This is a genomic window from Bacillus sp. BB081 (genome assembly GCF_008368895.1).
Taxonomy (GTDB): domain Bacteria; phylum Bacillota; class Bacilli; order Bacillales; family Bacillaceae_G; genus Bacillus_A; species Bacillus_A wiedmannii.
Genome location: NZ_QOZX01000050.1, coordinates 1 through 56,643 on the forward strand (window position 1 = coordinate 1; position 56,643 = coordinate 56,643).

72 protein-coding genes and 2 other annotated features (1 of these 74 only partly in view) are annotated in these 56,643 nt (G+C 39.0%); of the genes, 2 read left to right on the plus strand and 70 right to left on the minus strand.

All coding sequences use genetic code 11. The features are described from left to right. Positions 1–169: 169 nt before the first annotated feature. Entirely contained in the window at positions 170–388 is a 219-nt protein-coding gene (locus DN394_RS20355) for a hypothetical protein (RefSeq protein WP_000900297.1), read from the minus strand. A gap of 170 nt (positions 389–558) precedes the next feature. Here DN394_RS20355 and pdaB point away from each other — a divergent pair, with 170 nt between their 5' ends. Beyond that, the gene (gene pdaB / locus DN394_RS20360) at positions 559–1,323 is read left to right on the plus strand and encodes a polysaccharide deacetylase family sporulation protein PdaB (RefSeq protein ID WP_000464699.1); all 765 of its coding nucleotides are present in this window, start codon (positions 559–561) and stop codon (positions 1,321–1,323) included. A 128-nt stretch (positions 1,324–1,451) separates the two neighbouring features. Here pdaB and kbaA read toward each other — a convergent pair whose 3' ends face one another. Continuing rightward, positions 1,452–2,063: a KinB signaling pathway activation protein KbaA gene (gene kbaA, locus DN394_RS20365; RefSeq protein ID WP_097994419.1), complete on the minus strand. Its 612-nt coding sequence runs from the start codon at positions 2,061–2,063 to the stop codon at positions 1,452–1,454. 139 nt (positions 2,064–2,202) lie between these two features. Here kbaA and gerD point away from each other — a divergent pair, with 139 nt between their 5' ends. Further along, on the plus strand, positions 2,203–2,820 hold the full coding sequence (gene gerD / locus DN394_RS20370) for a spore germination protein GerD (RefSeq protein ID WP_000827523.1): 618 nt from the start codon (positions 2,203–2,205) through the stop codon (positions 2,818–2,820). Positions 2,821–2,876: 56 nt separating this feature from the next. On the opposite strand, the gene DN394_RS20375 is transcribed toward gerD, so the two are convergent. From DN394_RS20375 to DN394_RS20710, 68 genes are all read right to left on the minus strand, one after another. Continuing rightward, a complete protein-coding gene (locus DN394_RS20375; protein ID WP_000256609.1) occupies positions 2,877–3,944 on the minus strand; it encodes an Mrp/NBP35 family ATP-binding protein in 1,068 nt (355 codons plus the stop codon). Positions 3,945–4,087: 143 nt separating this feature from the next. Then, the gene (gene cwlD, locus DN394_RS20380) at positions 4,088–4,801 is read right to left on the minus strand and encodes an N-acetylmuramoyl-L-alanine amidase CwlD (protein WP_000822446.1); all 714 of its coding nucleotides are present in this window, start codon (positions 4,799–4,801) and stop codon (positions 4,088–4,090) included. A 66-nt stretch (positions 4,802–4,867) separates the two neighbouring features. Beyond that, positions 4,868–5,296 carry a YbaK family protein gene (locus DN394_RS20385; protein WP_001101006.1) on the minus strand — a complete coding sequence of 143 codons (429 nt, stop codon included), beginning with the start codon at positions 5,294–5,296 and terminating at the stop codon, positions 4,868–4,870. Between the two features lie 161 nt (positions 5,297–5,457). Continuing rightward, a complete protein-coding gene (rpsI, locus tag DN394_RS20390) occupies positions 5,458–5,850 on the minus strand; it encodes a 30S ribosomal protein S9 (RefSeq protein ID WP_000079986.1) in 393 nt (130 codons plus the stop codon). A gap of 21 nt (positions 5,851–5,871) precedes the next feature. Next, positions 5,872–6,309 carry a 50S ribosomal protein L13 gene (gene rplM, locus DN394_RS20395; RefSeq protein ID WP_001260795.1) on the minus strand — a complete coding sequence of 146 codons (438 nt, stop codon included), beginning with the start codon at positions 6,307–6,309 and terminating at the stop codon, positions 5,872–5,874. 152 nt (positions 6,310–6,461) lie between these two features. Beyond that, complete coding sequence (gene truA, locus DN394_RS20400; protein ID WP_097918323.1) at positions 6,462–7,205, minus strand: tRNA pseudouridine(38-40) synthase TruA; 744 nt, start codon at positions 7,203–7,205, stop codon at positions 6,462–6,464. Positions 7,206–7,219: 14 nt separating this feature from the next. Next, a complete protein-coding gene (locus DN394_RS20405; protein WP_001186519.1) occupies positions 7,220–8,014 on the minus strand; it encodes an energy-coupling factor transporter transmembrane component T family protein in 795 nt (264 codons plus the stop codon). Then, complete coding sequence (locus tag DN394_RS20410) at positions 8,002–8,883, minus strand: energy-coupling factor ABC transporter ATP-binding protein (RefSeq protein ID WP_097918318.1); 882 nt, start codon at positions 8,881–8,883, stop codon at positions 8,002–8,004. Before DN394_RS20410 ends, DN394_RS20405 begins: the two co-directional genes overlap by 13 nt. Further along, a complete protein-coding gene (locus tag DN394_RS20415) occupies positions 8,859–9,701 on the minus strand; it encodes an energy-coupling factor ABC transporter ATP-binding protein (RefSeq protein ID WP_046958114.1) in 843 nt (280 codons plus the stop codon). The genes DN394_RS20410 and DN394_RS20415 overlap by 25 nt, the downstream gene beginning before the upstream one ends. Positions 9,702–9,804: 103 nt before the next feature. Then, entirely contained in the window at positions 9,805–10,167 is a 363-nt protein-coding gene (gene rplQ / locus DN394_RS20420) for a 50S ribosomal protein L17 (protein WP_000331490.1), read from the minus strand. A 35-nt stretch (positions 10,168–10,202) separates the two neighbouring features. After that, the gene (locus tag DN394_RS20425; protein ID WP_000569644.1) at positions 10,203–11,147 is read right to left on the minus strand and encodes a DNA-directed RNA polymerase subunit alpha; all 945 of its coding nucleotides are present in this window, start codon (positions 11,145–11,147) and stop codon (positions 10,203–10,205) included. A gap of 180 nt (positions 11,148–11,327) precedes the next feature. Next, positions 11,328–11,717, minus strand: a complete 390-nt coding sequence (rpsK, locus tag DN394_RS20430) for a 30S ribosomal protein S11 (RefSeq protein WP_000101797.1) — start codon at positions 11,715–11,717, stop codon at positions 11,328–11,330. A gap of 24 nt (positions 11,718–11,741) precedes the next feature. Next, the gene (gene rpsM, locus DN394_RS20435; RefSeq protein WP_000090790.1) at positions 11,742–12,107 is read right to left on the minus strand and encodes a 30S ribosomal protein S13; all 366 of its coding nucleotides are present in this window, start codon (positions 12,105–12,107) and stop codon (positions 11,742–11,744) included. Positions 12,108–12,128: 21 nt separating this feature from the next. Beyond that, positions 12,129–12,242: a 50S ribosomal protein L36 gene (gene rpmJ, locus DN394_RS20440; protein WP_000868344.1), complete on the minus strand. Its 114-nt coding sequence runs from the start codon at positions 12,240–12,242 to the stop codon at positions 12,129–12,131. Positions 12,243–12,277: 35 nt separating this feature from the next. After that, positions 12,278–12,496 (minus strand): translation initiation factor IF-1, encoded by a 219-nt coding sequence (gene infA / locus DN394_RS20445; RefSeq protein WP_001029884.1) that lies wholly within the window; start codon positions 12,494–12,496, stop codon positions 12,278–12,280. 68 nt (positions 12,497–12,564) lie between these two features. Continuing rightward, entirely contained in the window at positions 12,565–13,311 is a 747-nt protein-coding gene (gene map, locus DN394_RS20450) for a type I methionyl aminopeptidase (protein WP_000582534.1), read from the minus strand. Continuing rightward, entirely contained in the window at positions 13,311–13,961 is a 651-nt protein-coding gene (locus DN394_RS20455) for an adenylate kinase (RefSeq protein WP_001048998.1), read from the minus strand. The genes map and DN394_RS20455 overlap by 1 nt, the downstream gene beginning before the upstream one ends. Before the next feature lie 56 nt (positions 13,962–14,017). Beyond that, positions 14,018–15,319, minus strand: coding sequence for a preprotein translocase subunit SecY (gene secY, locus DN394_RS20460; RefSeq protein ID WP_000490119.1), 1,302 nt, complete (start codon positions 15,317–15,319; stop codon positions 14,018–14,020). Continuing rightward, positions 15,319–15,759, minus strand: a complete 441-nt coding sequence (gene rplO / locus DN394_RS20465) for a 50S ribosomal protein L15 (RefSeq protein WP_000766083.1) — start codon at positions 15,757–15,759, stop codon at positions 15,319–15,321. The genes secY and rplO overlap by 1 nt, the downstream gene beginning before the upstream one ends. Before the next feature lie 33 nt (positions 15,760–15,792). Further along, complete coding sequence (rpmD, locus tag DN394_RS20470) at positions 15,793–15,975, minus strand: 50S ribosomal protein L30 (protein WP_001085232.1); 183 nt, start codon at positions 15,973–15,975, stop codon at positions 15,793–15,795. Positions 15,976–15,988: 13 nt separating this feature from the next. Next, the gene (rpsE, locus tag DN394_RS20475; protein ID WP_000554646.1) at positions 15,989–16,489 is read right to left on the minus strand and encodes a 30S ribosomal protein S5; all 501 of its coding nucleotides are present in this window, start codon (positions 16,487–16,489) and stop codon (positions 15,989–15,991) included. A gap of 21 nt (positions 16,490–16,510) precedes the next feature. Continuing rightward, entirely contained in the window at positions 16,511–16,873 is a 363-nt protein-coding gene (gene rplR, locus DN394_RS20480; protein ID WP_000628818.1) for a 50S ribosomal protein L18, read from the minus strand. A 31-nt stretch (positions 16,874–16,904) separates the two neighbouring features. After that, complete coding sequence (rplF, locus tag DN394_RS20485) at positions 16,905–17,444, minus strand: 50S ribosomal protein L6 (RefSeq protein ID WP_000086550.1); 540 nt, start codon at positions 17,442–17,444, stop codon at positions 16,905–16,907. Between the two features lie 32 nt (positions 17,445–17,476). Then, complete coding sequence (gene rpsH, locus DN394_RS20490; RefSeq protein ID WP_000245511.1) at positions 17,477–17,875, minus strand: 30S ribosomal protein S8; 399 nt, start codon at positions 17,873–17,875, stop codon at positions 17,477–17,479. Positions 17,876–17,904: 29 nt separating this feature from the next. Continuing rightward, entirely contained in the window at positions 17,905–18,090 is a 186-nt protein-coding gene (rpsN, locus tag DN394_RS20495; protein ID WP_001085700.1) for a 30S ribosomal protein S14, read from the minus strand. A 33-nt stretch (positions 18,091–18,123) separates the two neighbouring features. Beyond that, positions 18,124–18,663 (minus strand): 50S ribosomal protein L5, encoded by a 540-nt coding sequence (gene rplE, locus DN394_RS20500; RefSeq protein ID WP_001080829.1) that lies wholly within the window; start codon positions 18,661–18,663, stop codon positions 18,124–18,126. Between the two features lie 26 nt (positions 18,664–18,689). Further along, the gene (gene rplX / locus DN394_RS20505; protein ID WP_000558201.1) at positions 18,690–19,001 is read right to left on the minus strand and encodes a 50S ribosomal protein L24; all 312 of its coding nucleotides are present in this window, start codon (positions 18,999–19,001) and stop codon (positions 18,690–18,692) included. A 38-nt stretch (positions 19,002–19,039) separates the two neighbouring features. After that, positions 19,040–19,408 carry a 50S ribosomal protein L14 gene (gene rplN, locus DN394_RS20510; RefSeq protein ID WP_000615912.1) on the minus strand — a complete coding sequence of 123 codons (369 nt, stop codon included), beginning with the start codon at positions 19,406–19,408 and terminating at the stop codon, positions 19,040–19,042. A 43-nt stretch (positions 19,409–19,451) separates the two neighbouring features. Then, positions 19,452–19,715 (minus strand): 30S ribosomal protein S17, encoded by a 264-nt coding sequence (rpsQ, locus tag DN394_RS20515; protein WP_000004106.1) that lies wholly within the window; start codon positions 19,713–19,715, stop codon positions 19,452–19,454. A gap of 20 nt (positions 19,716–19,735) precedes the next feature. Next, positions 19,736–19,936, minus strand: a complete 201-nt coding sequence (rpmC, locus tag DN394_RS20520) for a 50S ribosomal protein L29 (protein ID WP_000855718.1) — start codon at positions 19,934–19,936, stop codon at positions 19,736–19,738. After that, positions 19,926–20,360: a 50S ribosomal protein L16 gene (gene rplP / locus DN394_RS20525; protein ID WP_000928969.1), complete on the minus strand. Its 435-nt coding sequence runs from the start codon at positions 20,358–20,360 to the stop codon at positions 19,926–19,928. Before rplP ends, rpmC begins: the two co-directional genes overlap by 11 nt. A gap of 1 nt (position 20,361) precedes the next feature. After that, positions 20,362–21,021 carry a 30S ribosomal protein S3 gene (rpsC, locus tag DN394_RS20530; protein ID WP_000529958.1) on the minus strand — a complete coding sequence of 220 codons (660 nt, stop codon included), beginning with the start codon at positions 21,019–21,021 and terminating at the stop codon, positions 20,362–20,364. A 3-nt stretch (positions 21,022–21,024) separates the two neighbouring features. Next, a complete protein-coding gene (gene rplV / locus DN394_RS20535; protein WP_001148024.1) occupies positions 21,025–21,366 on the minus strand; it encodes a 50S ribosomal protein L22 in 342 nt (113 codons plus the stop codon). A 17-nt stretch (positions 21,367–21,383) separates the two neighbouring features. After that, positions 21,384–21,662 (minus strand): 30S ribosomal protein S19, encoded by a 279-nt coding sequence (rpsS, locus tag DN394_RS20540; protein WP_000124454.1) that lies wholly within the window; start codon positions 21,660–21,662, stop codon positions 21,384–21,386. A gap of 60 nt (positions 21,663–21,722) precedes the next feature. Beyond that, the gene (gene rplB / locus DN394_RS20545; protein WP_000511583.1) at positions 21,723–22,553 is read right to left on the minus strand and encodes a 50S ribosomal protein L2; all 831 of its coding nucleotides are present in this window, start codon (positions 22,551–22,553) and stop codon (positions 21,723–21,725) included. Positions 22,554–22,581: 28 nt separating this feature from the next. Further along, a complete protein-coding gene (rplW, locus tag DN394_RS20550; RefSeq protein WP_001205558.1) occupies positions 22,582–22,872 on the minus strand; it encodes a 50S ribosomal protein L23 in 291 nt (96 codons plus the stop codon). Beyond that, positions 22,872–23,495, minus strand: coding sequence for a 50S ribosomal protein L4 (gene rplD / locus DN394_RS20555; RefSeq protein WP_001127258.1), 624 nt, complete (start codon positions 23,493–23,495; stop codon positions 22,872–22,874). The genes rplW and rplD overlap by 1 nt, the downstream gene beginning before the upstream one ends. Positions 23,496–23,520: 25 nt before the next feature. After that, entirely contained in the window at positions 23,521–24,153 is a 633-nt protein-coding gene (rplC, locus tag DN394_RS20560; RefSeq protein WP_000160209.1) for a 50S ribosomal protein L3, read from the minus strand. Positions 24,154–24,187: 34 nt separating this feature from the next. Then, positions 24,188–24,496 carry a 30S ribosomal protein S10 gene (rpsJ, locus tag DN394_RS20565; protein WP_001040595.1) on the minus strand — a complete coding sequence of 103 codons (309 nt, stop codon included), beginning with the start codon at positions 24,494–24,496 and terminating at the stop codon, positions 24,188–24,190. A 400-nt stretch (positions 24,497–24,896) separates the two neighbouring features. Further along, positions 24,897–26,084, minus strand: coding sequence for an elongation factor Tu (gene tuf / locus DN394_RS20570; protein WP_001029617.1), 1,188 nt, complete (start codon positions 26,082–26,084; stop codon positions 24,897–24,899). A 117-nt stretch (positions 26,085–26,201) separates the two neighbouring features. Continuing rightward, positions 26,202–28,280, minus strand: coding sequence for an elongation factor G (fusA, locus tag DN394_RS20575; RefSeq protein WP_000196382.1), 2,079 nt, complete (start codon positions 28,278–28,280; stop codon positions 26,202–26,204). Between the two features lie 208 nt (positions 28,281–28,488). After that, complete coding sequence (gene rpsG, locus DN394_RS20580; RefSeq protein WP_001137489.1) at positions 28,489–28,959, minus strand: 30S ribosomal protein S7; 471 nt, start codon at positions 28,957–28,959, stop codon at positions 28,489–28,491. Between the two features lie 29 nt (positions 28,960–28,988). Continuing rightward, entirely contained in the window at positions 28,989–29,411 is a 423-nt protein-coding gene (gene rpsL / locus DN394_RS20585) for a 30S ribosomal protein S12 (protein ID WP_001142341.1), read from the minus strand. 114 nt (positions 29,412–29,525) lie between these two features. Continuing rightward, positions 29,526–29,774, minus strand: a complete 249-nt coding sequence (locus tag DN394_RS20590; protein WP_046958116.1) for a ribosomal L7Ae/L30e/S12e/Gadd45 family protein — start codon at positions 29,772–29,774, stop codon at positions 29,526–29,528. Positions 29,775–29,887: 113 nt separating this feature from the next. Further along, positions 29,888–33,499 (minus strand): DNA-directed RNA polymerase subunit beta', encoded by a 3,612-nt coding sequence (rpoC, locus tag DN394_RS20595; RefSeq protein ID WP_000567950.1) that lies wholly within the window; start codon positions 33,497–33,499, stop codon positions 29,888–29,890. Between the two features lie 37 nt (positions 33,500–33,536). Next, positions 33,537–37,070: a DNA-directed RNA polymerase subunit beta gene (gene rpoB / locus DN394_RS20600; RefSeq protein WP_000147550.1), complete on the minus strand. Its 3,534-nt coding sequence runs from the start codon at positions 37,068–37,070 to the stop codon at positions 33,537–33,539. A gap of 291 nt (positions 37,071–37,361) precedes the next feature. Further along, positions 37,362–37,961, minus strand: coding sequence for a class I SAM-dependent methyltransferase (locus DN394_RS20605; RefSeq protein ID WP_000763283.1), 600 nt, complete (start codon positions 37,959–37,961; stop codon positions 37,362–37,364). Positions 37,962–38,037: 76 nt separating this feature from the next. Continuing rightward, positions 38,038–38,397 carry a 50S ribosomal protein L7/L12 gene (rplL, locus tag DN394_RS20610; RefSeq protein WP_000159737.1) on the minus strand — a complete coding sequence of 120 codons (360 nt, stop codon included), beginning with the start codon at positions 38,395–38,397 and terminating at the stop codon, positions 38,038–38,040. 67 nt (positions 38,398–38,464) lie between these two features. Next, positions 38,465–38,965 (minus strand): 50S ribosomal protein L10, encoded by a 501-nt coding sequence (gene rplJ, locus DN394_RS20615; protein WP_000048722.1) that lies wholly within the window; start codon positions 38,963–38,965, stop codon positions 38,465–38,467. A gap of 39 nt (positions 38,966–39,004) precedes the next feature. Beyond that, positions 39,005–39,148: a sequence feature (ribosomal protein L10 leader region), on the minus strand. A gap of 49 nt (positions 39,149–39,197) precedes the next feature. Continuing rightward, positions 39,198–39,890: a 50S ribosomal protein L1 gene (gene rplA, locus DN394_RS20620; RefSeq protein WP_002096939.1), complete on the minus strand. Its 693-nt coding sequence runs from the start codon at positions 39,888–39,890 to the stop codon at positions 39,198–39,200. 176 nt (positions 39,891–40,066) lie between these two features. Beyond that, positions 40,067–40,492, minus strand: a complete 426-nt coding sequence (rplK, locus tag DN394_RS20625) for a 50S ribosomal protein L11 (protein ID WP_001085872.1) — start codon at positions 40,490–40,492, stop codon at positions 40,067–40,069. A 167-nt stretch (positions 40,493–40,659) separates the two neighbouring features. Further along, on the minus strand, positions 40,660–41,193 hold the full coding sequence (gene nusG, locus DN394_RS20630) for a transcription termination/antitermination protein NusG (RefSeq protein ID WP_000415794.1): 534 nt from the start codon (positions 41,191–41,193) through the stop codon (positions 40,660–40,662). A 131-nt stretch (positions 41,194–41,324) separates the two neighbouring features. After that, a complete protein-coding gene (gene secE, locus DN394_RS20635; RefSeq protein ID WP_001241321.1) occupies positions 41,325–41,504 on the minus strand; it encodes a preprotein translocase subunit SecE in 180 nt (59 codons plus the stop codon). Positions 41,505–41,536: 32 nt separating this feature from the next. Then, positions 41,537–41,683, minus strand: a complete 147-nt coding sequence (rpmG, locus tag DN394_RS20640) for a 50S ribosomal protein L33 (protein WP_002070160.1) — start codon at positions 41,681–41,683, stop codon at positions 41,537–41,539. A 128-nt stretch (positions 41,684–41,811) separates the two neighbouring features. Further along, positions 41,812–42,471 (minus strand): RNA polymerase factor sigma-70, encoded by a 660-nt coding sequence (locus tag DN394_RS20645; protein ID WP_000387198.1) that lies wholly within the window; start codon positions 42,469–42,471, stop codon positions 41,812–41,814. Positions 42,472–42,538: 67 nt separating this feature from the next. Continuing rightward, entirely contained in the window at positions 42,539–43,051 is a 513-nt protein-coding gene (locus DN394_RS20650; RefSeq protein WP_000997888.1) for an NYN domain-containing protein, read from the minus strand. A 3-nt stretch (positions 43,052–43,054) separates the two neighbouring features. Next, entirely contained in the window at positions 43,055–43,798 is a 744-nt protein-coding gene (gene rlmB / locus DN394_RS20655; protein ID WP_000093757.1) for a 23S rRNA (guanosine(2251)-2'-O)-methyltransferase RlmB, read from the minus strand. Then, complete coding sequence (locus DN394_RS20660; RefSeq protein WP_000564263.1) at positions 43,795–44,202, minus strand: Mini-ribonuclease 3; 408 nt, start codon at positions 44,200–44,202, stop codon at positions 43,795–43,797. The genes rlmB and DN394_RS20660 overlap by 4 nt, the downstream gene beginning before the upstream one ends. A 2-nt stretch (positions 44,203–44,204) precedes the next feature. After that, positions 44,205–45,602: a cysteine--tRNA ligase gene (gene cysS, locus DN394_RS20665; protein ID WP_097994420.1), complete on the minus strand. Its 1,398-nt coding sequence runs from the start codon at positions 45,600–45,602 to the stop codon at positions 44,205–44,207. Next, positions 45,583–46,248 (minus strand): serine O-acetyltransferase, encoded by a 666-nt coding sequence (gene cysE, locus DN394_RS20670; protein ID WP_000476500.1) that lies wholly within the window; start codon positions 46,246–46,248, stop codon positions 45,583–45,585. The genes cysS and cysE overlap by 20 nt, the downstream gene beginning before the upstream one ends. 147 nt (positions 46,249–46,395) lie before the next feature. After that, positions 46,396–46,642: a binding site (T-box leader), on the minus strand. Positions 46,643–46,689: 47 nt separating this feature from the next. Then, a complete protein-coding gene (gene gltX, locus DN394_RS20675; protein WP_000415158.1) occupies positions 46,690–48,147 on the minus strand; it encodes a glutamate--tRNA ligase in 1,458 nt (485 codons plus the stop codon). 89 nt (positions 48,148–48,236) lie between these two features. Beyond that, entirely contained in the window at positions 48,237–48,713 is a 477-nt protein-coding gene (gene ispF / locus DN394_RS20680; RefSeq protein ID WP_098150255.1) for a 2-C-methyl-D-erythritol 2,4-cyclodiphosphate synthase, read from the minus strand. 115 nt (positions 48,714–48,828) lie between these two features. Beyond that, entirely contained in the window at positions 48,829–49,509 is a 681-nt protein-coding gene (gene ispD, locus DN394_RS20685; protein WP_097994422.1) for a 2-C-methyl-D-erythritol 4-phosphate cytidylyltransferase, read from the minus strand. Positions 49,510–49,525: 16 nt separating this feature from the next. Further along, positions 49,526–50,629: a PIN/TRAM domain-containing protein gene (locus tag DN394_RS20690; protein WP_000919686.1), complete on the minus strand. Its 1,104-nt coding sequence runs from the start codon at positions 50,627–50,629 to the stop codon at positions 49,526–49,528. Positions 50,630–50,789: 160 nt separating this feature from the next. Further along, the gene (disA, locus tag DN394_RS20695; protein ID WP_000392165.1) at positions 50,790–51,863 is read right to left on the minus strand and encodes a DNA integrity scanning diadenylate cyclase DisA; all 1,074 of its coding nucleotides are present in this window, start codon (positions 51,861–51,863) and stop codon (positions 50,790–50,792) included. A 3-nt stretch (positions 51,864–51,866) separates the two neighbouring features. Then, the gene (gene radA, locus DN394_RS20700) at positions 51,867–53,243 is read right to left on the minus strand and encodes a DNA repair protein RadA (protein ID WP_001085205.1); all 1,377 of its coding nucleotides are present in this window, start codon (positions 53,241–53,243) and stop codon (positions 51,867–51,869) included. 96 nt (positions 53,244–53,339) lie between these two features. Then, positions 53,340–55,775 (minus strand): ATP-dependent protease ATP-binding subunit ClpC, encoded by a 2,436-nt coding sequence (clpC, locus tag DN394_RS20705; protein ID WP_000971181.1) that lies wholly within the window; start codon positions 55,773–55,775, stop codon positions 53,340–53,342. 22 nt (positions 55,776–55,797) lie between these two features. Next, on the minus strand, positions 55,798–56,643 hold the 3' portion of the coding sequence (locus DN394_RS20710; RefSeq protein ID WP_098092936.1) for a protein-arginine kinase McsB. Its footprint extends 219 nt past the window's final position; 846 of the gene's 1,065 nt are visible here — the last part of the coding sequence; its start codon lies beyond the right edge, outside the window; it ends in the stop codon at positions 55,798–55,800.

Below are 56,643 nucleotides of genomic sequence, written 5' to 3' on the forward strand. Positions count from 1 at the left end.
TCAGTTTTCAAAGAACTACTTGGTCGCTCATTTGCGACTTCCTTATGTTAACATCTTCATTTTTCAATGTCAACTAAGTTTTTTAAATTTCTTTTTTATCGTCTTCTGCGTTTCCGCATCAGCGACGGTTATTAATTTATCATATAATAACCATTAACGTCAACACTTTTTAATAAAAAATTCTTTTCCTTACATAACGCATACACTCTTCTGCATTAGCGACTCTTCGAAACAAACAAAAAATGATTTTATATCTTTCTTCCATCGCCTTTTTTACAACGTCATGAATACGTTCATCTTCAAAATCAAATAACAGTTCTTCTAACTCTCTCTTCAATATGTATTCCATTTCTTTTTTCTCTTCTTTTGTTAACATAAACCCAAGCAAATCATCACCTCAATCATTTCTTACAAAGCAATAAACGTTACGCTCATTTTCACTTATCAAAATTCTATCATTCATTATGTCCACTGCTTACGATATTAATCCTTTGTTCTCTTTTTAATATTTAAAGCATATATGTAACTGAAAAGGATTGGACAAAGGGGCGTAATATTATGTTTTTCTTTTTTATTACGAGTAAACGAGCTTTTAAACACATTAGCTTAATAGTGATACTTTCCTTATTTACAGCATGGCTTCTCTTTTTGAAAACATATTCACATGAATCTGCTTTTTCAACTGCGACAGGACCTAAAGTTATTTACAAAGGAGACACCTCTAAAAAACAAGTTGCATTCACGTTTGATATTAGTTGGGGAGACAAAAAAGCAATTCCAATCCTTGATACACTTAAAGAAAGAGACATTAAGAATGCAACCTTCTTCGTTTCTGCTGCATGGGCAGAAAGACACCCTGATGTTGTTGAACGCATCATAAAAGATGGACATGAAATCGGTAGTATGGGCTATAATTACACGTCCTACACTTCTCTAGAGGCAAATGAAATACGAAGAGATCTTTTACGAGCACAAGATGTTTTTACAAAACTTGGTGTGAAACAAGTCAAACTATTACGTCCACCTAGTGGAGACTTTAACAAAGCAACACTTAAAATAGCAGAATCACTCGGATACACCATCGTCCATTGGAGTAATAACTCAAACGACTGGAAAAACCCAGGTGTAAACAATATCGTTTCCAATGTCTCTACTAATTTAAAAGGTGGAGATATCGTCTTATTACATGCATCCGATTCTGCCCTTCAAACAAATAAAGCTTTACCACTGCTTCTGCAAAAATTAAAGAGTGACGGATATGAGCAAATATCGGTATCACAACTTATTTCTAACACAAGTACAAAAAGTAAAGATGTAAGGTAATTCTTTTCCCTCGTGCCTTCACACATAAAAAGCTCTATTACCTATCATTAAGGTAATAGAGCTTTTTTCATCCCGATATTTGCATTCATACAACTACCCTCTGTATAAAAACCCAAAACCTCTCTTACTTAAGCCGACTTACTCGTCTTTCCAATTAAACGGTGTAATATAAGTAACTGATATGCATTACATAATAAAAGGGGTATCACCATTAAATACAACCAATCTGTATCATTAATACGAAGCGCTGGTACCCACTCAAGAATTGTTACAACAACCATAAAGAACAAAGCGGGCACAAATGCCTTTCTATTTGTTTCTTTACTTTTTATGTAAGCAACAACCGCCCCAAACACAAATAACACACCAGCAACAAGTATGTTATTCCCTAATGAAACTTCCCCATTTGCAATCAATACAGATCTTAAATACACGAAATCAAATAAAACGAATGCAATAAAGAAGAGCTGGACTGCATTCCATAAAGAAGGTGATCTGAACATCCCCAGTCCAAAACGATGGATTGTTAAATAGGCAAAGAACCCCATTTGACTTATAACACTAAAAATAAATCCTACACCCATCAACCAGAAGGAAACTGCTAAAATCTCTTTTCCGTCGAAATTTTGAAAAAATTCAACGTACTTGTCCCACTCCAAAACAAATCCAATAATGACCGTGCTAATCCCACCAAGAAACAACGTCGTAAAAAACAGTCGTACCCACTTGCGGCTATTCACAACACATCCCCCATTATCCTTATATTTCTAATTAAATTGTATCAATGACAATTTCAAAAAGCTAGCCATGTTCATGTATAAATTCCTTAAAGATATTTATATTAAAAAGAGAGAACTGTGTTGAAAGGAGTTCCAACTTATGAAACGGATGCTGCTCGTTTTGACTTCTTCTTTTCTATTTCTTGTACTTGTAGCATGTGCACAAGGAAAAGAAGCAAAGTCCGAACTTGATTACGATCAAACGAAGAAAATGATTGTTGATATTTTAAAAACCGATCAAGGTAAGAAAGCCATTCAAGATGTGTTAACTGATGAAAAAATGAAACAAGCACTCATACTAGATGAAACAGTAGTAAAGAAAACGATTGAAGATGCAATGGTATCCGACAAAGGGCAACAATTCTGGGAAAAGCTCTTTAAAGACCCTGAGTTCTCATCGAAATTCGCTAAAAGTATGGGAAAAGAACAAACAACCTTAATGAAAACATTACTAAAAGACCCTGAATACCAAGCAGGCGTTATAGAAATTATGAAAAACCCTGAAGTAGAAAAAATGATGTTACAAACAATGAAGAGCAAAGAATACCGCCAATATTTACAACAAGTACTAACCGAAACTGCCGAAAGCCCACTCTTCCAAGCTAAGATGATTGATATTATTAGTAAAGGTGTACAAAAGGCCGAAAAAAGTGGATCTGATAAAAAAGAAGCAGGCGGTGAAGGTGGTTCCCAAGACGGTAAAAAGGAGCAACAGTAAAAATAATAATTATAATAATGAGTGGACAATATATGTATCGTCCACTCATTATTATTTTATTTTTGCGCGACAGCTATTTTATCAATTACTGTCTCAGCTATCGTACGATAAATAAGACCCGTCGTATGTGTATCTTCATATACCGAAGGCGCAAAGTCATCTTTATTCCAATCAGGTTGTTGAAGCGGGATTCGGCCAAGTACTTCTGTTTGAAGTTCTGTAGCTAATTTATCTCCTCCACCTCTTCCAAACACATATTCTTTTTCACCAGTTGTTTTACTTTCAAAATACGCCATATTTTCAACAACACCAAGAATACTATGTTCTGTACGTAAAGCCATGGCTCCAGCACGCGCTGCCACAAATGCCGCTGTTGGATGTGGCGTTGTTACAATAATCTCTTTACAAGCTGGCAACATTGAATGTAAGTCTAGCGCAACATCACCTGTACCCGGTGGTAAATCTAAAACTAAATAGTCTAAATCGCCCCACTCTACTTCTGTAAAGAAGTGATTTAACATTTTTCCAAGCATAGGGCCTCTCCAAATAACCGGTGCATTATCTTCTACAAAGAATCCCATTGAAATTACCTTTACACCTAGACGCTCCACTGGAATGATTCTATCCCCTCTTACAACAGGACGTTTTTCTATCCCCATCATATCCGGTACGCTAAAACCATAAATATCAGCATCAATGATACCAACCTTTTTACCTAAACGAGCTAAAGCAATGGCAAGGTTAACAGAAACTGTTGATTTTCCGACTCCACCTTTTCCACTCGCCACTGCTAAAAATGTTGTTTTTGAATTTGGTGACAATAAAGATTCAGTTTGCTCTTCTTCCTGTTCCGGTGCAAACTGAGCTAATTCCTCTTCTGTAAATTCTGCAAAGCGAAGCCCTACTGTTGCTGCCCCTAGTTCTTTTACTAACTTTACAATTCCAGATTGCAATTGCATTTGTTCCGCTGTACCGGTTTTTACAATTGCAATTTTAACACTTACATGTTCCTTCTCAGGCTTAACTGTTACCTCTTTAATTGCACCTGTTTCTTTTAACGTTTTATGTAAAAACGGATCTACAATCCCTTCTAACGCTTCCACTACTTGCTCTTTCGTTACCATAGTTAGCCCAGCCCCCTGTATGAAAAATAACGTAATGTTAATTAAATGTATCTCTCTTTATTTTTGAAATAAATGCGTTTACATTTCCAGTATAACATATTTTCGGAAAACTTCGTTAACGAGAGAAACTCAAAAAATCCTCCTTATTCTGGAGGATTCCCTTTTTCCGTGAAATAACGTAATATACCACGATATACTGCAGCCGCTACCTTTTGCTGATATTTCTCCGAATTTAACATATACCTTTCGTTTACATTCGATAAAAAGCCAGCTTCAATTAAAGCACCTGGTGTTTTCGCATACTTTAATAAATACACATGAGAAATTGTTTTAGCAGAACGATTCGTATTCTCTAAACTCGTTCTCAATTCAGCTTGTATAAATTTCGCAGCACGTTCATTTTCAACCGAAGAACGGTAGTAGAACGTTTGTGCGCCTTTCGATCCACTGCTAGTTAAAGCATTTAAATGAATACTCGCAAAAAAGTCTACATCAGGCTTATTAATAATCTCTACACGCTTTTTTAAATCCTCTGCTTTACGTCTACTATATGATTTTGTATCTTTCTGAGCTAAATCATAATCTCCCTCACGTGTTAAAATAACTAGTGCACCTTGTTCTTGTAAATAATCTTGTACCTTCTTTGTAATCTCAAGCGTAATATCTTTTTCTATAATATCTTTTCCACCAACAGCCCCTCCGTCTGGCCCACCATGCCCAGCATCCAATACAATCACTTTCCCCGATAAGGGTAAATTCCAAGCTCGCCACGATTTTGTAATTTGAAATTCTTGTTTAACTAAAAAAAACAAAACAACCGCAGCGAGTGCAAAAGAGATAATTCGAATTCTCTTCATACCTTTCCTCCTCCAGCTAGTCCCTCTAATTACTTATATGGGACAAGAGGAAAGTTTATGCTTGTCTTAATGAAGCTTTAATCGATATCTTCTTTCACCTTTTTCATATCCTTCCTGCCACCATAAGCCTATAAACTGCTGGCAAGATTCAAAAAGTAATTCCTCATCTTGTAACTTAATTTCCCGCATAGTCATGCTCGTTAAAAATTGAAATAGTGTTTCCGTTAATTGTTGCTCTTCTTCTAAGGCTCTATATTTTACATCAAAGAATGATTCACCATAATAACCAAACTTACTGTATCTCGCTCCTAATAAATACGATTCTATCCCTAATTCAATACAGTAATCTTCATACTGACGATGAAGTTCCTGCATCTGAAAGGCATCCCTAATATTTGAACGTAATGTTTTTAATGATAATTCTCGCAGCATCTTCCGTTCATATTTCAACTGCTTTTCTTTTTGTTTTTCTTGTAAGCTGACAATGACATTCATAGTACTTATAAACCTCCCTAATACGTATTAGTCTAAACTTCTAAAGAAGAAGCATACGCGAGAGAATAGCACTAAAATATTCCAAACTACAAAAATTACAAAAGAGGAATGAAACATAAAAAACCCCAACCAAAATGGTTGGGGTTTGTAGTTCGCAAAAATTAACGTTTTGAGAACTGAGGTGCACGACGTGCGCCTTTAAGACCGTATTTTTTACGCTCTTTCATACGTGCGTCACGAGTTAATAGACCTGCACGTTTTAGTGTTAGACGGTATTCTGGATCAGCTTTTAATAAAGCGCGAGAAATACCGTGACGAATAGCACCAGCTTGACCAGTGTATCCACCACCATTTACGTTTACAAGTACATCGTAGTTACCTAAAGTTTCTGTTGCAACTAGAGGTTGTTTCACTACTTCACGTAATGCAGCAAATGGGATATAGTTTTCAAAATCACGACCGTTAATGATAACGCGTCCTTCGCCTGGAACTAGGCGTACGCGCGCTACTGAACTCTTACGACGTCCAGTGCCATAGTATTGAACCTGTGCCAAAGTAAGCCCTCCTTTAATTGATTATCCGCGAAGTTCGTAAACTTCTGGTTTTTGTGCTTGGTGTGGATGCTCTGCTCCAGCATACACGTTTAATTTCTTAGATACTTGACGTCCTAAACGTCCTTTTGGAAGCATCCCTTTAATTGCAAGCTCTAACATTTGTACAGGGTAGTTTGTACGCATTTCTAGAGCTGTTCTTTGTTTAAGTCCACCTGGGTGGTTAGTGTGACGGTAGTAAATTTTATCGTTTAATTTATTACCTGTTAAATGAATTTTTTCAGCGTTAATAATAATTACATGATCACCCGTGTCAACGTGTGGTGTAAATGTAGGTTTGTTTTTACCGCGTAAAATAGATGCTACTTCAGTAGATAGGCGACCTAAAGTTTGACCTTCAGCATCAACCACATACCATTTACGCTCAACTTCGTTAGCTTTTGCCATAAAAGTCGTACGCATGTGTTTCCCTCCTCGTTATCTTTTCCATAGAAAAAATCTATTGTTTATCTTAAACACGATTTCCTTCCGGGGCTAATCGTGGTTTTAGAAACAATACCATATGTTATGATATACTTTTGAGTTTCTAATGTCAAGCAAATGTTACACCAGGATTAGTTGTTATAGTTTACCTGCCATAAGTAAAGTCCATGACCTGGAGCCATCTTTCCAGCAAACTGACGATTTTGTTTCGCTAAAATCTCTGGAATGCTATCAGGATCAAGCTTTCCTTGCCCTACGCTAAGTAACGTACCAACAATAATTCTGACCATATTATATAAAAATCCATTACCTACAAAACGAAAAATTAATTCATCGCCTTGCTCAATTAACTCAATTTCATAAATCGTTCGCACTTTATCTTTTTTGTCAGTTTTTGCCGAACAAAAAGAAGTGAAATCATGCGTTCCAATAAAATAAGGAATCGCTTTTCTTATAGAGCTTATTTCGAGCGGATATGGATATTGATATACGTAATTTCTACGGAATACATCCGCAGTCTTTGATAATAATACACGATAACGATATTCTTTTCTCTCGACACCGTAACGCGCATGAAATTCTTCTGTTTTTTTCTCTACCTGTCTGATAACAATATCATCTGGCAACATTGTGTTTAATGCATTACTCCATTGCCACTCTTCAAGAGACAACGGTGTATCAAAGTGTATGACTTGTCCTTTAGCGTGAACAGTAGAATCCGTTCTGCCCGATGCCTGAATACGAACAAGTTCTCCTTTATGCAATTTCTGCAAAGCTTTCTCAATCTCTTGTTGAACAGTACGATGCTGCGGCTGAATTTGATAACCACAAAAATGCATGCCATCATATGCAACCGTACATTTTATTCTATCCATTTCTCTATTCTCCATTACGATCGCACCCATGCCAAAATACATGCTAAACAAAGTAAGCTTATAATCGTTACTGTATCGCTTGTTTTCCAGCGTAGTTGCCTAAATTTAGTACGTCCTTCGCCATTTTGATACCCACGTGCTTCCATAGCAATTGCTAAGTCCTCAGCACGCTTAAAAGCACTGATAAATAGAGGAACGAGTAGTGAGATAATAGCTTTTATCCTATCTTTTATCGGTCCTCCTGCGAAATCAATACCACGTGAAGCTTGTGCCTTCATTATTTTACTTGTTTCATCCATTAATGTCGGAATAAAACGAAGAGAAATTGACATCATTAATGCGATTTCATGAACAGGAACTTTTATACGTTTCAACGGCTTTAATAACGTCTCCAAACCATCTGTAATCTCAATAGGTGTCGTCGTTAACGTTAATAATGTCGTCATTAAAATAATAACGAAGAATCGTATAGAAATGTATATCCCTTGCTCTAATCCTTTTTCATGTATCGAAAACCAACCAAGCTGGAATAGTACTTCCCCTTCTTTATTTGTAAAAATATGCAGGAAAAATGTAAAAAGAAAAATCCATAGAATTGGTTTTAAGCCCGAAAGTACATAACGAATCGGCACTTTTGCAAAAAATAAAGCAATGAGTGCATATAAAAATAAAAATCCATATGAAATCGCATTATTTGCTAAGAAAACAACAAATACATATAAAAAGACAATCAGCAGCTTCGTACGTGGATCAAGTTGATGAATAAGAGACTTACCTGGAATATATCTTCCAATAATCAACTGCTGCATGATTCATGACCACCTTTTCGTAACACCTGCACAACTTCATGAGTAAGATCCTCTAAAGATAAGGTAGCCTTTGGGATTGAAATGCCAAACTTCTCTTCAATTGCACGTTTATACTTTAAAGACATAGGAAGATCCACGCCAATTTTCTCTAGTTCATCAGCATGTGAAAATACTTCCTCTGCACTTCCTTGCAAAAAGACCGTTCCTTTATGCATGACTACAATCTGCTCCGCATACTTAGCAGCATCCTCCATATTATGTGTTACTAGGATAACTGTAAGACCTTTTTCCTTATGCAGCTTATAAAACATCTCCATAAGTTCATTCTGCCCTTTTGGATCTAGTCCTGCTGTAGGTTCATCTAATACAAGCACTTCGGGTTCCATCGCCAATACACCCGCTATCGCAACACGCCTCATTTGCCCACCACTTAACTCAAACGGTGAACGTGTTAACAGTTCTGGCTCTAACCCTACAAGTTCAATTGCCTCTCTTGCCTTTTGCTTCGCTTCTTCTACAGATACCCCAAAATTAGTAGGGCCGAAACAAATATCCTTCTCCACAGTCTCTTCAAACAACTGATGTTCTGGGAATTGAAAGACAACCCCTACCTTTTTACGTAGTGGCTTTAGCTTTTTTTCTTTCTTTCCTGCCGAAATGAAATGTTCACCAATTTGAACTGTGCCATTCGTCGGCTGCAATAAACCATTTAAATGTTGAATCATCGTCGACTTACCTGAACCAGTATGACCGATAATGGCATAATAGCCCCCACTTGGAAACGACACGTTTACATCATAAAGTGCGCGTCTTTCAAATGGAGTTTTATATTGATAACGATGTTCTACTTTTTGGAATGTAATCTCCAAAGTTCGTTCACCAAGCTTTCCATTGTAAGATGCGTATTTTGCAAGAGAATTTCATTTCTTTTTAATAATTCTGCTATTTTCACTGAAAATGGTACATCTAATCCAATTTCTTGGAGCATATGAGAGGACTTGAATATTTGCTTTGGAGTCCCTTCCTCTAATATTTCTCCCTTATTTAAAATAATGACACGGTCTGATTGCGCCGCTTCTTCTAAATCGTGCGTAATTGATAACACTGTAATACCTTTTTGATTAACAAGTTGTCTAACCGTTTCTACTACTTCACGTCTCCCTTGAGGATCTAGCATTGACGTTGCTTCATCTAATATCAAAATAGATGGCTGAAGTGCTAAAACGCCTGCTATTGCCACTCGCTGCTTTTGCCCACCAGATAACGAATGAGGTTCATCATTAAGAAAATCTTCCATACGGACAAGTTTGAGGGCCTGATCTAATCTTTCTACCATTTTCTCTCTTGGCATTCCGATATTCTCTAAGCCAAAAACAACGTCGTCTTGCACTGTCGTTCCAACAAATTGATTATCTGGATTTTGAAATACCATCCCAATTTGTTTTCGAACATCCCATACCGTTTCCTCTGATAAAACCATTGTATCATTTACTATAATAGTCCCTGCTTCCGGCAAAAACAAACCATTCAATAATTTTGCAAGTGTAGACTTCCCTGAACCGTTTTGTCCAATAACAGATACCCATTCTCCCTCATACAAGGAAAATGAAACATCTTTTAATGCATAAGTGGCTGCCCCAGGATATTGAAATGATATATTTTCTGTCCGAAGTTTCTCTTTTTTCAATACAAGGCACCCTTTCCTTCGCCAAGTTAGCCTATTTTTATATTTAAAAAAAAGGGCCATGACCAGTTTCTTGAAAAGAACTGTCCTGCCCTTTTAATTATCATTATACTAACTCGATAATTACCATTGGTGCTGCGTCTCCGCGACGTGGACCAATTTTTGCAATACGAGTGTATCCGCCTTGGCGCTCAGCATAGCGTGGAGCTACATCAGCGAATAATTTTTGAAGTGCATCTTGACCAGTCTCAGCGTTAGCTACTTCATTGCGAATGAAAGCTGCTGCTTGACGACGAGCGTGAAGATCTCCGCGTTTACCTAAAGTGATCATTTTTTCCACTACAGAACGAAGTTCTTTTGCACGAGTTTCTGTCGTTTGGATGCGCTCGTTGATAATTAAATCAGTAGCTAAATCACGTAACATAGCTTTACGTTGCGCACTTGTACGGCCTAATTTTCTGTATGCCATTCGTAGTTCCCTCCTTTGTTGATGGGTTTAAATCCTCAGTCGTCTTTACGTAAACCTAAACCTAATTCCTCAAGTTTATGTTTAACTTCTTCTAAGGATTTACGTCCTAAGTTACGAACTTTCATCATATCTTCTTCTGTTTTGTTCGCAAGCTCTTGTACAGTATTAATTCCTGCACGTTTTAGGCAATTATAAGAACGAACAGAAAGATCTAGTTCTTCGATAGTCATCTCAAGAACTTTCTCTTTTTGATCTTCTTCCTTCTCGACCATAATCTCAGCATTTTGTGCTTCATCAGTTAAACCAACAAAGATATTTAAATGCTCAGTTAAGATTTTGGCACCTAAAGAGATAGCTTCTTTTGGCCCGATGCTTCCATCCGTCCATACATCAAGCGTAAGCTTATCATAATTAGCCACTTGTCCGACACGTGTCTTTTCCACTTGGTAAGTCACACGTGATACTGGAGTATAAATAGAATCAATAGGAATTACTCCTATTGGTTGATCTTCGCTTTTATTTGCATCAGCTGGCGTATACCCACGGCCACGCTTTGCAGTTAAACGCATGCGGAAATGCGCATTTTTTGCTAACGTTGCAATGTGTAAATCTGGATTTAAGATTTCTACATCACTATCGTGAGTAATATCAGCAGCTGTGACAATACCTTCGCCCTGCACATCAATTTCCAACGTCTTCTCTTCTTCAGAGTAGATTTTAAGAGCTAACTTTTTCAAGTTTAAGATGATCGTCGTAACGTCTTCTACTACGCCCTCAACTGTTGAAAATTCATGTAATACGCCATCGATTTGGATAGCAGTAACAGCGGCACCAGGGAGTGAGGATAAAAGAATACGACGTAAGGAGTTACCCAAAGTAGTACCATATCCACGCTCAAGCGGTTCAATTACGAATTTACCATATTTAGCATCTTCGTTAAGTTCAACCGTTTCGATTTTCGGCTTTTCGATTTCAATCATTAACTAAACCCTCCTTCAAAACGTCGAAACCCCGGTTAAACAAAGGGATACCCCCTGTCTAACCGAAAGTCCCCCTTAGGCAGTTCCCGATTGTGCACAACAAGCGATGTTTCTGTACGAAATTTCTCGATAATGCATCATATCCATTATAGACAAAAGGGAAAATTCTATACAGAAAAATTACACACGACGACGTTTTGGTGGACGACATCCATTATGAGGAACTGGAGTAACATCTCTAATTGCTGTTACTTCTAGACCTGCAGCTTGAAGAGCACGAATTGCAGCTTCACGACCAGCACCAGGACCTTTAACAGTAACCTCTAAAGTTTTTAAACCGTGCTCCATTGCAACTTTAGCAGCAGCTTCAGCAGCCATTTGCGCAGCGAATGGAGTAGACTTACGAGATCCACGGAAACCAAGTGCACCAGCACTAGACCAAGAAAGTGCGTTACCATGAGTATCTGTAAGTGTTACGATTGTGTTGTTGAAAGTAGAACGAATATGAGCTATACCAGCTTCAATATTCTTTTTCACACGTTTTTTACGAGTGTTTGTTTTACGTGCCATTGTTAGTTCAACCTCCTTTACTTATTATTTCTTTTTATTTGCTACTGTACGACGTGGACCTTTACGTGTACGAGCATTGTTTTTAGAGTTTTGACCACGAACTGGTAAACCACGACGGTGACGAAGACCACGGTAAGAACCGATCTCCATTAGACGTTTAATGTTAAGAGATACTTCACGACGAAGGTCTCCCTCAACTTTAATACGATCGATGATATCACGGATACGTCCTAGTTCGTCTTCCGTTAAATCACGAACTCGTGTTTCTGAAGAAATACCAGCTTCAGTTAGAATTTTTTCAGCAGTTGTGCGACCAATGCCGAATACGTAAGTTAAAGAAATAACAACGCGTTTGTCTCGAGGAATATCTACACCTGCGATACGTGCCATTCTGAATGCACCTCCTTCTGATTAACCTTGTTTTTGTTTATGTTTAGGGTTTTCACAAATAACCATTACTTTTCCACGTCTACGAATAACTTTACATTTTTCGCAGATTGGTTTAACTGACGGTCTTACTTTCATGTCTCGAACCTCCTTAAAGATTACGGAGTGCTATATTATTTAAAACGGTACGTAATACGACCACGATTTAAATCGTACGGAGATAATTCTACCGTAACTTTGTCTCCTGGTAAAATACGAATGAAGTTCATACGGATTTTACCAGAAACGTGAGCCAATACGACATGCCCATTCTCTAATTCTACTTTGAACATAGCATTTGGCAACGTTTCAAGAACGGTACCTTCGACTTCAATTACATCATCTTTAGCCATTCAATAGTTCTCCCTTCTTCAAATCAGTAACATTTTACACTGCTCTGAAATCCCGGAGAGCCAGCTACTTATAAAGTGGTAAGGATTTCGTATCCTGCTTCTGTAAGAGCAATCGTGTGCTCAAAGTGTGCACACCATTTACCATCTACCGTTACCACTGTCCAGTCATCAGATAGTGTTTTTACATATCGTCTTCCTTGATTCACCATCGGCTCAACACAGATGACCATTCCCGGCTTTAATCTAGGGCCTCTATTTGGTGGACCATAGTGCGGGATTTGAGGGTCCTCATGTAAGTCTTGCCCGATTCCGTGACCAACATACTCCCTAACGATCGAGAACCCATTCTCTTCAGCATGGGTTTGAACCGCATGTGAGATATTTGATAATCTTTCGCCTGGTTTTACTTGTTCTAGACCAAGATACAACGATTTTTCTGTGACATCAAGTAGCTTTTGAACAGATTCAGAAATGTTTCCAACTGGATACGTCCATGCAGAATCTCCATGGTACCCATTGTATTTCGCACCAATATCGATACTGATGATATCGCCCTCTTCGAGCTTGCGCTTCCCTGGAATTCCGTGTACAAGCTCTTCATTTACAGAAGCACATATGCTCCCCGGAAATCCGTTGTATCCTTTAAAAGATGGCGTAGCACCATATTTTTGAATCGTCTTTTCCGCTATTTGATCGAGCTCTTTCGTTGTAATTCCTGGAGTAATATGCTGTTTCAACTCTTGATGAGTTAAAGCAACGATCCTGCCAGCTTCTCGCATGATTTCTATCTCGCGAGGAGTTTTGCAGATGATCATTACGCTAAGCCTCCGATGAGAACATCGATATCAGCAAATACTTTATTGATATCTTGCTCACCATTAATGCTTTGTAAGTAACCAAGCTCCTCGTAGAAATCAAGCAAAGGTTTTGTTTGCTTAATATTTACATCTAAACGATTTGCCACAGTTTCTTCATTGTCATCAGAGCGTTGATATAATTCGCCACCACATTTATCGCACACATCAGCTTTTGCTGGTGGATTGAATTCTAAGTGGTAAGTCGCACCGCACTCTTTACAAATGCGACGGCCTGTAAGGCGTGTTAATAACAACCCTGAATCCACATTAATGTTTAAAACATAGTCGATTTTTTTACCAAGATCTTTCATAATCTCTTCAAGAGCTGATGCTTGTGCAACAGTTCGTGGGAAACCGTCTAGTAAGAAACCTCTTACGCAGTCTTCTTGACTTAAACGTTCACGAACGATTCCGATTGTAACTTCATCTGGAACAAGTGCACCTTTATCAATAAAAGATTTTGCTTGTAGACCCATTTCAGTTTCAGCCTTCATAGCTGCACGGAACATATCTCCTGTTGAAATGTGAGGGATGTTATACTTGGCAACAATCTGTTCGGCTTGTGTACCTTTACCAGCACCAGGAAGCCCCATTAAAATTAAGTTCATCCTTGTTCCCCCTCAGAGTACATGAGCATGTAGGGAAGACCATTCTTCCCACTTACTCATTGCTTGATAAACCCTTTGTAATGGCGTTTTACCAGTTGACTTTCTAGCTGCTTCATTGTTTCTAAAGCAACGCCGACAACGATTAACATACTCGTTCCACCAATCTGTGCAGATGGAGGAAGATTTCCCAATTTTGTAAAGATAACTGGTAAGATTGCAATCGCTGCTAGGAAAATTGATCCTACAAAGGTCAAACGATACAAGATTTTTGTTAGATATTGTTCCGTATTCTTACCCGGACGAATACCTGGAACATATCCACCTTGTTTGTTTAGATTCTCTGACATTTGCTCTGGATTAACCTGAACAAACGCATAGAAATATGTGAAGGCTACAATGAGCGCAACATATATGATCATTCCCACTGGGTGAGAATAGTTAAAGTTTGCAATGATCCACTGCGATACATCATGATTCGGGAAGAACTGTGCAATAGTTGGAGGCGTAATTAAGAATGAAACAGCAAAAATGACTGGAATAACACCCGCACTATTTACCTTAAGCGGTAAATGTGTGTTTTGTGCTCCAGCATGATTCCCATTCCCTCCCGTTACACGCTTCGCATATTGAATTGGGATCTTTCTAACAGCCTGTTGAATGAAAATAACACCAACAATAACCGCTAGCACAGCTAGTAAGATCAATGCAACTTTAACGATACTCATGAACAATTGATCTCCGATATTTTGAAACTGTTGTTGATACACTTGAGATATAACACTTGGGATCGCTGCGGCAATACCGCCAAAGATAAGGATGGAAATACCATTACCTACACCTTTAGCTGTAATCTGTTCACCTAACCACATTAAAAATGCAGTACCAGCAGTCAGTACCGTAGCAATGTATAAATAAGTGCTCCAACCAGGATTCAAAATTAATTGCCCACCTACCATACCGTTAAAACCGATTGACATACCAAACCCCTGAATAAACGCAAGAACAATTGTAAAGTAACGCGTGAATTGCGTTAGTTTACGACGGCCCATTTCACCTTGCTTCGACCATTCCGAAAATTTAGGAACAACATCCATCTGCAATAATTGCACGATGATGGATGCTGTAATATACGGCATGATTCCCATCGCGAAGATGGAGAAGTTTTTCAAGGCGCCACCGCCAAATGTATTTAGGATACCTAAGGCATTTAATTGATCTTGTGCTTTCAGTACGTCTCCATTTGTAAATGGCACTGGGATAAACGTGCCAATCCTGAATACGATTAACATCGCTAAAGTGAATAATATTTTACGTCTTATCTCAGCAACGCGCATAAAGTTGGAGATTGTACGAAACATTAGATCACCTCAACTGATCCGCCAGCTGCTTCAATTGCTTCTTTAGCACTTGAAGAGAACTTGTGCGCTTTAACAGTTAATTTTTTCTCTACTGCGCCGCTTGCAAGAATTTTAACACCGTCGTTTAACTTGCTGATAACGCCAGTTTCCAGCAATAATTCAGGTGTTACTTCTGTACCATCTTCAAAACGATTTAACGTTGATAAGTTTACAATAGTAAACTCTTTACGGTTAATGTTTGTGAAGCCGCGTTTTGGTAAACGACGGAATAATGGAGTTTGACCACCTTCGAAGCCAAGACGAACACCGCCACCAGAACGTGCGTTTTGTCCTTTATGACCTTTACCAGCAGTTTTACCGTTACCAGAACCGATACCACGACCGACACGGTTACGTACTTTACGAGAACCTTCTGCAGGTTTTAATTCATGAAGTTTCATTCCCAGGCACCTCCTTATATTAATGAGTTATCCTTAAGCTTCTGTTACAGTTATAAGGTGAGAAACTTTGTTGATCATACCAAGAATAGCAGGAGTTTCTTCCTTAACTACAGTTGAATTCAACTTTTTAAGACCTAAAGCTTCTACCGTCGCACGTTGATCTTGTGGACGACCAATTACACTACGAGTGAGGGTAATTTCTAACTTTTTCGCCATTTGTTTTCCCTCCTTAACCTAGTAGCTCTTCTACAGATTTACCGCGTAATTTTGCAACATCTTCAGCGCGCTTAAGTTCGCTTAATCCGTTCACAGTAGCGCGAATCATGTTGATTGGTGTGTTAGAACCAAGAGATTTCGAAAGAATATCTTGTACACCAGCTAATTCAAGTACCGCACGAACAGGTCCACCAGCAATAACACCAGTACCTTCAGCAGCAGGTTTTAAGAATACTTCACCAGCTCCAAAATGACCGTTGATTGTGTGTGGAATTGTTGTACCAACTAATGGTACAGCGATTAAGTTTTTCTTAGCGTCTTCGATAGCTTTGCGGATTGCGTCTGGTACCTCTTGTGCTTTACCAGTACCGAATCCAACATGACCGTTTTTATCGCCAACTACAACTAGTGCAGCAAAGCGGAAACGACGACCACCCTTAACAACTTTCGCGACACGATTTATCGTAACTACACGTTCTTCAAGTTCTAATTTACTTGGGTCAATGCGATGCATCAATTTTCCCTCCTTTGACCATTAAAATTGTAATCCAGCCTCACGAGCAGCCTCAGCTAGAGCTTTAACACGGCCATGGTATAAGTAACCACCGCGATCGAATACTACTTCTTTAACGCCTTTCTCTACAGCACGCTTAGCAACTGATTCTCCTACTTTCGTAGCAGCTTCAGTATTGCTAGTACCGTTAAGAGCAAGGTCTTTATCAAGAGTAGATGCACTTACTAACGTTACACCATTTACATCATCAATAACTTGAGCGTAAATATGTTGGTTAGAACGGAACACGTTTAAACGTGGACGTTCTGCAGTACCAGTAAGTTTAGCACGTACACGTGCATGTCTTTTCTTACGAGTCGCATTTTTATCAGCTTTAGTGATCATTCTTGTCACTCCTTTCTCTCACCTAACGGGTTTACTTAGCAGTTTTACCTTCTTTACGACGAACAACTTCGCCTTCGTAACGAATACCTTTACCTTTATAAGGCTCAGGAGCACGTACAGCACGGATGTTAGCAGCAAATTCGCCAACACGTTGCTTGTCGATACCTTTGATTACGATTTTAGTTGGTACAGGTACTTCAACTTCAAGACCTGCTTCCGGAGTCATTTCTACTGGATGAGAATAACCTACGCTTAATACAAGTTTATCTCCTTGTTTTTGAGCACGGTAACCAACACCGACTAATTCAAGTCCGCGTGCGAAACCTGTAGTTACACCTTCAACCATGTTTCCGATTAAAGCACGAGTTGTACCGTGTAATGCACGGTGTTCCTTCTGTTCAGATGGACGCTCAACTGTTAGTGTATTTTCTTCAATTTTGATAGACATATCAGCATTGAATTTACGAGTTAATTCACCTTTAGGGCCTTTTACTGCTACAGTATTGTCTTCTGCAATTGTAATAGTAACACCTGCAGGGATTTCAAGAATCTTTTTACCAATACGAGACATGTGGTCACACCTCCGTTCGTTTTAAATATATATTACCAAACGTATGCTACTACTTCTCCACCAGTTTGTAATTGACGAGCGTCTTTGTCTGTCATTACTCCCTTAGATGTAGAAACAAGAGCGATACCTAATCCGTTAAGTACACGTGGTACTTCATCAGCTTTAGCGTAAACGCGTAAGCCAGGTTTACTGATACGTTTTAATCCAGTGATTACACGTTCATTGTTTGCACCATATTTCAGGAAAATACGAAGGATACCTTGTTTGTTATCCTCGATGTATTCTACATCACGAATGAAACCTTCACGTTTTAAAAGTTCAGCGATCTCTTTTTTGATTTTAGAAGCAGGAACCTCTAATTTCTCATGACGTACCATGTTCGCATTACGGATGCGAGTAAGCATGTCTGCAATTGGATCTGTCATCACCATGTGTTTTACCTCCTTCCCATTTGTGGGTTTTACCAACTAGCTTTTTTAACACCAGGAATTTGACCTTTATATGCAAGTTCACGGAAACAAATACGGCAAAGCTTAAATTTGCGGTATACAGAATGCGGACGACCGCAGCGTTCGCAACGTGTATACTCTTGTACTTTAAACTTAGGAGTACGCTTTTGTTTCGCTATCATAGATTTTTTAGCCACGTTTTCGCCTCCTCTACTTAGCGTTGGTTTCCATTATTTTTGGAATGGCATACCGAATTGTGTTAAAAGTTCACGAGCTTCTTCATCAGTTTTCGCTGTAGTAACGATTACGATGTCCATACCGCGGACTTTGCTTACTTTATCATAATCAATCTCAGGGAAGATAAGTTGCTCTTTAACACCTAATGTGTAGTTCCCACGACCATCGAATGATTTCTTAGAAACACCACGGAAATCACGTACACGTGGTAAAGAAACTGATACTAATTTGTCGAAGAACTCATACATTTGCTCGCCGCGTAAAGTTACTTTCGCACCGATTGGCATACCTTCACGAAGACGGAAACCAGCGATTGATTTTTTAGCACGAGTTACAACAGGTTTTTGACCTGCGATTTGTGTTAATTCTTCTACTGCATTGTCTAAAGCTTTTGAGTTAGATACCGCGTCACCAACACCAGTGTTGATTACGATCTTTTCGATTTTCGGTACTTCCATCACAGATTTATAGTTAAACTTGCTCACTAGAGCAGGAGTAATTTCCTTTTGGAACTTCTCTTTAAGGCGATTCAATGAAGTGACCTCCTTTCTTAAGAAAATTATTTATCTAATAATTCACCAGATTTTTTTGCAATACGAACTTTTTTACCATCTTCTACTTTGAAGCCTACGCGAGTAGGTTCACCTGTTTTCGGATCTAAAACCATAACGTTAGAAACGTGAATAGGTGCTTCTTTAGTAATAATTCCACCTTGTGGATTTAATTGAGATGGCTTAGAGTGTTTTTTAACGATGTTAACACCCTCAACGATAACACGGTTTTGCTTTGGGAAAGCCACAAGGATAACGCCTTGTTTTCCTTTGTCTTTTCCAGTGATTACCTGTACTTTATCACCTTTTTTTACATGCATCTTAATTCTGCACCTCCTTAGCAAGGCAATACCTTAAATTATAGAACTTCTGGAGCTAAAGAAACGATCTTCATGAAGTTGCTATCACGTAATTCACGAGCTACTGGTCCGAAGATACGAGTACCACGTGGGCTCTTATCGTCTTTGATGATAACCGCTGCGTTTTCATCAAATTTGATATAAGAACCGTCCGGACGACGAGCTCCGCTCTTCGTACGTACCACTACTGCTTTAACAACGTCACCTTTTTTAACAACGCCACCTGGTGTTGCTTGTTTTACCGTAGCAACGATAATGTCACCAATGTTAGCATATTTACGACCAGAGCCGCCTAATACTTTAATTGTTAAAAGTTCACGTGCACCAGAGTTGTCAGCAACTTTCAAACGAGATTCTTGTTGGATCATGTTATGAAACCTCCCTTCGGACTAAAAATTCCGATTCGTCTATTTAGATAATAACCGCTTCTTCAACGATTTCAACTAAACGGAAACGCTTAGTAGCAGAAAGCGGGCGAGTTTCCATGATTTTAACGATATCGCCAAGTTTCGCTTGGTTTTGCTCATCATGGGCTTTGTACTTCTTAGAATACTTAACACGTTTTCCGTACAAGGAATGAGTTTTGTAAGTTTCAACTAAAACTGTAATCGTTTTGTCCATTTTGTCAGACACAACACGACCAGTATAAACTTTGCGTTGGTTACGTTCGCTCACTATGCAAACCTCCCCTCAATTTATCGATTAATTCCGATCTCTCTTTCACGAACTACAGTTTTCATACGAGCAATTGCTTTACGCACTTCACGAATGCGAGTTGGATTCTCTAATTGTCCTGTAGCAAGTTGGAAGCGAAGATTGAACAATTCTTCCTTTAAAGCTTTAACTTTTGTTTCGATTTCGGCAGTGGTTAATTCACGAATATCATTAGTTTTCATTAGATTCACCACCATTTTCTTCACGTTTTACGAATTTACATTTCACAGGTAACTTGTGAGCTGCAAGACGTAATGCTTCGCGTGCTACCTCTTCAGATACACCCGCGATTTCGAACATAATTTTCCCAGGTTTTACTACTGCTACCCAGCCTTCTGGTGCCCCTTTACCGGAACCCATACGTACTTCTAGAGGTTTTGCAGTGTAAGGTTTAGAAGGGAAAATTTTAATCCATACTTTACCGCCACGTTTCATGTAACGAGTCATTGCACGACGAGCAGCTTCGATTTGACGGTTTGTAATCCATGAAGCAGCTTGTGCTTGTAAACCGAATTCACCGAAAGCAATTTCAGTTCCACCTTTTGCACGACCACGCATTTTACCACGATGCTCTCTACGATATTTTACGCGTTTTGGCATTAACATATTATTTTCCTCCTTCCTCAGAAGCTTTCTTTTTTGTAGGAAGGACTTCTCCACGGTAGATCCATACTTTTACGCCTAATTTACCGTATGTTGTATCAGCTTCAACTGCTGCATAGTCAATATCAGCGCGAAGTGTATGAAGTGGAACAGTTCCTTCACTGTAAGATTCTGCACGAGCGATATCAGCTCCGCCAAGACGACCAGAAACCTGTGTTTTAATACCTTTAGCACCTGCACGCATAGCACGTTGAATAACTTGCTTTTGTGCACGACGGAATGATACACGGTTTTCTAATTGACGAGCGATGTTTTCGCCTACTAATTTAGCGTTAAGATCAGCTCTCTTAACTTCTAAAATGTTGATGTGTACACGCTTGCCTGTTAATTGGTTAAGAGCTTTACGAAGTGCTTCAACTTCAGTACCACCTTTACCAATTACCATACCAGGTTTTGCAGTGTGAATTGTAACATTTACACGATTTGCTGCACGTTCGATTTCTACTTTAGCAACAGCAGAATCTTTTAAGCGTACAGTAATGTACTCACGGATTTTGATGTCTTCATGTAGTAATGTAGCATAATCTTTCTCTGCGAACCAACGAGATTCCCAGTCACGGATAACGCCGACACGAAGACCAATTGGATTAACCTTTTGACCCATCGATTATCCCTCCTTCTTTTCTGATACCACAACTGTAATGTGGCTTGTGCGTTTGTTAATTTGGCTTGCACGACCCATTGCACGTGGACGGAAACGTTTCAACGTTGGACCTTCGTCAACGAAAACTTTTTCAACAACTAGGTTGTTAATATCCATCTCATAATTGTGCTCTGCATTTGCGATTGCAGATTTTAAAACTTTCTCTACAACTGGAGAAGCAGTTTTTGGTGTGTGGTTAAGGATAGCAATCGCTTCACCCACTTGCTTACCTCGGATTAAGTCTACTACTAAACGAACTTTACGAGGAGCAATACGAACTGTTCTCGCTACTGCTTTAGCTTGCATTGAAGTGCCTCCTCTCATTATCTTCTAGTTTTCTTATCGTCAGCAAGGTGACCTTTATACGTACGAGTTGGTGCGAATTCACCTAACTTATGGCCAACCATATCCTCAGTGATGTACACAGGTACGTGTTTACGACCATCATATACAGCGATTGTGTGTCCGATGAACTGAGGGAAGATTGTTGAACGGCGAGACCAAGTTTTAACAACTTGTTTTTGCTCAGATGCAACTAATTTTTCCATTTTGCTCATTAAGTGATCATCGACAAATGGTCCTTTTTTTAAGCTACGAGCCATTTTGGTGCCTCCCTTCGTGATTGGCGTACGGTTCTAGAAATGAACCGTACTACAATCCCATTATTTTTTACGACGACGAACGATGAATTTGTCAGACGCTTTGTTTTTCTTACGAGTCTTGAATCCAAGAGTTGGTTTACCCCATGGAGACATTGGAGACTTACGTCCGATTGGAGAACGTCCTTCACCACCACCGTGTGGGTGATCAACCGGGTTCATTACAGAACCACGAACTGTTGGGCGTTTACCTAACCAGCGAGAGCGACCTGCTTTACCGATTTTGATAAGTTCGTGCTGTTCGTTACCTACTTGACCGATTGAAGCGCGACAAGCAGATAATACAAGACGTACTTCACCAGAAGTTAAACGTACAAGTACGTATTTACCTTCTTTACCAAGTACTTGAGCAGAAGTACCAGCAGAACGAACTAATTGTCCGCCACGACCAGGCTTAAGCTCGATATTATGAACAACAGTACCTACTGGAATGTTGATTAATGGTAATGCGTTACCGATTTTGATGTCAGCTTCTGGGCCAGACATAACTTCCATACCTACTTCTAAAGATTTAGGAGCAAGAATGTAACGTTTTTCACCGTCAACGTAGTTAATTAATGCGATATTCGCAGAGCGGTTTGGATCGTATTCGATCGTAGCAACGCGTCCTGGAATTCCATCTTTGTTACGCTTAAAGTCGATGATACGGTATTGACGCTTATGTCCGCCACCTTGATGACGTACAGTAATTTTACCTTGGTTATTACGACCAGCCTTCTTGCTTAAAGGAGCAAGTAATGACTTTTCTGGTCTGTCAGTCGTGATTTCAGCGAAATCATTCGTAGTCATATTACGACGACCGTTAGTAGTTGGATTATACTTTTTAATTCCCATCTCAATTTCCCTCCTTCTTTAGTAAGAATTAAACACCTTGGAAGATTTCGATTTCTTTGCTGTCAGCAGTTAGCTTAACGATTGCTTTACGACGACGGCTAGTAAAACCAGCGTGACGACCAACGCGTTTTGCTTTCGGCTTGTAGTTCATGATGTTCACTTTTTCTACTTTAACACCAAAGATCGCTTCAAGAGCATCTTTAACTTCTGTTTTATTAGATTTAACGTCCACATCGAACGTGTATTTTTTTTCAGCCATCATTTCCATAGAACGTTCAGTGATAACTGGGCGCTTAATGATATCACGAGGATCTCTCATTATGCAAGCACCTCCTCTACTTTTTCCACTGCCGCTTTTGTCATGATTAGCTTATCATGATGAAGCACGTCTAAAACGTTTACGCCATCAGCAGTGATTACTGTTACTCCAGGGATATTGCGAGCAGATAACTCTACAGATTCGTTTGCATCAGCAGTTACGATAAGAGCTTTCTTCTCAACAGTTAATCCTTTAAGTACTGCTAGCATGTCTTTTGTTTTTGGTGCATTTAACACTAGGTCTTCAAGAACTACAATGTTGTTCTCAACTACTTTAGTAGCTAATGCAGATTTGATTGCTAAACGACGAACCTTCTTAGGAAGTTTGTACGCATAGCTTCTTGGTGTAGGTCCGAATACCGTACCACCACCACGCCATTGAGGAGAGCGGATAGACCCTTGACGAGCACGTCCAGTTCCTTTTTGACGCCATGGTTTACGACCACCACCACGAACTTCAGAACGAGTTTTTACTTTGTGTGTACCTTGACGTAAAGATGCACGTTGCATCATTACAGCTTCGAAAAGTACAGCTTCATTTGGTTCGATACCGAAAATAGCTTCAGCTAATTCGATTTCACCAACCTGTGAACCAGTTTGGTTATATACAGTAACTTTTGGCATTGGAATTCCTCCTTCCTATTGTGAATTATTTGCTAACCTTCACAGCGCCTTGAACAACTACAAGAGATTTCTTAGCACCTGGAACGTTACCTTTTACTAGTAATAAGTTGCGCTCAGTGTCAACTTGAACGATTTCTAAGTTTTGGATAGTAACTTGGTCTCCACCCATACGTCCAGCAAGTTTTTTGCCTTTGAATACACGGTTCGGAGCAACTGGGCCCATTGAACCTGGACGACGGTGATAGCGAGAACCATGAGACATAGGTCCGCGAGATTGTCCGTGGCGTTTGATAACACCTTGGAAACCTTTACCTTTAGAAATTCCTGTTACGTCAACGATTTCACCTGCAGCGAAAACTTCAACTTTTACCTCTTGACCAACCTCTAATCCGTCCACGTCTGCATCGCGGATTTCGCGAATGAAGCGCTTAGGAGTTGTAGATGCTTTAGCAGTGTGGCCTTGTTCAGGTTTGTTAGTTAACTTTTCACGTTTATCTTCAAATCCTAACTGGATTGCATTGTAGCCATCAGTTTCAGTTGTTTTCTTTTGAAGAACAACGTTTGGATTAGCAGCGATAACTGTTACTGGGATTAACTCACCGTTCTCAGCAAATACTTGAGTCATACCGATCTTTCTTCCTAAGATTCCTTTGGTCATGAGTTACACCTCCTACATTTTTAAGTTATATGAATTATAGTTTGATTTCGATATCTACACCAGACGGTAAGTCTAAACGCATTAATGAATCTACTGTTTGTGGAGTAGGACTCACGATATCGATTAAACGTTTGTGTGTGCGCATTTCGAATTGCTCACGAGAATCTTTGTACTTATGAACAGCACGAAGAATTGTGTAAATAGTCTTCTCAGTTGGTAATGGGATCGGACCAGAAACTGTTGCCCCAGAACGCTTAGCTGTTTCTACAATTTTCTCAGCTGATTGATCAAGAATACGGTGATCATAAGCTTTTAAACGGATACGAATTTTTTCTTTTGCCATTATTTTCCCTCCTTCGTTCGCCTATTTCTAAAATAGACCTTCTCCATGGAAATTTCCCCACACCATGCCATGGCAAAGCGGCCGGGTGTGTCAGCAACCTTCCACTTCATCGCAGTCAAAGACCAACATTGTCTATTATACAATGTTATTCGTCTAGATGCAAGCATCTTTTTGTTTGCATCTGCTTTTCTCTACTTTTGCTATTATACATGGCACTTTAAAGAATTTCAAGTTTTCATCTCATAGAATCCGTTTTACAGTTTCTGGATTTTAGTTTTATTGATTTTGTATTACTATAGAAGAAACTCGTCAAAATATAAAAAAATCATTTCATTCATTATATAAATACAAATAAAAAACCCAAGGGAAAATCCCTTGGGTTTTTTTATATCAGTTAAGATTACTCAACGATAGTAGCAACTACACCGTAACCTACTGTACGTCCACCTTCACGAATAGAGAATTTAGTTCCCTCTTCGATAGCGATTGGAGCGATAAGTTCGATAGTCATTTCGATGTTGTCACCAGGCATTACCATTTCAGTACCTTCTGGTAATTGGATGATACCAGTTACGTCAGTTGTACGGAAGTAGAACTGAGGACGGTAGTTAGCGAAGAATGGAGTGTGACGTCCACCTTCTTCTTTAGATAATACGAAAACTTCAGCTTTGAATTTAGCGTGAGCTTTTACAGAGCCAGTTTTAGCAAGAACTTGTCCACGTTGGATGTCTTCACGAGCAACCCCACGAAGTAAAGCACCGATGTTGTCTCCAGCTTGAGCTTGGTCAAGAAGTTTACGGAACATCTCTACACCAGTTACAGTTGTAGAAGCATTTTCTTCAGCAAGACCGATGATTTCTACTACGTCACCAACTTTAACGATTCCGCGCTCTACACGACCAGTTGCAACTGTACCACGACCTGTGATAGAGAATACATCCTCGATAGGCATTAAGAATGGTTTGTCAGTTTCACGTTCTGGAGTTGGGATGTAAGCATCAACTTCAGTCATTAATTCAATGATTTTTGCTTCCCAATCAGCTTCTCCTTGAAGAGCTTTAAGAGCAGAACCTTTGATTACAGGAATATCGTCGCCTGGGAATCCGTATTCAGATAATAGGTCGCGAACTTCCATTTCTACTAATTCTAATAATTCTTCGTCGTCTACCATGTCGCATTTGTTTAAGAATACAACGATGTAAGGAACACCTACTTGACGAGAAAGAAGGATGTGCTCACGTGTTTGAGGCATTGGGCCATCAGCAGCAGATACTACTAAGATACCGCCGTCCATTTGAGCAGCACCAGTGATCATGTTTTTAACATAGTCAGCGTGACCTGGGCAGTCAACGTGTGCATAGTGACGAGTTTCAGTTTCGTACTCAACGTGTGCAGTTGAGATTGTGATTCCGCGCTCTCTTTCTTCTGGAGCAGCGTCGATTTGATCGTATCCGCGTGCTTCAGCACCACCAGCTTTTGCAAGAACTGTAGTGATCGCAGCAGTTAATGTAGTTTTACCATGGTCAACGTGGCCGATTGTACCGATGTTAACATGGGGTTTAGAACGTTCGAATTTAGCTTTAGCCATTCTAAATTCCTCCTTAGTTTATATAGGTTATTTTATATTTAGACTAGAAAGTGAAACTTACGTCCCACTTTCTAAGCTTACATAAGTAGTTATACTTGAACAATCGATAAAAATCAATTATTCACCTTTATTTTTTTTAATAATTTCTTCAGAAACAGACTTCGGTACTTCTTCATAATGATCAAATGTCATTGAGAATGTTCCGCGTCCTTGAGTGTTAGAACGTAATGCCGTTGCATAACCGAACATTTCAGAAAGTGGAACCATAGCGCGAACAACTTGTGCGTTACCGCGAGCTTCCATACCTTCTACACGTCCACGACGAGATGTTACGTCGCCCATAATGTCACCCATGTACTCTTCAGGAATTACAACTTCAACTTTCATCATTGGCTCAAGAATTACTGGGCTACATTTAGAAACCGCAGCTTTAAGTGCCATAGATGCAGCGATTTTGAACGCCATCTCAGATGAATCGACATCATGGTAAGATCCGTCAACTAACGCAGCTTTGATGTCAACTAGTGGATAACCAGCTAGTACACCATTTTTAAGTGAGTCTTCAAGACCCGCTCCAACAGCTGGGATGTATTCACGTGGAACTACACCGCCGACGATTTTGTTTTGGAATTCAAAACCTTTACCTTCTTCATTAGGTTCAAACTCAATCCAAACGTGACCGAATTGTCCACGACCACCAGATTGACGAGCGAACTTACCTTCAACTTTCGCAGCAGCGCGGAAAGTCTCACGGTATGCTACCTGAGGAGCACCAACGTTTGCTTCCACTTTGAATTCACGGCGCATACGGTCAACGATGATATCAAGGTGAAGTTCACCCATACCAGCGATGATTGTTTGGCCAGTTTCTTGGTCAGTGTGAGCACGGAATGTTGGATCTTCTTCAGAAAGCTTAGATAATGCTGTACCCATTTTATCTTGGTCAGCTTTAGATTTTGGTTCGATAGCTACAGAGATAACTGGCTCTGGGAATTCCATAGACTCAAGGATAACAAGACTCTTCTCATCACAAAGAGTATCACCTGTAGTAGTATCTTTTAAACCTACAGCAGCAGCGATATCACCAGCGTAAACTGTTGAAATCTCTTCACGGCTGTTAGCGTGCATTTGTAGGATACGACCTACACGCTCACGCTTACCTTTAGTTGAGTTTTTCACGTATGATCCAGAGTTTAACACACCAGAATACACACGGAAGAACGTTAACTTACCAACATAAGGGTCAGTCATGATTTTGAATGCTAAAGCTGCGAATGGTTCTTCATCGCTAGACTTACGTTCGATTTCTTCCTCTGTATCCGGAAGAGTACCTTTAATAGCTGGTACGTCTAATGGAGATGGTAGGTAGTCGATAACTGCGTCTAACAGAATTTGAACACCTTTATTTTTGAATGCAGAACCACAGATTACTGGGAAGAATTCTACAGAAGTTGTAGCCTTACGGATACCAGCTTTAAGCTCTTCTACAGTGATTTCTTCACCTTCTAGGTACTTCATCATCATTTCTTCATCAAGCTCAGCTACCGCTTCAATAAGTTTTCCACGGTATTCTGCAGCTAATTCTTTGTGCTCTTCAGGAATTTCAACACGCTCGATGTCTGTTCCTAAATCGTTACCGTACATGTAAGCACATTCTTCAACAAGGTCAATGATACCATTGAACTCATCTTCAGCACCGATTGGTAACTGAATTGGGTGTGCGTTTGCTTGTAAACGATCGTGGATTGTTCCTACAGAGTATAAGAAATCCGCACCAATCTTATCCATTTTGTTAACGAATACGATACGAGGTACACCGTAAGTAGTAGCCTGACGCCAAACAGTTTCTGTTTGTGGTTCTACACCAGATTGTGCATCAAGTACTGCTACCGCACCATCAAGTACGCGTAAAGAACGTTCTACTTCTACTGTAAAGTCTACGTGTCCTGGAGTGTCAATGATGTTTACACGGTGACCTTTCCATTGAGCTGTAGTTGCAGCAGAAGTAATTGTGATACCACGCTCTTGCTCTTGCTCCATCCAGTCCATCTGAGATGCACCTTCATGAGTTTCACCGATTTTATGAATACGTCCTGTATAATACAGAATACGCTCAGTTGCTGTTGTTTTACCAGCATCGATGTGAGCCATGATACCAATATTACGAGTGTTTTCTAAAGAGAACTCTCTTGTCATTTGGTGTCTTGCTCCTTCCATATATGGATTGGATTTTTTTATTTTAAGTAGCAAAAAAGCCACTTTATATTGTTACACATGTCAGTATGTCCAGTACCCTCATTATGTAAAACGAGCGCCCAACGAAAGGGAGAGGCATTCTCCCTCTCCACACTTCCATAAGCGACAAATAAAGCGGTTTATGCTTACATTTATTTTACGTTGAATCCTACCAACGGTAATGAGCAAATGCTTTGTTAGCTTCTGCCATTTTATGAGTGTCTTCACGTTTCTTAACAGATGCACCAGCATTGTTAGCTGCATCTAAGATTTCGTAAGCTAGACGCTCTTCCATAGTTTTTTCACCACGAAGACGAGCATAGTTTACTAACCAGCGAAGACCTAAAGTTGTACGGCGTTCTGGACGAACCTCAACTGGAACTTGGTAGTTAGCACCACCAACACGACGAGCACGTACTTCAAGAACAGGCATGATGTTCTTAAGAGCTTGCTCGAATACTTCCATAGGGTCTTTATCTGAACGTTCACGAACGATATCGAAAGCGTTATAAAGAATTGTTTGAGATTTACCTTTTTTACCGTCAACCATCATTTTGTTGATAAGGCGTGTTACTAGCTTAGACTTGTACATTGGATCTGGTAACACGTCACGTTTCGCAACAGGTCCTTTACGAGGCATATTGAGTTCCTCCTTTCATTATAAGTTTATTATTTTTTAGCAGGTTTTGGTCGCTTAGTACCATATTTAGAACGTCCTTGCATACGTTTGTCAACACCAGCTGTATCAAGCGCACCACGAACGATGTGGTAACGTACCCCTGGTAAATCCTTTACTCGACCACCGCGAATTAATACTACGCTATGCTCTTGTAGGTTATGACCGATACCTGGGATGTAAGCTGTAACCTCGATACCGTTTGTTAAACGTACACGAGCGTATTTACGTAACGCTGAGTTAGGTTTCTTTGGAGTCATTGTACCAACACGAGTACATACACCACGTTTTTGAGGTGCAGAGATATCAGTTGATTTTTTCTTTAAAGAGTTGAACCCTTTGTTTAACGCAGGTGATTTAGATTTCCATACTTTATCAGTACGACCATTTCTCACTAATTGGTTAATAGTAGGCATTTGATTATCCTCCCTTCGCATGTTTGTATGACCACATATCCAGGTGGTTCATTATTAGTTGAAAACAAAGTTTTTGCAAGGAAGAGCAAATGCTCTCTCCTCACAAAAACAGTTTTAACTTATTATTCCTATTGCTGAAGCTCCCACTTGAATCCCCGAAACTTTTCCAAGCTTACGAACTGATTCAACTTTGGTTATGGGTATGTTATGTTGCAAGGCGGTATGAATGATCATATGGGTTAACCGCATATCAGCATCTTCCGCAATAACAACTTCTTTAACTATACCATTTTTGATTGCCTCCAATGTGCGTTTATGACCAACGACTACATTTTCAGCATTTGACACTTTTTGATAAGACATATAAATATCCTCCAAAGCATCGTTCAGGAGCAACCTTGATTATAGTAACATTTTGACTCATACAATGTCAACTAGGATTAACTGTTTTTATACAAAATTTACGACGGAAAATTTTACTGTTCCACATAAACTTCATCGTTTTCTACATTCATGTCACCTTGTGTTGTTTTTACAAGATCCACTTTGCGATAACGATTCATACCTGTTCCAGCAGGAACAAGTTTACCGATAATAACATTTTCTTTCAATCCTAGAAGCTCATCGCGTTTACCCTTAATCGCTGCATCAGTTAAGACACGTGTCGTTTCTTGGAACGATGCTGCAGATAAGAATGAATCAGTTTCAAGTGAAGCTTTTGTAATACCAAGTAGAACAGGTCTAGCCGTTGCTGGTTGTTTACCTTTCAGTAACACCTTCGCATTCGCATCAGTAAACTGATGGATATCTAGTAGTGTTCCTGGTAATACATCTGTTTCACCCGCATCACTTACACGAACTTTACGTAACATTTGACGTACCATTACTTCTACGTGTTTGTCACCAATTTCTACCCCTTGCATACGGTATACTTTTTGAACTTCACGTAGTAAGTATTCTTGAACCGCCGTAATGTCCGTTACTTTTAGTAATTCTTTCGGATCAATAGAACCTTCTGTTAACTCTTTACCGTGGCTAATTGGCTGTCCTAGAGTTACTTTCAGACGCGCACCGTAAGGAATAGCATACGTACGAGCTTCAACTTCACCCTGTACAACTACTTCTTGGCGATCTTTAACATCGTTGATCGCTGCGATAACACCATCGATTTCACTGATAACTGCCTGACCTTTCGGATTACGAGCTTCGAAGATCTCTTGGATACGAGGTAAACCTTGAGTGATATCATCTCCGGCAACCCCACCTGTATGGAACGTACGCATCGTTAACTGTGTACCTGGCTCACCGATAGATTGAGCTGCGATAATACCTACCGCTTCTCCTACTTCTACGTCTGTACCAGTTGCTAAGTTACGACCGTAACACTTCTTACATACACCGTGGCGAGTGTTACACGTGAACGCTGAACGAATGTTTACAGTTTCAACACCCGAATTTTCAACGATATGAGCGATATCTTCAGTAATTAGTTGGTTTTCACTAACTAATACTTCACCTGTTTCAGGATGTTTTACAGTTTTTCTTGCAAAACGTCCAACAAGACGATCATATAATGACTCAATTACTTCATTACCCTCTTTAATCGCACCAATTAATAGACCACGATCTGTTCCACAATCATCTTCACGGACAATTACATCTTGTGCAACGTCTACAAGACGACGTGTTAAGTAACCAGAATCGGCAGTTTTAAGTGCTGTATCGGCAAGACCTTTACGCGCACCATGCGTAGAGATGAAGTACTCAAGTACTGTTAAACCTTCACGGAAACTTGATTTAATTGGAAGTTCGATAATACGACCAGATGGATTGGCCATCAGACCACGCATACCAGCAAGCTGAGTAAAGTTCGATGCGTTACCACGGGCACCGGAATCACTCATCATGAAGATTGGGTTGCGTTTATTCAAGGATTTCATCAGTTTTCCTTGGATAACATCTTTTGCATTACTCCAAATAGAGATAACGCGATCGTAACGTTCTTCTTCCGTGATTAAACCGCGACGGAATTGTTTAATTACATTATCTACTTTTGCTTGTGCTTCATGGAGAATTTCATCTTTTTCGCCTAATACAAGAATGTCAGATACCCCAACTGTAATACCAGCTTTTGTAGAGTACTTAAATCCTAAGTTTTTCATGCGGTCAAGCATGCGAGATGTTTCCGTAATTTGGAAACGTTTGAATACTTCCGCAATGATGTTACCAAGGATCTTCTTGCTAAATGGCGCCACTTCTTCGCGACTAGCAATAATTTCTTTAATGTTCGCACCTTTTTCAACGAAATATTCCGCTGGTGTTTCTTTTTCAAGGTTTGAGTTTGTCGGTTCATTAATATAAGGGAACGACTCTGGTAAGATTTCGTTAAATATTAATTTACCAACTGTTGTTAATAGAAGCTTACTCTTTTGCTCTTCAGTAAACGTTACATTATTTACCGAACTTGCAGCAACTGCAACACGTGTGTGCAGATGTACATATCCATTTTGGTATGCAAGTATTGCTTCGTTTGCATCTTTGAAGACCATACCTTCACCGATTGCGCCTTCACGCTCAAGTGTTAAGTAGTAGTTACCTAATACCATATCCTGAGATGGAGTAACAACTGGTTTTCCGTCTTTTGGATTCAAGATGTTTTGTGCCGCTAACATAAGAATACGAGCTTCTGCTTGTGCCTCTGATGATAACGGTACGTGAACTGCCATTTGGTCACCGTCAAAGTCCGCGTTGTATGCAGTACATACAAGTGGGTGAAGACGAATTGCGCGACCTTCTACTAATGTAGGTTCAAACGCCTGGATACCAAGACGGTGAAGTGTTGGTGCGCGGTTTAGAAGTACTGGATGCTCTTTGATCACAGATTCTAAAACGTCCCAAACTTCAGGTTGTACACGCTCAATTTTACGTTTAGCACTCTTAATGTTGTGCGCTAAACCTTTTCCAACTAACTCTTTCATAACGAAAGGCTTAAACAATTCAAGCGCCATTTCTTTCGGTAATCCACATTGGTACATCTTTAAGTTCGGTCCTACAACGATTACAGAACGGCCAGAGTAGTCAACACGTTTACCTAATAAGTTTTGACGGAAACGTCCTTGTTTACCTTTAAGCATGTGAGATAGTGATTTTAATGGACGGTTACCTGGTCCAGTAACTGGACGGCCACGGCGACCATTATCGATTAATGCGTCTACAGCTTCTTGTAACATACGTTTTTCGTTTTGAACGATGATGCTTGGTGCACCTAAGTCCAATAGACGTTTTAAACGATTATTACGGTTAATTACACGACGGTATAAGTCGTTTAAGTCAGAAGTAGCAAAACGTCCACCATCCAACTGTACCATTGGGCGTAGTTCTGGCGGGATAACTGGAAGAACATCTAGGATCATCCAAGATGGGTGATTTCCAGAGTTACGGAATGCTTCTAATACTTCTAGACGTTTAATAGCACGAGTACGGCGTTGTCCTTGCGCTGTTTTTAATTCTTCTTTTAAGAAGTCTACTTCTTTATCTAAATCGATGTCTTGTAGTAGCTTTTTAATCGCTTCCGCACCCATAGCAGCTTGGAATGTGCTACCATATCGATCACGATATGCACGGTATTCTTTTTCAGAAAGTAATTGCTTCTTATCAAGTGGTGTATCTCCACTTTCTGTTACAACATAAGAAGCGAAATAAATTACTTCTTCAAGCGCGCGAGGGGACATGTCTAAGACAAGTCCCATGCGGCTCGGGATACCTTTGAAATACCAAATATGAGATACAGGAGCAGCTAATTCGATATGACCCATACGTTCACGACGAACTTTTGCACGCGTTACTTCAACGCCACATCGATCACAAACTACACCTTTATAACGTACACGTTTGTATTTTCCGCAATGACATTCCCAGTCCTTTTGTGGTCCGAAAATACGCTCACAGAACAAGCCATCTTTTTCAGGCTTTAACGTACGATAGTTAATTGTTTCTGGTTTCTTAACTTCACCGTATGACCAAGAACGAATCTTGTCAGGTGAAGCAAGTCCAATCTTCATATATTCAAAGTTATTTACATCTATCAAGGGGCCTACCTCCCTTTTAGTCTACAGGTTATCCCAATTATTCTTTAGTTGTCTCAACTTCGACATTCAATTTATCTGCTGATTGATGATCATCGTCATCTTCTGTATCACGCATTTCAATTTCTTTATCGTCGCTAGACATCATTTTAACGTCCATACCTAAACTTTGCAGCTCTTTAATCAATACTTTGAATGATTCAGGAACGCCTGGTTCTGGAACATTTTCGCCTTTAACAATTGCTTCATACGTCTTAACACGTCCAACAACATCATCAGACTTCACTGTTAAGATTTCTTGAAGAGTATAAGCAGCACCGTAAGCTTCAAGTGCCCAAACCTCCATCTCACCGAAACGCTGTCCACCGAACTGAGCTTTACCTCCAAGAGGCTGCTGCGTTACAAGTGAGTATGGTCCAGTAGAACGAGCATGAAGTTTATCGTCAACCATGTGCGCAAGTTTGATCATATACATGACACCAACAGATACGCGGTTATCGAATGGTTCACCAGTACGTCCGTCATACAGGATTGTTTTCGCGTCATTTGCCATACCAGCTTCTTCAATCGTGCCCCAAACATCTTCCTCACGAGCACCATCGAATACTGGTGTTGCAATGTGAATACCAAGGTATCTTGCTGCCATACCAAGATGAAGCTCTAATACCTGACCGATATTCATACGAGATGGTACCCCTAATGGGTTTAACATGATATCGATTGGCGTACCGTCTGGTAAGTAAGGCATATCTTCTTCTGGTAAAATACGAGAGATAACACCTTTGTTACCGTGACGTCCGGCCATCTTGTCACCTTCAGAGATTTTACGTTTTTGAACGATATATGCACGTACAAGTTGATTCACGCCTGGTGGCAATTCATCGCCATCTTCACGGTTGAATACTTTTACGTCTAAGATAATACCGCCACCACCGTGTGGTACACGTAGTGATGTATCACGTACTTCACGTGCTTTTTCTCCAAAGATAGCATGTAATAGACGTTCTTCAGCTGTTAATTCTGTTACACCTTTAGGTGTTACTTTACCAACAAGTAAATCTCCATCTTTTACTTCCGCACCAACGCGAATGATACCGCGCTCGTCAAGGTTGCGTAATGCATCTTCCCCAACGTTTGGAATGTCACGTGTAATTTCTTCTGGTCCAAGCTTCGTATCACGAGCTTCTGACTCATATTCTTCAATATGAATAGAAGTGTACACATCATCTTTTACAAGGCGCTCACTCATAATGATCGCATCCTCGTAGTTATAACCGTCCCAAGTCATGAAGCCAACAAGCACGTTACGTCCAAGTGCTAGTTCACCTAATTCCATAGAAGGACCATCCGCAAGAATCTCGCCTTTTACAACTTCATTTCCAACACTTACGATTGGACGTTGGTTGTAGCAAGTTCCTTGGTTAGAACGAATAAATTTTTGCATTTTGTAGCGATCTAAGTCGCCTTTTACTGTTTGACCGTCAACTTCTACATAGCGACGTACCCAAACTTCACGTGCTTCTACGCGTTCAACAACACCAGGATGTTTACAGATTACTGCAGCACCTGAGTCTTTTGCTGATACGTACTCCATACCTGTACCTACAATCGGAGATTCCGGATTCATTAACGGAACCGCCTGACGTTGCATGTTCGCTCCCATAAGTGCGCGGTTAGAGTCATCGTTTTCTAAGAACGGAATACAAGCTGTCGCTGCCGAAACTACTTGTTTTGGAGATACATCCATGTAGTCGATGCGTTCTTTATTTGTGACAATGTTTTCACCACGGAAACGAGCTACGATATCTTCGCTAAGGAATTCTCCTTCTTCAGATAATTTCATATTCGCTTGGGCTACAACATAATTATCTTCTTCATCTGCTGTTAAGTAATCAACCTGCCCTGTTACAAGACCAGATTCTGGATCAACGCGACGGTATGGTGTTTCAATGAAACCAAACTCATTTACTTTCGCGAACGATGATAATGAGTTAATTAAACCGATGTTTGGTCCCTCTGGTGTTTCAATCGGACACATACGACCATAGTGAGAGTAGTGAACGTCACGTACTTCAAAGCCTGCGCGCTCACGCGTTAAACCACCGGGTCCTAATGCAGATAGTCTTCGTTTGTGAGTTAACTCTGCTAATGGGTTTGTTTGATCCATGAACTGAGATAACTGAGAACTTCCGAAGAACTCTTTAATAGATGCAATAACCGGGCGAATGTTAATTAACGCTTGTGGTGTAATTGCATTTGTATCTTGAATCGACATTCTCTCACGAACAACACGTTCCATACGAGAAAGACCGATACGGAATTGATTTTGTAATAGTTCTCCAACAGAACGCAGACGACGGTTTCCTAAATGGTCGATATCATCTGTATCCCCTACTTTGTATAGTAGGTTGAAGAAGTAACTGATAGAAGCAAGGATATCACCTGGTGTGATGTGTTTTACATCACGAGTAATATTTGCATTACCAATTACATTAATTACGCGTTCGCCTTCTGACTCAGGAGCATAAATCTTAATAGATTGCAGCTCAACATCGCCTTCTACCACTCCACCCATTGGTTTCGCTGTTTTGAATCCAATGTTTTTCTCTAAGTAAGGTAAAATGCGATCAAGTGTACGACGATCTAAGATTGTTCCTTCCGCCGCTAAAATTTCACCAGTTTCTGGATCCACTAATGTTTCAGCTAAGCGTTGATTAAACAATCTGTTTTTAATGTGTAACTTCTTGTTGATCTTATAGCGACCTACATTTGCTAAATCATAGCGCTTTGGATCGAAGAAACGAGACACAAGTAAGCTCTTAGCATTTTCTACTGTTGGTGGTTCACCAGGACGTAGACGCTCATAAATTTCAAGCAATGCTTTTTCTGTGCTATCTGTGTTGTCTTTTTCTAATGTGTTGCTTAAGTATTCGTTATCACCTAAAAGCTCGGTGATTTCTTGATCAGAGCCAAACCCTAATGCGCGTAACAAAACAGTTACAGGAAGTTTACGCGTACGGTCAATACGCACATATACAACATCCTTAGCATCTGTCTCATACTCTAACCAAGCTCCGCGGTTTGGAATTACAGTAGCAGTAAAACCACGTTTTCCGTTTTTATCCACTTTGCCACTATAGTATACGCTTGGAGAGCGAACTAACTGGGAAACGATAACACGTTCTGCACCGTTAATTACGAATGTTCCAGTCTCTGTCATGAGTGGGAAATCTCCCATGAACACATCTTGTTCTTTTACTTCACCAGTTTCCTTGTTGATTAGACGCACTTTTACACGAAGTGGTGCTGCATACGTCACATCACGCTCTTTGCATTCGTCTACAGAGTATTTAGGTTCACCTAAGCTGTAGTCGATAAATTCAAGCGATAGATTTCCCGTAAAGTCTTCGATCGGAGAAATGTCCTGGAACATTTCTCGCAAACCCTCATCAAGAAACCACTGATAAGAAGAGGTTTGAATTTCGATAAGATTTGGTAACTCTAATACTTCACTAATACGGGCATAACTTCTTCGTTGGCGGTGGCGTCCGTATTGAACTAGTTGACCTGTCAACTGCTTCACCCCTCAAATCATGAGTATTATAAATGCACAAAAAAATTTGTGCAAAATCACAAATAAATACAACTACTGCTATTAGCGTAGTTTTTTTCTCTTAAAGATAAATACGTTGAGTCTTTCTACCTGCTCAAAAAAGAAAAATGGCTTCTATAAGAAAACCATCATTCTGTTTCATAATCTGCTGATTTTACTATCTTTTCCAAGAGAAACAAAAATATACATCTTTCTCAACGCAGAAAATCATATATTGGCATTGTATAATGTTAACATAGCCAAAAATAACCGTCAACGTTTTTTTGATTTTATGATATAATATCCTTTTTTCTTTTCTACAACTTCGACTTCAGAAAATACTTCCTCTAGTTTCTTCAGTGCAGATGGTGCACCTTGCTTCTTTTGAATAACAATCCACAACTCTCCACCTGGAACTAAATACTCTACAGCCTTTTCTAAAATCTCATGCACGATATCTTTACCTGCACGAATTGGAGGATTAGATAGAATAGCAGCATACATACCATCTACATTTTCATAGACGCTACTTTGAAAAATGTGTACATTTCCAATTCTATTGTTAGCGGCATTTTCTTTCGCAAGCTCAAGCGCCCTTTCATTCACATCCACCATGTGAACTTTACGGTCTTGAAACTCTTTCGCCAACGATAAACCAATTGGTCCATATCCACAACCTACGTCTAATATATCACCTTTAATATCTGGCACTTGAAACGCTTCAATTAAAAGACGAGAACCAAAGTCCACTTCGTTTTTCGAGAACACCCCACGGTCAGATAAGAAAGTAAATTGAGATCCACGAAGTGTAAATTCCCATCGTTTACGATCACTTTTACTAGAAGGGTCGTTAGAAAAATAATGGTCTGCCATATGGCCACCTCTTTTCTTTACAGTTAAAAAAAAAGCTCGCATGAGAGCGAGCTTTTTTTAAAGCATCAAAAGTTAATTACTTAACTTCTACAGCAGCGCCAACTTCTTCAAGTTTAGCTTTCATTTCTTCAGCTTCCTCTTTAGAAACGCCTTCTTTGATTGCTTTTGGAGTGTTGTCAACTAATTCTTTAGCTTCTTTTAAGCCAAGACCAGTGATTTCACGTACAGCTTTGATAACTTTGATTTTTTGAGCGCCAGCACTTGCAAGTACTACGTCAAATTCAGTTTTCTCTGCAGCAGCTTCACCAGCGCCACCAGCTACAGCTACAGGAGCAGCAGCAGTTACGCCGAATTCTTCCTCGATAGCTTTTACTAAGTCGTTAAGTTCTAATACAGTCATAGATTTAACTGCTTCAATGATTTGTTCTTTAGTCATTGTAAATATCCTCCCTTAAATAGGTTTGTATTGTTTTATAGATAACAAGTAATTATCTTTTAAAAAATTAAGCGCCTTGCTCTTCCTTTTGTTCTGCAACTGCTTTAGTAGCAAGTGCAAGGTTACGGATTGGAGCTTGAAGAACGCTAAGAAGCATAGAAAGTAAGCCTTCACGTGATGGAAGAGTAGCGATAGCTTTAACCTCATCAAGTGTTACAAGTTTACCTTCGATTACACCAGCTTTAATTTCTAAAGCTTCATGTTTTGTAGCGAAGTCGTTTAATACTTTCGCAGGAGCAACTACATCCTCGTTACTGAACGCGATTGCGTTTGGTCCTGTTAAGAATTCGTTTAACTCAGCCATTTCAGCAGACTCTGCAGCACGACGAGTTAAAGAGTTTTTGTAAACTTTGAACTCAACGCCAGCTTCACGTAAGTTTTTACGTAATTCTGTTACTTCAGAAACTGTTAAACCACGGTAGTCAACAACGATTGTAGATTTACTTCCGCGAAGTTTGTCCGCGATTTCAGTTACAACTTGTTGTTTAGTTTCGATTACTTTGCTCATGTTATTACACCTCCTGTAGATTATATAGAAGATGTACCGAAAGTGCACTAAAAACCTCCATGCCCAACTTGTAGACATGGAGGCATATAGTCACAGAAAAAAATTCCGTTTCGTATATTAACACCTAGGTAGGAAATTAAGTCTATTGACACCTACTGTCTACGGTACACTAATTAAATTCACAACATAAATGATTATATAAAAACTTCTTTATGAAGTCAACTTCCAAATTTTACGCTAATGTAGAAACGTCTACACGTACGCCAGGTCCCATTGTAGAAGCAACTGTTACGTTCTTCATGTAAGTACCTTTTGCAGCAGCTGGCTTAACTTTTTGTAAAGTGTCAGCAATTGTTCCGAAGTTTTCTACTAATTTAGCATCTTCGAAAGATACTTTACCGATTGGAACGTGGATGTTACCAGCTTTATCAACGCGGTATTCAACTTTACCAGCTTTGATTTCGTTAACAGCTTTAGTTACATCGAAAGTAACTGTTCCAGTTTTAGGGTTTGGCATTAAACCTTTAGGTCCTAATACGCGACCAAGTTTACCAACTTCACCCATCATGTCAGGAGTTGCTACTACTACATCGAAATCGAACCAACCTTGTTGGATTTTACCGATGTAATCAGCATCGCCTACGAAGTCAGCTCCAGCAGCTTCAGCTTCTTTAGCCTTTTCACCTTTAGCGAATACTAATACACGTTGTACTTTACCAGTACCGTGTGGAAGAACAACTGCACCACGGATTTGTTGGTCAGCTTTCTTAGGGTCAACACCTAAACGGAATGCAACTTCTACAGTCGCATCAAATTTAGCTGTGTTTGTTTTCTTTACTAATTCTACTGCTTCTGTTGCAGAGTAAGCAGTTGCACGATCAACAAGCTTTGCAGCTTCTACGTACTTTTTACCTCTTTTAGCCATTTTTATTTCCTCCTCGAATGTGGTTTTAGCGGAATAACCTCCCACGTTTACGCTTATTTTCAGGTATAACCTGAGGATGCGCGCCATCCATTTATTTAAAAACGATAATCATTTACGATAATAAAGGTTGCGAATTGGAATTCCAGACCCGCAACCTTTTTTAAAAACAAATCGAATTAGTCTTCGATAACGATGCCCATACTGCGTGCAGTACCTTCAACCATACGCATTGCAGCTTCTACACTAGCAGCGTTTAGGTCAGGCATTTTAGTTTCAGCGATTTCGCGTACTTTATCACGCTTAACAGTTGCCACTTTATTACGGTTTGGTTCACCAGAACCAGACTCAATACCAGCTACTTTCTTAAGAAGAACAGCAGCAGGAGGAGTTTTAGTAATGAAAGTGAATGAACGGTCCTCAAATACCGTAATTTCAACAGGGATGATAAGACCAGCTTGATCAGCTGTACGAGCGTTAAACTCTTTACAGAAGCCCATGATGTTAACACCTGCTTGTCCTAATGCTGGACCAACTGGTGGAGCTGGGTTAGCTTTACCTGCAGGAATTTGAAGCTTTACCATTTTAATTACCTTTTTAGCCACGAGACACACCTCCTTAAGTCCGTGATGTGGTCAATTGGACAGTGATTTGCCCTCCCACGTCATATTTTATCTGTAAGGATAAAATCTTTCAAAAAACGTCTCCGATAACGAAGACGTACTGACTTAAAAGATATTATCACTTTTTACAATTCATTTCAAGTTTCATTTTATAATTTTTCAATTTGATGGAAGTCAAGCTCAACTGGAGTCTCGCGACCAAACATGTCCACAAGCACGCTAACCTTTTTCTTCTCCACATCAATTTCTTCAATAGCACCTGTATAATCTGCGAATGGCCCCTCATTTACACGCACTGTCTCATGAAGTTCAAAGTCGAAATCAACCACTTCGTTGTCCATTCCCATATGCTTCATAATGGTAACCACTTCTTCTTCTAATAGAGGCGATGGTTTAGATCCAGAACCAGAAGAACCAACGAACCCAGTTACACCTGGCGTGTTACGTACAACATACCAAGAGTCATCAGTCATGATTAACTCTACTAATACATAACCTGGGAACACTTTTCTTTTCATTAATTTTTCTTTACCGTTTTTCATTTCTACTTCTACTTCTTCCGGGACAACAACACGGAAAATTTTATCTTGCATACCCATTGATTCTACACGTTTCTCTAGGTTTGCTTTTACTTTATTTTCATATCCAGAATAAGTATGGACAACATACCAACTTTTTTCCATTCATTTAGGACGAGCGTCCTTCCCTCCCTGACGTACATTTTTTTGCGCAAATGAAAAAACCCGTTCACCGGGCTTTTACACAGTTCTTATAAATAACATTATATCATGGATAAGTGCTTCTTATTCAAGAATTAACCAAGAATTAACCGAATTAAAGAAGAAATGCCCATATCAACCACTGCGAAGAAAATCGCAAAGAAGACAACTGTAGCGATAACAGTCGCTGTTGAACGGAGTAATTCATCTTTTTTAGGCCAACTTACTTTTTTCATTTCGCGACCTACATCGCCGAAAAAGTTCGTTAAACGCATCTACGGGACCTCCAGTGTATTATTTCAATTATTTATTTTGTTTCCTTGTGAACTGTATGCTGATTGCATGTTTTACAAAACTTCTTTATTTCAAGTCGCTCTACTGAGCTCGTATCTTTCATCGTAGAGTAGTTTCGATTTTTACACTCTTCACATGAGAGTACAACTTTTTTCCTCATTAGTTACACCAACCTTGTAACATTATGTCCCTAAAAATGTATCATACAACAAAAGACAATGTCAATGACATGCCTTTTGCACTCTCTACAAAAAGAAAACAGGTGATTTTTTACACCTGTAGCATTTGTTATGAATTTAAAGTGGTACTCTCTCTCATTTCCATATATCGTTCCAATTTCCGCTTCACCCTCTGTAAAGCGTTATCAATAGATTTCACATGTCTATTTAACTGTTCCGAAATCTCTTGATAAGAACGACCATCCAGATATAAAGAAAGCACTTTTCTTTCTAAATCGCTTAATAATTCAGATATTTTAGATTCTATGTCTGTATATTCTTCCTGACTTATAATCATTTCTTCAGGATCCGTTACCTTCGCTTCCGAAATAACATCTAATAATGTCCGATCAGATTCCTCATCATAAATCGGCTTATCTAAAGACACATATGAATTTAACGGAATATGTTTTTGCCTTGTTGCTGTTTTAATAGCGGTAATAATTTGCCGAGTGATACACAGTTCAGCAAATGCTTTGAATGAAGACAGCTTGTCCTCTTTATAATCACGAATCGCTTTAAACAATCCAATCATACCTTCTTGAACAATATCTTCTCGATCGGCACCCACTAAGAAATAAGATCTTGATTTCGCGCGAACAAAGTTCTTATATTTGTGAATCAAATATTCTAGAGCGTCAGTATTACCTTTTCGAACTAACTCAACGATTGCCTCATCCTCTAAATCACGAAATGTAACGTCGCCTACACTTACGAAGCCTGCTTCCACCTTGATCCCTCCGACCGCTATTTATTTAGCAATATTATACAGTAAAAAGATAAAGAGCGTCAATGCTTCAACGCTCTCCTCTTCTTAATTTTTCTAATTTTTCTGTAATATCTTTACTAAATATCTTTCGCATGGCGGGTTGCTTTTCTTTTGTGTCTTGTGTACGCCTTCTTACTTGTTGCTCCATCGCTTGTACTTCCAACTCTAATTCACGTGCAGATTTCCGAAGAGCACCTTGCGCAAATATAACCCATTGTTCCGTATAATCAGAAGTCGCAACATATATTTGCGTATTTATATTTCTAAGCTCAATCGCAAGCTGCTCTATCTTTTCATCTGCAGTTTGATTCTTCCTCGTGAATATGACTTCCACACGCGATTGTTTCATCTTTTTTTCAATACCTTGGACTGTATAAGCATCAAAGACTATCATTACCTTTGTACCTGTGTATCCTTGGTAATCCGCCATCTTATCAATCAGTGCATCTCTTGATGATTGCAAATCTACATCCCGTAGTTTCTTCAAGTCTCCCCAAGCTCCGATAATGTTGTAACCGTCAACGATTAAAATATCGTTCATTTTTTATTTACCAATTTCGTGACGCTTACGATATACCTCATACATTAACAAACTTGCGGCTACTGAAGCATTTAAGGATGTAACTTTACCGACCATCGGTAAAGTAATTAAGAAATCACATTTTTCACCAATAATACGACTCATACCTTTTCCTTCACTTCCAATTACTAATCCAATTGGCATTTTACCATCTAAATTACGGTAATCCGTTTTCCCTTTTGCATCTGTACCAGCAATCCAAAGTCCACGTTCTTTTAATTCATCGATTGTACGAGATAAATTCGTTACACGTGCAACAGGAATATATTCAATTGCTCCAGTCGATGCTTTCGCAACTGATGCAGTAAGTCCCACAGCTCTTCTTTTCGGAATAATAATTCCATGAGCTCCTGTTGCATCCGCAGTACGCATAATAGAACCTAGGTTATGCGGGTCTTCAATTTCATCTAAAATTAAGAAGAACGGATCTTCGTTACGCTTCTCTGCCACTTTAAATAGATCTTCTAGCTCAGCATATTGATATGCAGCCACTTGAGCAATTACACCTTGATGGTTCCCCTCAACTAATTGATCTAACTTCTTCTTTGGTGCATGTTGTAAAATAATCTTATTTTCTTTCGCTAGTGCTAGTACAATTTGTATCTGTCCTTTGGCAGCACCTTCCGCGATCCAAATTTTATTAATATCTCTTCCTGAGCGTAACGCTTCAATTACAGGGTTACGTCCGATAATATATTCACTACTCATGATGATGTGCCCCCTTCCTTTTCTTCTAAAACAGCAATTGCCTTATATACAATTTCGTCTAATCTTTCACGATTATTTAATAAGTGATGATAGCCAATTAGTGCTTCAAAGGCTGTACTATATCGATATGTTTGTACATCAGTATTTTTCGGGACAGTACCTGAATTTGCATTACGCCCTCTTCTTAGTACCGCCTCTTCTTCCTCTGTTAAAAATGCTGTCTCTAATAAATGATAAACAACTTTCGCCTGTGCTTTTGCCGAAACAAAGCTTGTCCCTAATCGATGCAATTGATTAGGACGAACTTTCCCTTTTTGAAGTAGGTGATAGCGGATATATTGTTCGTATACCGCATCACCCATATATGCTAACGCTAAGCTGTTTAATTGCTTTGCATCAATCATTCTTATCCTCTTTTCCATCTTGTACCTTGAGCGGTATCTTCTAAAATAATATTACGGTCTTTTAAATCATCGCGAATTTGATCCGATAACGTAAAATCACGATTTTTACGAGCTTCAATGCGCTTTTGAATAAGTACCTCAATTTCTTCATCAAGCAACTCTTCTTGCGCTAATTCTAACCCTAAAATATCAAATAATGTTTCAAGTTGTTTTACGTATGCTTCAATTACCACTGTAGACGTATGTTCTTCCAGTAAATATTGATTTGCATGATTTGCTACATTATATAACTCAGTGATTGCATTAGCAGTGTTGAAGTCATCATTCATTGCTTCTTCAAATGCAGTCTGGAATTTTTCCAGTTCCGCTAACCATTTCTCATTATGATCTGTTAAATCAGTACTACTTTCCATACGGTGTTTTAAATTACCGTAAGCCGTTTTAATTCTTTCCAGTCCATTATTTGTGCTTTGTAGTAAATCTTCACTGAAATTAATTGGGTGACGGTAATGTACCGATAGCATAAAGAATCTAATTAGCTGTGGATCATATTGCTTAATGATATCGTGAACTAAAATGAAGTTCCCCAGTGACTTAGACATCTTCTCATTATTAATATTAATATATCCATTGTGCATCCAATAACGTGCAAATGTTTTTCCTGTTAATGCCTCAGACTGCGCAATTTCATTCTCATGATGAGGAAATGCCAAGTCTTGACCACCAGCATGAATATCGATTGTATCTCCTAAGTATTTACGCGCCATTGCTGAGCATTCAATATGCCAGCCTGGACGACCTTTCCCCCAAGGGCTTTCCCAGAAGATTTCTCCTTCTTTCGCAGCTTTCCATAAAGCAAAATCAAGAGGGTCTTGTTTCTTTTCTCCTACTTCAATGCGCGCACCGTGACGTAAGTCGGCGATTGGTTGATGCGATAATTTACCGTATCCTTCAAATTCCTTCGTTCTAAAGTACACATCACCTTCTGATTCATATGCATATCCTTTATTCACAAGTTCTTGAATAAATTCAATAATGATATCCATATTTTCCGTTACACGCGGATGAACTGTTGCATGTTTGCAACCTAGTGCCGTTACATCTTCAAAATACGCTTCAACGAAACGGTCAGCAATTGTCGGCACATCTTCACCTAATTCATTTGCTGCTTTAATTAATTTATCATCTACGTCAGTAAAGTTAGATACATACTGCACATCATACCCTTTATATTCTAAATAACGGCGTACCGTATCAAATACCATAGGTGGTCTTGCATTCCCAATGTGAATATAGTTATAAACTGTAGGTCCACACACATACATCTTTACCTTATTTTCTTCTAATGGAGTAAACTCTTCCTTTTGACGCGTTAACGTATTATAAATGTGAATAGTCATTTTTATCCTTCCTTTCTACCTTTACTTCAAGTTGTTTTTTCAATTTATCAAGTTCTACTTCCATGACCTTTAACTTATCAAAAATTGGGTCTGGAAGGTCAGAATGATTTAATTCTTGACCGATCTTTACTCCATTTTGAATAACGACTCGGCCAGGTATACCTACAACTGTAGAATGTGCAGGCACTTCTTTTAATACGACAGACCCTGCTCCAATTTTAGAATTCTCTCCAACTGTAATAGAACCTAGTACTTTAGCACCTGTTGCAATTAATACATTATCCTGAATTGTAGGATGCCTCTTCCCCTTTTCTTTACCCGTACCACCTAATGTAACACCTTGATAGATCGTTACATTATCACCAATTTCGCACGTTTCTCCAATTACAACCCCCATTCCATGGTCTATGAAAAAACGACGACCAATTGTTGCTCCTGGGTGAATCTCAATACCAGTAAAGAAACGACTAACTTGTGAGATCCAACGTGCAATAAAAAAGAAATTCTTTTTATAAAAAGCATGTGCAATTCGATGGGCCCAAACTGCATGTAATCCAGAGTAAGTCAAAATGACTTCGAAATAACTTCTTGCCGCTGGATCCTGTTCAAAAACGACTTCAATATCTTCCCGAAGCCTCTTAAACATCGATGTTCCCTCCCCTTTATGGGCTGCTTTTTCGAGTGAACTAACTCCCTTTACTCCCTACTTATCCCCCTAAATCTTTATACACAGGGATAAAACTTATACTCATATCCACTTTTACGGTATAAAAAAAGACGCCTCTGTCATATTGACAGAGACGCCTTATAAGCGCGGTTCCACTCTGTTTAGGCTAAAAAAAGCCTCAAACTCATCTATGATAACGGTGTACACCGCTTCTGCTTACTTTACGCCCTAAGACGTTTCACAAAACAATTCGCTGTTCAGCAGAAGACTCGAAGGGGCATTTCAAAAATCCACTTATAAACCACTTCCAGCCTAAAGGTGGTTCTCTCTGTAAAAAGCCTGATTTTCTACTTCTCCTTCTCGTCGCTTTTCCTTATTAGGTTTTAAGTATACTTATTATATTTCTAAATCTAGAAAATGTTAACCAATTACTTTTTGAAGACGATTTAAAACTTTTTCTTTTCCAAGAAGTGCAATAGCATTAGGAAGCTCTGGGCCATGTGTTTGACCAGTAGTTGCAACACGAATTGGCATAAATAAGTTTTTACCTTTATGACCTGTTTCCTTTTGCACTGCTTTAATAGCCGCCTTAATTGCTGCTGGTTCCATCGCTTCTAGTGCTTCTACTTGACCCGCAAATGCACGAAGTACTTCTGGTACTTGTTCACCTTTTAATACTTCTTGCCCTTCTTCTTCATAATCAACATGATCTTTGAAGAACATTTCAGAAAGCTCTACAATTTCAGCTCCAAAACTCATTTGTTCATGATATAACGCAATTACATCACGAATCCAAGCTTGTTCTTGTTCACTTAAAGTCTCACCTATACGTCCAGCTTTCACTAGATGCGGTAAACTTAACTCTACCACCATATCTAAGTCTTGCTTTTTCATATATTGGTTGTTCATCCATTTTAGTTTTTGAGAATCAAATAATGCTGGCGATTTTGATAAACGAGCTGCATCGAACATTTTGATAAACTCATCTTGAGAGAAGATTTCCTCTTCTCCTACTGGCGACCAACCTAATAGTGCAATAAAGTTAAAGATTGCTTCTGGAAGATATCCAAGCTCTTTATATTGCTCAATAAATTGAATAATAGATTCATCACGCTTACTTAACTTTTTACGGCTTTCGTTTACAATTAAAGTCATATGACCAAATTGCGGAATATCCCAACCGAAAGCTTCGTAAATCATCATTTGTTTTGGCGTATTTGAAATATGATCATCACCACGAAGTACATGTGTAATCTCCATTAAGTGATCATCTACTGCTACCGCAAAGTTATAAGTTGGAATTCCATCTTTTTTCACGATAACGAAATCACCGAAATCATTTGAATGGAATGCAACTTCATCTTTTACGATATCTTTAAACGTGTAGTCGCGATCAACCGGTACACGGAAACGAATACTCGGAATGCGGCCTTCAGCCTCAAATCCCTTCATTTGCTCCTCAGTTAAATCACGGTGGTTTCCAGCATAACGCGGTGTTTCACCACGAGAGATTTGCCCTTCACGCTCTGCTTCTAGCTCTTCTTCTGTCATATAACATTTGTAAGCTAAACCGCGCTCTAATAAATCTTCATATAATTTTTTATAAATATCTAAACGCTCTGTTTGACGATATGGTCCAAATTCACCACCAACATCAACACCTTCATCCCAGTCCATACCGAGCCATTTCAAGTATTTTAATTGGCTTTCTTCTCCACCAGCAACATTACGTTTCACATCAGTATCTTCAATACGAATAATAAACTTACCATCTTGATGACGAGCAAATAAATAATTAAATAATGCCGTACGCGCATTTCCGATATGTAAGTGTCCTGTTGGACTTGGCGCATAGCGCACTCTCACTTGCTTTTCCATAATTGGTACACCTTCCATTCTTAATGTCAACACATTCTATAATTGTACACCAAAAAAATGTGATTATCCATCTTACGAATTAAAAACCATTATTTTTTCTGTAATAAAACAACTGCTTGAGAAGCAATTCCTTCTTCTCTACCTGTAAATCCTAATTTTTCTGTTGTTGTTGCCTTTACATTGATATTGTCAATAGACGTTTCTAATAGTTCACAAATACGTTTACGCATACTTTCAATATGTGGTGCCATCTTTGGCTTTTGAGCAATAATTGTACAATCTAGATTCCCTAACTCGTAACCTTGTTCACGTACAAATTCCCAAACCTTTTGCAGCAATACAGCTGAATCAGCATCTTTAAAGGCAGGATCTGTATCAGGGAAATGCTTTCCAATATCCCCAGCTGCAATTGCACCTAAACACGCATCCGCAATCGTATGTAACAATACGTCTGCATCTGAATGACCAATTAATCCTTTCTCATGAGGAATTGTAATTCCACCAATAATTAACGGTCTACCTTCCGCAAACTCATGCACATCAAAACCTTGTCCAATTCGAAACATTTTTTACATCCTCCTCAAGCTAAACTACAGAGCTTTATGATTCTATATTATATCGCTATCCTTATAAAGAAAAGCCCGGCTGTTGCCGAGCTTTTCTTCGCTATAATCATCACTGTCATTTCTTTTGAACATGAAGGAAACTTTCAGCAATTAATAAATCCTCTGGAGTCGTCACTTTAATATTATAGTAACTCCCCTCTACTACACCTACTTGCTTCCCGATACGTTCTACGAGGCTTGCATCATCTGTACCAAGGAAACAACCCTGTTTTGCACTTCTATGAGCTTCTAACAAAAGAGAAACAGCGAACCCTTGTGGTGTTTGTACAGCTTTAAGCTGAGATCTTTCTACCGTTTCGACAACGATACCCTGCTCTACTTTCTTAACTGTATCTTTCACTGGTACCGCACAAATGGACGCTCCATATTTTTCCGCTGCAGTTAATACATCTTGAATCACTTTATTCGTTACAAATGGACGGGCACCGTCATGTACAAGAACATACTCAACATCACTAGTATACTGAATGGCGTTATATACACTATCTTGTCTTTCGGCTCCGCCCTGAATAAATTGTACTGGCTTTTCAATCGGATACTCCTGCATTAATTCTTCAAAATACGGACGTTCTTCTTCGTTAATTGCCATAATAATACTTTTGCATGCTTTATCTTTTTCAAAAGCACGTAACGTATGCACAATAATCGGTACTTCATTAATAAGTAAGAACAACTTGTTTTTACCAGCACCCATCCGCTTACCTTGACCAGCTGCTGGAATAATTAATGTATACATATTAATAATCCTCTACTTATAATGCTTTTTCTAATAATTTACGTTTGGCGAAAATCATACGCCCAGCCGATGTTTGTAACACACTAGTAACAAGCACATTGAGTTGTGAACCTACATATTCTCTACCATCTTCTACTACAATCATCGTGCCATCATCTAAATATGCAACACCTTGATTTTGTTCTTTTCCATCTTTGACAACATAAACACTCAGTTCTTCACCTGGGAGTACGACAGGTTTAATTGCATTAGCTAAATCGTTAATATTTAACACCGTTACCCCTTGTAATTCAGAAACTTTGTTTAAGTTGAAATCATTCGTTACTACCGTTCCACCAGTGATTTTCGCCAACTTTACAAGTTTGCTATCCACTTCTTGAATATCATCGAAATCGCCTTCATAAATTTCTACCGGAATTGGCATCTCTTTTTGAATACGATTTAAAATATCTAATCCTCTGCGACCACGATTACGCTTTAAAGCATCAGAAGAATCGGCAATGTGCTGAAGTTCTTCTAACACGAATTGTGGAATCACAATTGTTCCTTCTAAAAACTTTGTTTGGCAAATATCAGCAATACGCCCATCGATAATTACACTCGTATCGAGAATTTTCCAATGAGTTGTAGATTCTTCTACCTCAGTTTCTTCATTCTCACTATTATTATTTTTCTTCTTCCCACGTTGTGGTAATGTAAATAATCCTAGCAATTCATTCCTCTTTTTAAACCCTACTTGGAATCCTAAATATCCAAGTAAAAGAGTAAAGAACACTTGCAACACTGTACTAATAACTGGAATTGTAAATTCACGAATTGGTATTAAAATTAAATATGCAACAATAAGACCAGAGATTAATCCTAATGTACCAAATAAAACATCCGCTACAGGCGCCTTTACAAGTGCCTCTTCAATATGCTTAATAAGTTGAACAATATAATCTACAAGCCAAAATGTTGTTAAAAATAAAATAATTGCACCAATAATTGCACGAACATACGATCCTTCCAATAATGGAACAGCACCGATGTCTAATACATTAATAACTTTTGGGATTAAGTAAATCCCTAACGCTCCGCCAATTACTAGAAAGAAGAGCTGTACAATCCGTTTTAACATCGAACCACCTCCTACTCATTATTAACCATTGTTTCGCTAATCAAAACGCCGAATGCAAAAGCGGACGTGTTTTTTTATAAATAGTTTTATTTACCAATATACCATATCATATACCAAAAATGTTCTAGTGTCGTTATATTATGGAATCAATGTAATATTCTTAATTGTGTCTACTCATATAGAGATGCTCTTGGATTCTTTTTAGGCCTTCTCGTATTTTCTTCGCCCTGACTTCTCCAATTCCTTCCACATCATCCAATTCATTAATAGTTGCTCGACAAACACCTTGCAAAGTCTTAAATCGATTAATTAAATTTTCAATGATAAGTGGCGGAACGCGCGAAATTTTGCTTGTGATTCGGTATCCTCTCGGCGTCACACTTTCTTCTAAACTCATTTGTCCTGGATAGCCAAGCAATTTAACTAAATCGCTATCCTCTAGAAGTTGTGTATTCGCAAGATCTTGTAACTTTTTCAAAATTTGATGATGGTCTTGTGTTTTTTCTTGATAATAATCTTTAATTAATAACGCTGCCTCTGCCTCTAAATCAGCTAGTAGTTCTGTAAGTTGTAAACGAATTAACCTACCTTCCGTTCCTAGCTCATGAATATAGCTCAATATTTCATTTTTAATCCGCAGTACCATTTCAACACTATGTAACACATGAACCACCTCGGACATTGTAACGACTTCTTCAAATTCTAGAATGCCCAAATTCGTAATACCATCATTCCATACAGCCTTATATTTTTCTAACGTTTGAATAGCTTGGTTTGCCTTTGTTAAAATAACACCTATATCCTTTAGTGTATAACGTAAATTCCCTTGATATAGTGTAATTACGTTACGTCTTTGTGAAATAGCCACAACAAGACTACCTGTCTGCTTTGCTACACGCTCTGCCGTCCGGTGGCGCATACCTGTTTCAATAGAATCAATAGATGCCTCTGGAACTAACTGTGCATTTGCAATTAAAATTTTACTTCCAGTTTCATTTAAAATAAGTGCCCCATCCATTTTTGCTAATTCGTATAAACTAGCAGGAGAGAATGCACAATTAATGTGAAATCCCCCATCAACAATACTTTTAATTTGTTCATTATACCCAAGAACAATTAGTCCCCCTGTTTGTGCGCGAAGCACGTTATCTATCCCTTCGCGCAGTGGTGTTCCTGGGGCCACGAGCTGTAAAATATTAATCATGCTTTTGACACGTTGCTTGTTTTCTTCCATAGCCTAGCCTCCTAATGTCAAACGAAGCGCTTCCCCTAAATTAGATACACCTACTACCTCAATCCCATCCGGAATTGTCCATCCCCCCAAATTTTTTCTAGGAATAATAGCACGTTGAAATCCTAATTTAGCTGCTTCTTGTACACGTTGTTCAATTCTTGATACTCTTCTTATTTCTCCAGTTAATCCTACTTCTCCTATTACTGCATCAGTTGGTGTCGTAGATTTATCTCTAAAACTTGAAGCAATACTTAAAGCCACAGCTAAATCAATTGCTGGTTCATCTAATTTCAAACCACCTGCTACTTTTAAATATGCGTCTTGGTTTTGCAATAATAAACCTGTTCTTTTTTCTAGCACTGCCATAATAAGCGATACACGGTTATGATCAATTCCCGTCGCCATTCTTCGAGGGTTTCCAAAACTAGTAGGGGAGATTAATGCTTGTATTTCTACTAAAACCGGTCTTGTTCCTTCCATTGAGGCAACTACTGTTGATCCTGCGACTCCAACGGGTCTTTCCTCAAGAAAAATTTCAGAAGGGTTTAAGACTTCCGCAAGACCAAGCTCTTTCATTTCAAAAATACCCATTTCATTCGTGGAACCAAAACGATTCTTCACAGCTCGCAAGATACGATATGTATGATGGCGATCTCCTTCAAAGTAAAGAACTGCATCGACCATATGTTCTAACATACGAGGTCCTGCAATTGCCCCCTCTTTTGTTACATGTCCGACGATAAAAATAGGAATTCCTTTCGTTTTTGCAAGTTTCATTAATTCCGCTGTACATTCACGTACTTGCGCTACACTTCCTGGGGCTGACGTCACTTCAGGTAAATGTATCGTTTGAATAGAGTCAATAACAACAAAGGCTGGATTCATCTCTTCAATGTGCGCTGCAATTCGCTGTAGATCAGTTTCTGCTACAACAAATAGATTACTACCCTTTACATGCAAACGATCTGCACGAAGTTTAATCTGCTTTGCTGACTCCTCACCTGATATGTATAGTACATCATATGAAGAATCTGCTAATTGCGATGAAATTTGTAATAACAATGTTGATTTCCCAATCCCAGGGTCTCCACCAATAAGTACTAAGGATCCATCTACAATCCCACCACCAAGTACACGGTTAAACTCTTGAAATTTCGTTTCAATACGTGCCTCAGATTTTGTTTCTACTTCTGTTAGGCGTCTTGGTTTTGTTACTTCCGATTGAATTGCATTGGCATAATTAAGGCGTCTTGATGATACAACCGGTTCCATCTCTTCAACAAGCGTATTCCATTGACCACAACCAGGGCATTTTCCCATATATTTTGGTGACTGATAACCACACTCTTGACATGTGAATTTTGTTTTCTTTTTAGCCATATCGTTTTATATTTCACTTCACTTTCATCTATAAACAGTTTATCCTTCTCGTACAAGAAAGAGGGCTATCTCGTAGCCCTCTTAGTTTGTCTATACTTATTTTACCTTTTCAGCACTATGAATGACAAATGATTCCCCTTCAACATCAAAGATAACTTTTTGTCCTTTCTCAATAGCACCTTTTAAAAGTTCTTCCGATAGTCTATCTTCTACATGTTTCTGAATTGCTCTACGAAGCGGACGAGCACCATATTCTCGGTCAAATCCTTTATCAGCAATGGCTGAAATCGCTCCTTCTGTTAAATGCAATTCAATCTCTTGCTCTTTTAAGCGCTTCACTAACTGATTCACCATAAGTGTTACAATCTCTTGAATATGTTTTTTCTCAAGCATATGGAACACGATAATTTCATCAATACGGTTTAAGAATTCTGGACGAAATGCCTTTTTCAGTTCATCCATTACTTTACCTTTCATATCTGAATAATCGCGGCTCTCATCTTGTACGTTAAATCCAAGATGTTTATTACGTTTTAACGCATCTGCACCAACGTTAGATGTCATAATAACAATTGTATTACGGAAATCAACTGTACGCCCTTTAGAATCCGTTAAGCGACCATCTTCTAATACTTGTAGTAAAATGTTAAACACATCAGGATGAGCTTTCTCTACTTCATCTAATAGGACAACTGAATATGGCTTACGGCGAACCTTTTCTGTTAATTGTCCACCTTCTTCATATCCAACATATCCTGGAGGAGATCCAACTAAACGAGAAGTCGAATGCTTCTCCATGTACTCAGACATATCGATGCGAATCATTGCATCCTCATCACCGAACATAGATTCTGCTAATGCTCTTGCTAGTTCTGTTTTACCTACACCTGTTGGTCCTAAGAAAATAAATGAACCAATCGGGCGTTTCGGATCTTTCAATCCTGCTCTAGCACGACGAACAGCTTTCGCTACAGCTACTACCGCTTCATCTTGACCAATAACACGGTTGTGAAGAATGGATTCTAAGTTTAATAATTTATCAGTCTCTGTTTGTGCAAGTTTAGAAACCGGTATACGAGTCCACGTAGAAACGACATTTGCAATATCTTCTACTGTCACTTCTGAGTTTTCTTTTCCTTGTTGCTCTTTCCATTGACGCTTCGTATCTTCTAACTTTTCACGTAAGCGTTGTTCCATATCACGTAAGGAAGCAGCTTTTTCAAATTCTTGACTTTGCACAGCTGCATCTTTTTCTTTTCTAATTTCCTCAAGTTTTACTTCAAGCTCTTTTAGATTTGGTGGTGTTGTATAAGAGCGTAAGCGAACCTTTGAAGCAGCTTCATCAATTAAATCAATTGCTTTATCTGGTAAGAAACGATCTGTAATATAGCGGTCTGAAAGCTTTACAGCTGCATCAATTGCATCATCTGTAATAGATACACGGTGATGCGCTTCGTAACGATCACGTAAACCTTTCAAGATTTGAGTTGATTCGTCTAAACTTGGCTCATCAACGTGAATTGGTTGGAAACGTCTTTCTAAAGCCGCGTCTTTTTCAATATATTTACGATATTCATCTAAGGTTGTCGCCCCGATACATTGTAACTCTCCGCGTGCTAAAGATGGTTTTAAAATGTTCGATGCATCAATTGCACCTTCTGCTCCACCTGCACCAATTAATGTATGAAGTTCATCAATAAATAGAATAATGTTTCCAGCTTGACGGATTTCATCCATAACTTTCTTTAAACGATCTTCAAATTCACCACGATATTTCGTTCCAGCTACAACTGTACCCATATCTAGTGTCATAACACGCTTATCTCTTAATGTTTCAGGAACTTCATTATTTACAATTTGTTGTGCTAATCCTTCTGCAATTGCCGTTTTACCTACACCAGGTTCTCCAATTAATACAGGATTGTTTTTTGTTCTACGGCTTAAAACTTCAATTACACGTTGAATTTCTTTACCACGACCGATAACAGGATCTAGACGGTTTTCACGTGCAACAACTGTTAAATCACGTGCTAAGCTATCCAGTGTCGGTGTATTTGCATTCGTTGAAGAACCACCTTGGTGACCTGAACTTGCTTCATTACTTCCAAGAAGTTGCAATACTTGTTGTCTTGCCTTATTTAGGCTAACGCCTAAGTTATTTAAAACACGTGCTGCTACACCTTCACCTTCACGGATTAAACCAAGTAAGATATGTTCTGTTCCAACGTAAGAATGACCTAATTTACGAGCTTCATCCATAGACAACTCAATAACCTTTTTAGCACGCGGTGTATAATGTACAGTTTGAGAAGCTTCTGTTCCGCGTCCAATTAACGCTTCTACCTCTTTTTGAACCTTCTCTGGACTTAACCCAAGAGCAATTAACGCTTTTGCTGCAATTCCTTCCCCTTCGCGTACAAGCCCAAGTAAAATGTGTTCTGTTCCAATATTATTATGCCCAATACGAATTGCTTCCTCTTGAGATAAAGCTAATACTTTCTGTGCTCTTTCTGTAAATCTTCCAAACATCATAGAAATCGCCTCCTACTTGCGCTTAGTTTTTTTCAATACATAATCGCTCACGGATTAAGGTTGCTCTTCGATAATCTCTTTCTTCTGGTCCTAAAGGTCCGCCTGCATATTGTTGTAAAATGCCTGGTTGTGTAAGAACCATTAGCTCAGTCAAAATATTTCTCGATACACCTTTTATATATCCTAAATCAATACCAAGTCGTACATCTGATAAGCAAGTGGCCGCTTCTGCAGATTGAATTAACCGACTGTTTGCTAGTATGCCATAAGAGCGATAAACCTTATCTTCAAGCTCAATACTTGAATTTTGTACAATTAATTCTCTAGCCATTTTTTCTTGCTGTATGATTTGTTGAATGACACTTTTTAAATCTGCAATAATATCTTCTTCAGATTTTCCTAGCGTCATTTGATTTGACACTTGAAATATATTACCTAACGCTTCGCTACCTTCACCGTATATTCCTCTTACTACTAACCCTAATTTTTGAATTACTTGTATAATGCGGCTAATTCTTTTCGTTAAAACGAGTCCCGGTAAGTGAATCATTACGGAAGCCCTCAATCCTGTACCAACGTTAGTAGGGCAGCTCGTTATATATCCAAGTGATTCATCAAAAGCATATTCAACCTCTTCCTCTATCCAATTATCTATTTGATTGGCACTTTGAATGGCCTCTGATAACTGTAACCCTGAAAATAAGCACTGTATCCTAATGTGGTCTTCTTCATTAAGCATAACACTAATATGTTCGCTTTCTGATAATAGACATGCTCCATATTCTGTTCCTGCAAGGTTAGGACTAATTAAATGCTTTTCAACTAATACTCTCCTTTGAAGAGGCGTTAATTCATTCATTTTTAATAG

Excerpts from the sequence above, each read along its gene's own strand:
- nusG (WP_000415794.1), bottom strand. The coding sequence starts at position 41,193 with ATGGAAAAAAGTTGGTATGTTGTCCATACTTATTCTGGATATGAAAAT.
- rplF (WP_000086550.1), bottom strand. The coding sequence starts at position 17,444 with ATGTCTCGTATTGGTAAAAAGATTCTTGAAATCCCTGCAGGTGTTACT.
- rpmJ (WP_000868344.1), bottom strand. The coding sequence starts at position 12,242 with ATGAAAGTAAGACCGTCAGTTAAACCAATCTGCGAAAAATGTAAAGTT.
- rpmG (WP_002070160.1), bottom strand. The coding sequence starts at position 41,683 with ATGAGGAAAAAAGTTGTACTCTCATGTGAAGAGTGTAAAAATCGAAAC.
- rpsG (WP_001137489.1), bottom strand. The coding sequence starts at position 28,959 with ATGCCTCGTAAAGGACCTGTTGCGAAACGTGACGTGTTACCAGATCCA.
- rplR (WP_000628818.1), bottom strand. The coding sequence starts at position 16,873 with ATGATCACTAAAGCTGATAAAAATGCGACTCGTAAGAAAAGACATGCA.
- cysE (WP_000476500.1), bottom strand. The coding sequence starts at position 46,248 with ATGTTTAAGAGGCTTCGGGAAGATATTGAAGTCGTTTTTGAACAGGAT.
- cwlD (WP_000822446.1), bottom strand. The coding sequence starts at position 4,801 with ATGAAGAGAATTCGAATTATCTCTTTTGCACTCGCTGCGGTTGTTTTG.
- rplP (WP_000928969.1), bottom strand. The coding sequence starts at position 20,360 with ATGTTAATGCCAAAACGCGTAAAATATCGTAGAGAGCATCGTGGTAAA.
- rplL (WP_000159737.1), bottom strand. The coding sequence starts at position 38,397 with ATGACTAAAGAACAAATCATTGAAGCAGTTAAATCTATGACTGTATTA.
- secY (WP_000490119.1), bottom strand. The coding sequence starts at position 15,319 with ATGTTTCGTACAATCTCCAACTTTATGCGCGTTGCTGAGATAAGACGT.
- rpmD (WP_001085232.1), bottom strand. The coding sequence starts at position 15,975 with ATGGCGAAAAAGTTAGAAATTACCCTCACTCGTAGTGTAATTGGTCGT.
- rplC (WP_000160209.1), bottom strand. The coding sequence starts at position 24,153 with ATGACCAAAGGAATCTTAGGAAGAAAGATCGGTATGACTCAAGTATTT.
- rpsM (WP_000090790.1), bottom strand. The coding sequence starts at position 12,107 with ATGGCACGTATCGCAGGTGTAGATATTCCTCGAGACAAACGCGTTGTT.
- rpsE (WP_000554646.1), bottom strand. The coding sequence starts at position 16,489 with ATGCATCGCATTGACCCAAGTAAATTAGAACTTGAAGAACGTGTAGTT.
- rplW (WP_001205558.1), bottom strand. The coding sequence starts at position 22,872 with ATGAGAGATCCTCGTGATATCATTAAGCGCCCAGTTATCACTGAACGT.
- pdaB (WP_000464699.1), top strand. The coding sequence starts at position 559 with ATGTTTTTCTTTTTTATTACGAGTAAACGAGCTTTTAAACACATTAGC.
- rplB (WP_000511583.1), bottom strand. The coding sequence starts at position 22,553 with ATGGGAATTAAAAAGTATAATCCAACTACTAACGGTCGTCGTAATATG.
- map (WP_000582534.1), bottom strand. The coding sequence starts at position 13,311 with ATGATCATCTGCAAAACTCCTCGCGAGATAGAAATCATGCGAGAAGCT.
- radA (WP_001085205.1), bottom strand. The coding sequence starts at position 53,243 with ATGGCTAAAAAGAAAACAAAATTCACATGTCAAGAGTGTGGTTATCAG.
- DN394_RS20650 (WP_000997888.1), bottom strand. The coding sequence starts at position 43,051 with ATGAACGATATTTTAATCGTTGACGGTTACAACATTATCGGAGCTTGG.
- gerD (WP_000827523.1), top strand. The coding sequence starts at position 2,203 with ATGAAACGGATGCTGCTCGTTTTGACTTCTTCTTTTCTATTTCTTGTA.
- rlmB (WP_000093757.1), bottom strand. The coding sequence starts at position 43,798 with ATGAGTAGTGAATATATTATCGGACGTAACCCTGTAATTGAAGCGTTA.
- DN394_RS20425 (WP_000569644.1), bottom strand. The coding sequence starts at position 11,147 with ATGATTGAAATCGAAAAGCCGAAAATCGAAACGGTTGAACTTAACGAA.
- rpsH (WP_000245511.1), bottom strand. The coding sequence starts at position 17,875 with ATGGTGATGACAGATCCAATTGCAGACATGCTTACTCGCATCCGTAAT.
- DN394_RS20385 (WP_001101006.1), bottom strand. The coding sequence starts at position 5,296 with ATGAATGTCATTGTCAGCTTACAAGAAAAACAAAAAGAAAAGCAGTTG.
- disA (WP_000392165.1), bottom strand. The coding sequence starts at position 51,863 with ATGGAAGAAAACAAGCAACGTGTCAAAAGCATGATTAATATTTTACAG.
- DN394_RS20590 (WP_046958116.1), bottom strand. The coding sequence starts at position 29,774 with ATGTCTTATCAAAAAGTGTCAAATGCTGAAAATGTAGTCGTTGGTCAT.
- rplX (WP_000558201.1), bottom strand. The coding sequence starts at position 19,001 with ATGCATGTAAAAAAAGGTGATAAAGTACAGGTAATCACTGGAAAAGAC.
- DN394_RS20605 (WP_000763283.1), bottom strand. The coding sequence starts at position 37,961 with ATGGCAGACCATTATTTTTCTAACGACCCTTCTAGTAAAAGTGATCGT.
- ispD (WP_097994422.1), bottom strand. The coding sequence starts at position 49,509 with ATGTATACATTAATTATTCCAGCAGCTGGTCAAGGTAAGCGGATGGGT.
- tuf (WP_001029617.1), bottom strand. The coding sequence starts at position 26,084 with ATGGCTAAAGCTAAATTCGAACGTTCTAAACCCCATGTTAACATCGGT.
- DN394_RS20375 (WP_000256609.1), bottom strand. The coding sequence starts at position 3,944 with ATGGTAACGAAAGAGCAAGTAGTGGAAGCGTTAGAAGGGATTGTAGAT.
- rplA (WP_002096939.1), bottom strand. The coding sequence starts at position 39,890 with ATGGCTAAAAGAGGTAAAAAGTACGTAGAAGCTGCAAAGCTTGTTGAT.
- fusA (WP_000196382.1), bottom strand. The coding sequence starts at position 28,280 with ATGACAAGAGAGTTCTCTTTAGAAAACACTCGTAATATTGGTATCATG.
- rplM (WP_001260795.1), bottom strand. The coding sequence starts at position 6,309 with ATGCGTACGACTTTTATGGCAAAAGCTAACGAAGTTGAGCGTAAATGG.
- rpsJ (WP_001040595.1), bottom strand. The coding sequence starts at position 24,496 with ATGGCAAAAGAAAAAATTCGTATCCGTTTAAAAGCTTATGATCACCGT.
- ispF (WP_098150255.1), bottom strand. The coding sequence starts at position 48,713 with ATGTTTCGAATTGGACAAGGTTTTGATGTGCATGAGTTTGCGGAAGGT.
- truA (WP_097918323.1), bottom strand. The coding sequence starts at position 7,205 with ATGGATAGAATAAAATGTACGGTTGCATATGATGGCATGCATTTTTGT.
- secE (WP_001241321.1), bottom strand. The coding sequence starts at position 41,504 with ATGCGTTTAACGAACTTTTTCGGCGATGTAGGTCGCGAAATGAAAAAA.
- rplO (WP_000766083.1), bottom strand. The coding sequence starts at position 15,759 with ATGAAACTTCATGAATTAAAACCTGCAGAAGGTTCTCGTAAAGTACGT.
- cysS (WP_097994420.1), bottom strand. The coding sequence starts at position 45,602 with ATGACTATTCACATTTATAATACGTTAACGCGTCAAAAGGAAGAGTTT.
- rplV (WP_001148024.1), bottom strand. The coding sequence starts at position 21,366 with ATGCAAGCTAAAGCAGTAGCGAGAACAGTTCGTATTGCTCCTCGTAAA.
- rpmC (WP_000855718.1), bottom strand. The coding sequence starts at position 19,936 with ATGAAAACTAATGATATTCGTGAATTAACCACTGCCGAAATCGAAACA.
- DN394_RS20405 (WP_001186519.1), bottom strand. The coding sequence starts at position 8,014 with ATGCAGCAGTTGATTATTGGAAGATATATTCCAGGTAAGTCTCTTATT.
- rpsL (WP_001142341.1), bottom strand. The coding sequence starts at position 29,411 with ATGCCTACTATTAACCAATTAGTGAGAAATGGTCGTACTGATAAAGTA.
- DN394_RS20690 (WP_000919686.1), bottom strand. The coding sequence starts at position 50,629 with ATGTTAAAACGGATTGTACAGCTCTTCTTTCTAGTAATTGGCGGAGCG.
- clpC (WP_000971181.1), bottom strand. The coding sequence starts at position 55,775 with ATGATGTTTGGAAGATTTACAGAAAGAGCACAGAAAGTATTAGCTTTA.
- rplN (WP_000615912.1), bottom strand. The coding sequence starts at position 19,408 with ATGATCCAACAAGAATCTCGTTTGAAAGTTGCTGACAACTCTGGTGCA.
- rplQ (WP_000331490.1), bottom strand. The coding sequence starts at position 10,167 with ATGGCATACAGAAAATTAGGCCGTACAAGTGCGCAACGTAAAGCTATG.
- DN394_RS20455 (WP_001048998.1), bottom strand. The coding sequence starts at position 13,961 with ATGAACTTAATTTTAATGGGGCTTCCTGGTGCTGGTAAAGGTACACAA.
- gltX (WP_000415158.1), bottom strand. The coding sequence starts at position 48,147 with ATGGAAAAGCAAGTGAGAGTGCGCTATGCGCCAAGTCCAACAGGACAC.
- rpsC (WP_000529958.1), bottom strand. The coding sequence starts at position 21,021 with ATGGGTCAAAAGGTTAATCCAATTGGTCTTCGTGTCGGCGTTATCCGT.
- rplD (WP_001127258.1), bottom strand. The coding sequence starts at position 23,495 with ATGCCAAAAGTTACTGTATATAACCAAACTGGTTCACAGGTTGGTGAA.
- rpsS (WP_000124454.1), bottom strand. The coding sequence starts at position 21,662 with ATGGCTCGTAGCTTAAAAAAAGGACCATTTGTCGATGATCACTTAATG.
- rplJ (WP_000048722.1), bottom strand. The coding sequence starts at position 38,965 with ATGAGCAAAGTAATCGAAACTAAACAACAAGTTGTAACTGAAATCGCG.
- DN394_RS20660 (WP_000564263.1), bottom strand. The coding sequence starts at position 44,202 with ATGATTGATGCAAAGCAATTAAACAGCTTAGCGTTAGCATATATGGGT.
- infA (WP_001029884.1), bottom strand. The coding sequence starts at position 12,496 with ATGGCTAAAGATGATGTAATTGAAGTCGAAGGTACCGTTCTTGAAACG.
- rpsK (WP_000101797.1), bottom strand. The coding sequence starts at position 11,717 with ATGGCACGTAAAACAAACACTCGTAAAAAACGTGTGAAAAAGAATATT.